At 62.8% G+C, this 57,671-nt stretch carries 49 protein-coding genes, 1 tRNA gene and 2 pseudogenes (1 of these 52 running past the window's edge); 29 read left to right on the top strand and 23 right to left on the bottom strand.

Going from position 1 to position 57,671, the window contains the following annotated elements; genetic code table 11:
- Positions 1–165: the 5' end (the start) of a saccharopine dehydrogenase family protein gene (locus X726_RS144805; RefSeq protein ID WP_023672168.1), read on the bottom strand. The gene continues 939 nt to the left of window position 1, outside the view; 165 of the gene's 1,104 nt are visible here — the first part of the coding sequence; it begins with the start codon at positions 163–165; the stop codon falls past the left edge of the window.
- A 151-nt stretch (positions 166–316) separates the two neighbouring features.
- Between X726_RS144805 and X726_RS144810 the strand changes: the two genes are divergently transcribed.
- Complete coding sequence (locus X726_RS144810) at positions 317–745, top strand: Lrp/AsnC family transcriptional regulator (RefSeq protein ID WP_023672167.1); 429 nt, start codon at positions 317–319, stop codon at positions 743–745.
- Positions 746–835: 90 nt separating this feature from the next.
- Here X726_RS144810 and X726_RS144815 read toward each other — a convergent pair whose 3' ends face one another.
- The 5 genes from X726_RS144815 to X726_RS144835 form a co-directional block, all read right to left on the bottom strand.
- Positions 836–2,869 (bottom strand): aldo/keto reductase, encoded by a 2,034-nt coding sequence (locus X726_RS144815; RefSeq protein WP_023672166.1) that lies wholly within the window; start codon positions 2,867–2,869, stop codon positions 836–838.
- 29 nt (positions 2,870–2,898) lie between these two features.
- Complete coding sequence (ugpC, locus tag X726_RS144820; protein WP_023672165.1) at positions 2,899–3,978, bottom strand: sn-glycerol-3-phosphate ABC transporter ATP-binding protein UgpC; 1,080 nt, start codon at positions 3,976–3,978, stop codon at positions 2,899–2,901.
- A 13-nt stretch (positions 3,979–3,991) separates the two neighbouring features.
- Entirely contained in the window at positions 3,992–4,828 is an 837-nt protein-coding gene (locus tag X726_RS144825; protein WP_023672164.1) for a carbohydrate ABC transporter permease, read from the bottom strand.
- Complete coding sequence (locus X726_RS144830) at positions 4,825–5,685, bottom strand: sugar ABC transporter permease (protein WP_023672163.1); 861 nt, start codon at positions 5,683–5,685, stop codon at positions 4,825–4,827. Before X726_RS144830 ends, X726_RS144825 begins: the two co-directional genes overlap by 4 nt.
- A gap of 202 nt (positions 5,686–5,887) precedes the next feature.
- On the bottom strand, positions 5,888–7,156 hold the full coding sequence (locus tag X726_RS144835; RefSeq protein ID WP_023672162.1) for an ABC transporter substrate-binding protein: 1,269 nt from the start codon (positions 7,154–7,156) through the stop codon (positions 5,888–5,890).
- 106 nt (positions 7,157–7,262) lie between these two features.
- Here X726_RS144835 and X726_RS144840 point away from each other — a divergent pair, with 106 nt between their 5' ends.
- Entirely contained in the window at positions 7,263–8,132 is an 870-nt protein-coding gene (locus X726_RS144840) for a helix-turn-helix domain-containing protein (protein ID WP_023672161.1), read from the top strand.
- A gap of 192 nt (positions 8,133–8,324) precedes the next feature.
- Here X726_RS144840 and X726_RS1000000172465 read toward each other — a convergent pair whose 3' ends face one another.
- The 4 genes and pseudogenes from X726_RS1000000172465 to X726_RS1000000171905 all read right to left on the bottom strand — a co-directional run.
- Positions 8,325–8,588 (bottom strand): sensor histidine kinase, encoded by a 264-nt coding sequence (locus X726_RS1000000172465; protein ID WP_023702541.1) that lies wholly within the window; start codon positions 8,586–8,588, stop codon positions 8,325–8,327.
- The gene (locus tag X726_RS01000000167360; protein ID WP_348626774.1) at positions 8,557–9,789 is read right to left on the bottom strand and encodes a histidine kinase dimerization/phospho-acceptor domain-containing protein; all 1,233 of its coding nucleotides are present in this window, start codon (positions 9,787–9,789) and stop codon (positions 8,557–8,559) included. Before X726_RS01000000167360 ends, X726_RS1000000172465 begins: the two co-directional genes overlap by 32 nt.
- Before the next feature lie 56 nt (positions 9,790–9,845).
- Complete coding sequence (locus X726_RS144845) at positions 9,846–10,517, bottom strand: winged helix-turn-helix domain-containing protein (RefSeq protein ID WP_023672160.1); 672 nt, start codon at positions 10,515–10,517, stop codon at positions 9,846–9,848.
- A 120-nt stretch (positions 10,518–10,637) separates the two neighbouring features.
- Positions 10,638–11,007 (bottom strand): annotated as a pseudogene (locus tag X726_RS1000000171905) (hypothetical protein); the annotation flags it as partial.
- Positions 11,008–11,063: 56 nt separating this feature from the next.
- Between X726_RS1000000171905 and X726_RS144855 the strand changes: the two are divergent.
- Complete coding sequence (locus X726_RS144855; protein ID WP_023672158.1) at positions 11,064–11,696, top strand: isoprenylcysteine carboxylmethyltransferase family protein; 633 nt, start codon at positions 11,064–11,066, stop codon at positions 11,694–11,696.
- On the opposite strand, the gene X726_RS144860 is transcribed toward X726_RS144855, so the two are convergent.
- On the bottom strand, positions 11,690–11,905 hold the full coding sequence (locus X726_RS144860; protein WP_023672157.1) for a hypothetical protein: 216 nt from the start codon (positions 11,903–11,905) through the stop codon (positions 11,690–11,692). The genes X726_RS144855 and X726_RS144860 overlap by 7 nt on opposite strands.
- Positions 11,902–12,657: a COG4280 domain-containing protein gene (locus tag X726_RS144865; RefSeq protein WP_023672156.1), complete on the bottom strand. Its 756-nt coding sequence runs from the start codon at positions 12,655–12,657 to the stop codon at positions 11,902–11,904. Before X726_RS144865 ends, X726_RS144860 begins: the two co-directional genes overlap by 4 nt.
- A 68-nt stretch (positions 12,658–12,725) precedes the next feature.
- Here X726_RS144865 and X726_RS1000000171900 point away from each other — a divergent pair.
- Positions 12,726–12,903 (top strand): annotated as a pseudogene (locus tag X726_RS1000000171900) (ABC transporter permease); the annotation flags it as partial.
- Positions 12,904–12,993: 90 nt separating this feature from the next.
- On the top strand, positions 12,994–14,019 hold the full coding sequence (locus X726_RS144870) for a LacI family DNA-binding transcriptional regulator (protein ID WP_023672155.1): 1,026 nt from the start codon (positions 12,994–12,996) through the stop codon (positions 14,017–14,019).
- A gap of 5 nt (positions 14,020–14,024) precedes the next feature.
- On the opposite strand, the gene X726_RS144875 is transcribed toward X726_RS144870, so the two are convergent.
- Positions 14,025–15,086, bottom strand: coding sequence for an ornithine cyclodeaminase (locus X726_RS144875; protein ID WP_023672154.1), 1,062 nt, complete (start codon positions 15,084–15,086; stop codon positions 14,025–14,027).
- Positions 15,083–16,018 carry an arginase gene (rocF, locus tag X726_RS144880; RefSeq protein WP_023672153.1) on the bottom strand — a complete coding sequence of 312 codons (936 nt, stop codon included), beginning with the start codon at positions 16,016–16,018 and terminating at the stop codon, positions 15,083–15,085. The genes X726_RS144875 and rocF overlap by 4 nt, the downstream gene beginning before the upstream one ends.
- Positions 16,019–16,164: 146 nt before the next feature.
- Here rocF and X726_RS144885 point away from each other — a divergent pair, with 146 nt between their 5' ends.
- The 5 genes from X726_RS144885 to X726_RS144900 all read left to right on the top strand — a co-directional run bounded on the left by X726_RS144885 (position 16,165) and on the right by X726_RS144900 (position 20,801).
- A complete protein-coding gene (locus tag X726_RS144885) occupies positions 16,165–16,605 on the top strand; it encodes an Lrp/AsnC family transcriptional regulator (RefSeq protein ID WP_023672152.1) in 441 nt (146 codons plus the stop codon).
- Between the two features lie 99 nt (positions 16,606–16,704).
- Positions 16,705–16,965: a hypothetical protein gene (locus X726_RS0136050; protein WP_023672151.1), complete on the top strand. Its 261-nt coding sequence runs from the start codon at positions 16,705–16,707 to the stop codon at positions 16,963–16,965.
- 230 nt (positions 16,966–17,195) lie between these two features.
- Positions 17,196–18,410 (top strand): glycosyltransferase family protein, encoded by a 1,215-nt coding sequence (locus tag X726_RS144890; protein ID WP_023672150.1) that lies wholly within the window; start codon positions 17,196–17,198, stop codon positions 18,408–18,410.
- Position 18,411: 1 nt separating this feature from the next.
- Positions 18,412–19,656, top strand: a complete 1,245-nt coding sequence (locus tag X726_RS144895) for a glycosyltransferase (protein ID WP_023672149.1) — start codon at positions 18,412–18,414, stop codon at positions 19,654–19,656.
- A complete protein-coding gene (locus X726_RS144900; protein WP_023672148.1) occupies positions 19,653–20,801 on the top strand; it encodes a glycosyltransferase in 1,149 nt (382 codons plus the stop codon). Before X726_RS144895 ends, X726_RS144900 begins: the two co-directional genes overlap by 4 nt.
- Here the strand turns inward: X726_RS144900 and X726_RS144905 are convergent.
- Complete coding sequence (locus tag X726_RS144905; protein ID WP_084558991.1) at positions 20,779–21,450, bottom strand: class I SAM-dependent methyltransferase; 672 nt, start codon at positions 21,448–21,450, stop codon at positions 20,779–20,781. The genes X726_RS144900 and X726_RS144905 overlap by 23 nt on opposite strands.
- Positions 21,451–21,716: 266 nt before the next feature.
- On the opposite strand from X726_RS144905, the gene X726_RS144910 reads away from it, so the two are divergent.
- The 3 genes from X726_RS144910 (at position 21,717) to X726_RS144920 (ending at position 25,896) form a co-directional block, all read left to right on the top strand.
- Positions 21,717–24,431 carry an ABC transporter ATP-binding protein gene (locus tag X726_RS144910; RefSeq protein ID WP_023672145.1) on the top strand — a complete coding sequence of 905 codons (2,715 nt, stop codon included), beginning with the start codon at positions 21,717–21,719 and terminating at the stop codon, positions 24,429–24,431.
- Positions 24,432–24,465: 34 nt separating this feature from the next.
- Positions 24,466–24,933, top strand: coding sequence for a cyclic nucleotide-binding domain-containing protein (locus X726_RS144915; protein ID WP_023672144.1), 468 nt, complete (start codon positions 24,466–24,468; stop codon positions 24,931–24,933).
- A 111-nt stretch (positions 24,934–25,044) separates the two neighbouring features.
- The gene (locus X726_RS144920; protein WP_023672143.1) at positions 25,045–25,896 is read left to right on the top strand and encodes an MBL fold metallo-hydrolase; all 852 of its coding nucleotides are present in this window, start codon (positions 25,045–25,047) and stop codon (positions 25,894–25,896) included.
- 1 nt (position 25,897) lies between these two features.
- Here X726_RS144920 and X726_RS144925 read toward each other — a convergent pair whose 3' ends face one another.
- A complete protein-coding gene (locus X726_RS144925) occupies positions 25,898–26,656 on the bottom strand; it encodes a polysaccharide deacetylase family protein (protein WP_023672142.1) in 759 nt (252 codons plus the stop codon).
- Positions 26,653–27,741, bottom strand: a complete 1,089-nt coding sequence (locus X726_RS144930) for a glycosyltransferase family 4 protein (protein ID WP_023672141.1) — start codon at positions 27,739–27,741, stop codon at positions 26,653–26,655. The genes X726_RS144925 and X726_RS144930 overlap by 4 nt, the downstream gene beginning before the upstream one ends.
- 74 nt (positions 27,742–27,815) lie before the next feature.
- Here X726_RS144930 and X726_RS144935 point away from each other — a divergent pair, with 74 nt between their 5' ends.
- The 7 genes from X726_RS144935 to X726_RS144965 all read left to right on the top strand — a co-directional run bounded on the left by X726_RS144935 (position 27,816) and on the right by X726_RS144965 (position 37,385).
- Positions 27,816–28,994, top strand: a complete 1,179-nt coding sequence (locus X726_RS144935) for a DUF3095 domain-containing protein (RefSeq protein ID WP_031196755.1) — start codon at positions 27,816–27,818, stop codon at positions 28,992–28,994.
- 302 nt (positions 28,995–29,296) lie between these two features.
- On the top strand, positions 29,297–30,637 hold the full coding sequence (locus tag X726_RS144940; RefSeq protein WP_023672139.1) for an adenylate/guanylate cyclase domain-containing protein: 1,341 nt from the start codon (positions 29,297–29,299) through the stop codon (positions 30,635–30,637).
- A gap of 151 nt (positions 30,638–30,788) precedes the next feature.
- Entirely contained in the window at positions 30,789–32,684 is a 1,896-nt protein-coding gene (locus X726_RS144945) for an ABC transporter ATP-binding protein (RefSeq protein ID WP_023672138.1), read from the top strand.
- Positions 32,681–34,579, top strand: coding sequence for an ABC transporter substrate-binding protein (locus tag X726_RS144950; RefSeq protein WP_023672137.1), 1,899 nt, complete (start codon positions 32,681–32,683; stop codon positions 34,577–34,579). The genes X726_RS144945 and X726_RS144950 overlap by 4 nt, the downstream gene beginning before the upstream one ends.
- A gap of 2 nt (positions 34,580–34,581) precedes the next feature.
- Positions 34,582–35,580 carry an ABC transporter permease gene (locus X726_RS144955; RefSeq protein ID WP_023672136.1) on the top strand — a complete coding sequence of 333 codons (999 nt, stop codon included), beginning with the start codon at positions 34,582–34,584 and terminating at the stop codon, positions 35,578–35,580.
- On the top strand, positions 35,577–36,758 hold the full coding sequence (locus X726_RS144960) for an ABC transporter permease (protein ID WP_031215310.1): 1,182 nt from the start codon (positions 35,577–35,579) through the stop codon (positions 36,756–36,758). Before X726_RS144955 ends, X726_RS144960 begins: the two co-directional genes overlap by 4 nt.
- Before the next feature lie 147 nt (positions 36,759–36,905).
- Positions 36,906–37,385 (top strand): class I SAM-dependent methyltransferase, encoded by a 480-nt coding sequence (locus X726_RS144965; protein WP_023672134.1) that lies wholly within the window; start codon positions 36,906–36,908, stop codon positions 37,383–37,385.
- 15 nt (positions 37,386–37,400) lie between these two features.
- On the opposite strand, the gene X726_RS144970 is transcribed toward X726_RS144965, so the two are convergent.
- Entirely contained in the window at positions 37,401–38,816 is a 1,416-nt protein-coding gene (locus X726_RS144970) for an adenylate/guanylate cyclase domain-containing protein (protein WP_023672133.1), read from the bottom strand.
- 301 nt (positions 38,817–39,117) lie between these two features.
- On the opposite strand from X726_RS144970, the gene X726_RS144975 reads away from it, so the two are divergent.
- The 3 genes from X726_RS144975 (at position 39,118) to X726_RS144985 (ending at position 41,967) form a co-directional block, all read left to right on the top strand.
- Positions 39,118–39,939 carry a hypothetical protein gene (locus X726_RS144975; RefSeq protein WP_023672132.1) on the top strand — a complete coding sequence of 274 codons (822 nt, stop codon included), beginning with the start codon at positions 39,118–39,120 and terminating at the stop codon, positions 39,937–39,939.
- Between the two features lie 136 nt (positions 39,940–40,075).
- Positions 40,076–40,594, top strand: a complete 519-nt coding sequence (locus X726_RS144980) for a GNAT family N-acetyltransferase (RefSeq protein ID WP_023672131.1) — start codon at positions 40,076–40,078, stop codon at positions 40,592–40,594.
- Positions 40,594–41,967, top strand: a complete 1,374-nt coding sequence (locus X726_RS144985; protein WP_031215308.1) for a hypothetical protein — start codon at positions 40,594–40,596, stop codon at positions 41,965–41,967. Before X726_RS144980 ends, X726_RS144985 begins: the two co-directional genes overlap by 1 nt.
- Positions 41,968–41,987: 20 nt before the next feature.
- Here the strand turns inward: X726_RS144985 and X726_RS144990 are convergent, their stop codons facing one another.
- The gene (locus X726_RS144990) at positions 41,988–43,751 is read right to left on the bottom strand and encodes an adenylate/guanylate cyclase domain-containing protein (protein ID WP_023672129.1); all 1,764 of its coding nucleotides are present in this window, start codon (positions 43,749–43,751) and stop codon (positions 41,988–41,990) included.
- Positions 43,752–44,041: 290 nt separating this feature from the next.
- On the opposite strand from X726_RS144990, the gene X726_RS144995 reads away from it, so the two are divergent.
- Complete coding sequence (locus X726_RS144995) at positions 44,042–47,326, top strand: adenylate/guanylate cyclase domain-containing protein (RefSeq protein WP_023672128.1); 3,285 nt, start codon at positions 44,042–44,044, stop codon at positions 47,324–47,326.
- 19 nt (positions 47,327–47,345) lie between these two features.
- On the top strand, positions 47,346–48,026 hold the full coding sequence (locus X726_RS145000; protein ID WP_023672127.1) for a redoxin domain-containing protein: 681 nt from the start codon (positions 47,346–47,348) through the stop codon (positions 48,024–48,026).
- A gap of 20 nt (positions 48,027–48,046) precedes the next feature.
- Here X726_RS145000 and X726_RS1000000168225 read toward each other — a convergent pair whose 3' ends face one another.
- The gene (locus tag X726_RS1000000168225; protein ID WP_245272153.1) at positions 48,047–50,074 is read right to left on the bottom strand and encodes an SAM-dependent methyltransferase; all 2,028 of its coding nucleotides are present in this window, start codon (positions 50,072–50,074) and stop codon (positions 48,047–48,049) included.
- A gap of 323 nt (positions 50,075–50,397) precedes the next feature.
- Positions 50,398–50,472: transfer RNA gene (locus X726_RS145005), tRNA-Gly, on the bottom strand.
- 216 nt (positions 50,473–50,688) lie between these two features.
- On the opposite strand from X726_RS145005, the gene X726_RS145010 reads away from it, so the two are divergent.
- The 4 genes from X726_RS145010 to X726_RS145025 all read left to right on the top strand — a co-directional run bounded on the left by X726_RS145010 (position 50,689) and on the right by X726_RS145025 (position 53,330).
- Complete coding sequence (locus X726_RS145010; protein ID WP_023672125.1) at positions 50,689–51,186, top strand: prolyl-tRNA synthetase associated domain-containing protein; 498 nt, start codon at positions 50,689–50,691, stop codon at positions 51,184–51,186.
- 80 nt (positions 51,187–51,266) lie between these two features.
- Positions 51,267–52,274, top strand: coding sequence for a thioredoxin (trxA, locus tag X726_RS145015; protein ID WP_023672124.1), 1,008 nt, complete (start codon positions 51,267–51,269; stop codon positions 52,272–52,274).
- Positions 52,275–52,385: 111 nt separating this feature from the next.
- Positions 52,386–53,057 carry an LON peptidase substrate-binding domain-containing protein gene (locus X726_RS145020; protein WP_023672123.1) on the top strand — a complete coding sequence of 224 codons (672 nt, stop codon included), beginning with the start codon at positions 52,386–52,388 and terminating at the stop codon, positions 53,055–53,057.
- 30 nt (positions 53,058–53,087) lie between these two features.
- Complete coding sequence (locus X726_RS145025) at positions 53,088–53,330, top strand: Trm112 family protein (RefSeq protein ID WP_023672122.1); 243 nt, start codon at positions 53,088–53,090, stop codon at positions 53,328–53,330.
- 120 nt (positions 53,331–53,450) lie between these two features.
- Here X726_RS145025 and X726_RS145030 read toward each other — a convergent pair whose 3' ends face one another.
- Positions 53,451–56,723, bottom strand: coding sequence for an error-prone DNA polymerase (locus X726_RS145030; RefSeq protein ID WP_023672121.1), 3,273 nt, complete (start codon positions 56,721–56,723; stop codon positions 53,451–53,453).
- Positions 56,720–57,671: DUF6504 family protein (locus X726_RS145035; protein WP_023672120.1), on the bottom strand; the 952-nt coding region annotated here is incomplete at its 5' end. The genes X726_RS145035 and X726_RS145030, both read right to left, overlap by 4 nt.

Here is a 57,671-nt window from a genome sequence, read left to right as displayed (position 1 = left end):
TGCGATATCGAGCTCCAGCCCCTCGACGCCGGCGGGAAGTTCGGCCGCGGCAAGCTGCGCCGCCGCGCGGTCGATAACGGTGACGTGGTAGTCGCCGCTGTCGGCGAGCATGCCTGCAATGGTGGAGCCGATCTTGCCGGCGCCGACGACGATGATTTTCTTCATGACCTTGCCCCTCGTGAAAACTCTTTGGCCCAGACCGCCGCGCGGTGGACGCGATGCCTTCAAGAATCGCAGCTTGCCTGTCGAAAGGAAGCGTGGGATCGTTCGAAATGAACCCTGCAATTTGAACGATACGCCGACGAGGTTCGTCGAAATGCTCAGTGACGCCGAACAAAAACTGCTTTCCCTGCTGCGCGCCAATGCCCGCGCGTCGACCACTGAGCTGGCGCGCCAGCTCGGCGTTTCGCGCACGACGGTGCAGAGCCGGATCGAGCGGCTGGAACAGCGCGGCATCATCACCGGCTATGGCGTGCGGATGGCGCCGGACTACGAGCAGGGGCTTGTGCGGGCGCATGTGCTGCTCACCGTCACGCCCAAGCTCGCCGACAAGGTGGTGCGGGCGCTGCAGGCGCTGCCGCCGGTACGGACGCTGCACTCGGTGAGCGGCAATTTCGACATGATCGTCATCGTCGACGCGCCGTCGATCAGGGATCTGGATGCGTTGCTGGACGAGATCGGGGCGATGGACGGGGTCGAGCGGACGTCGTCGTCGATTATTTTGTCGACACGGATCGATCGGTAGGTGGAACGCATGAGCCGCTAATCTCCCCCGCAAGGGGGGAGATCAGCCTTCGCCTTGGCTTTCGCCAACCTCCAAATCTGAGCTTGCTCCCTAAGCCCGCCGCCTTTCCGGCCCGCTATCCAGCCACGCCACATCCTCCGCCGACAGCTTGATATCCAGCGCCTTCAAACTGTCCTCCAACTCGTCCAGCGTGCGCGGGCCGATCAACGGCACCGACGGAAAAGGCTGCGCCAGCACATAGGCGAGCGCGATGTGGATCGGACTTTTGCCCAGGCGCTGCGCCAGCTCGATGGCGCGGTCGCGGCGGCCGAAATTTTTCTCGGAATACCAGACCCGCACCAGCTCCTCATTGTCCTGCTTGTCGCGGCCGGCGCGGTCGGTGAAGAAGCCGCGGCCCTGGCTCGACCAGGCGAAGTTGGGCATCTGCCTTTTCGTCAGCCAGGATTTCCAGTCGTCGGTGGACGAGGTGATGCAGCCGGCCCAGATCGGCTCCAGCATCTCGGCCAGCGAGAAATTGTTGGAGAGCACGCCGGGCTTCTGCTTGCCGGTGCGCTCGGCATAGGCAATCGCCTCGTCCATGCGCGCCATCGTCCAGTTCGAGCCGCCGAACGGGCCACGGATGCGGCCGGCCTTGACCTCGGCGTCCATCGCATCGACGAATTCGCCGACCGGCACATCGGGGTTGTCGCGGTGCATGAAATAGAGGTCGACATGGTCGGTCTGCAGCCGGTCCAACGACTGGGCGAGCTGCTTGCCGATGACATCGGGATAACAGAGCGGCGAGTGCGCGCCCTTGGCGATGATCACCGACTGCTCGCGCACGCCGCGATTCCTGAGCCACTGGCCAAGCAGCGTTTCGGTGTAGCCGGCGCCGTAGACATAGCCGGTGTCGAACAGATTGCCGCCGGCCTCGAAGAAGGCGTCGAGCAGGATTGCGCCCGACGAGAAGGTGCGGAAATCCTCGAAGCCGAGCGCCACCACGGAGGCCGGCTTCGACAGGCCCGGAATCTTGCGCTTGCCGATGGCGGTGCCGCCGGTGCGCAGCGGCCGGCCCGAAAGGGTGTTGGTTCGCTTAGCCGGCTTTTCGATTTCATATTCGAGCCCTACGGCAGCGCGCCATTTGTCGAGCACACGCAGCGTGCCGAGACTGTCGGCCCAGCCCATGCCCGGCCAGGCGAATTCCTGTTTGCCGGCCAGGATCGCCTCGCCGGCGGCGTCGACCTCAAAGGAATAGAGATGGCGGGTTTCGTTGAGGCTGATGGTCTCGCGCGTGTCGTCGGCGAGAATTACATCGATCCGGCCAGGGCCGCCATCGCGGTTGCCGCCGCCGGCGAACCAGAAATCCGGCACCTCGATGCGGCCCTTGGTGCCGAGGATGCGCAGGACATTGTCCTGTTTGAGCGAGATGCTGCAGGATACCTCGGCAACGATTCCACCGGGAAAATGCAGCAGCGCCGAGGCCCATTCGTCGACGCCGGACTTGCCGAGATGGGCGGTGCCGACAACCTTGTCCGGCTCGGCGAAGGGTTTGCCTGTGGCAGCGCCCGCGATCAGCCGCACCATGGAGACGGGATAGCCGCCGACGTCGAGAATGCCGCCACCGGCGAGATCGTTGGCGTAGAGCCGGTGCTCGGGCATGAAGCCCGGCATGGCGAAGCCGAAGCTCGACTTCATCAGCCTGACATCGCCGATGACGCCCGACTTGATGAGTTCCACCAGCTTCGCCGTCTGCGGGTGCAGCCGGTACATGAACGCTTCGCCGAGGAAGGTGCCGGCCTTGCGCGCAGCATGGATCATGGCGTCGGCCTCGAAGGCGGTCAGCGCCAGCGGCTTTTCGCACAGCACATGCTTGCCGGCTTCCGCCGCCTTGATTGCCCATTCGGCATGGCCGGGATGCGGGATGGCGATATAGACGGCATCGACCTCGGGGTCGGCGAGCAGCGCGTCGTAACCGTCGAGGATGCGGGCGCCGGGAAACGTCTCGGCCAAGCCTGCCTTGCCGGGATTGCGGGCGCCGAGCGCCACGATCGTGCCGGTGCGCGAGCCTGCCACGCCGCGGGCGAACGCTTTGGCGATGTCGCCGGGCCCGAGTATCCCCCAGCGGATGGGCGCGGTTGCAGTCATGGTCATTCTCCTTGCAAGGCTGGAAGCGCTCAGCGCAGCCGCTGGCCATTTTCATCGAACAGATAGGATTTGCGGATGGACACGGTGATCTCCTGGGTGTCGGGGACCTTTGCCGCGTCGCGCTGGATCACCAGGTCTTCGCCATGGGCGGTCCTGGCATAGATGAAGCTGGTGCCGCCGAGATGCTCGACCACGTCGATGCCGACTGTGAGGTCGGCGTCGCCTTCGCCGCCATTGCCGAAATGTTCGGGCCGCACGCCGACAATGACCTTGGCTCCTGTTTCTGGCACGGCGCCGGTCAACGGTTGCATAATGCGGGTCTTTTCCTCGCCCACCAGCTCGACGGTGACGCTGCTCGTGTTGCGCCCGACGACGCGGCCCTTGATGAAATTCATCTTCGGCGAGCCTACAAAGCCGGCGACGAACTGGTTGTCGGGATTGTCGTAGAGATCGAGCGGCCTGCCGATCTGCTCGACATGGCCACCGCGCAGCACGACGATCCGGTCGGCCAGCGTCATCGCCTCGGTCTGGTCGTGGGTGACATAGATCATCGTTGTGCCGAGTTCCTTGTGCAGGCGCGAGATCTCGACCCGCATCTGGACGCGCAGCTCGGCGTCGAGATTGCTCAACGGCTCGTCGAACAGGAAGACTTGCGGCTCGCGCACGATAGCGCGGCCAATGGCGACGCGCTGGCGCTGGCCGCCGGACAATTGCCTGGGCCGCCGCGCCATCAACTCTGTGATGCGCAGGATTTCGGAGGCCCGCTTCACCCGCCGCTCGGTGTCCTCCTTGGGGTTGCCGGTCATCCTGAGGCCAAAGCTCAGATTCTGCTCCACGCTCATGTGCGGGTAGAGCGCGTAGGACTGGAACACCATGGCGATGCCGCGCTCGGCCGGCTCGACATCATTCATCACCTTGCCGCCAATGGCGATCTCGCCGCCGCTGATATCCTCCAGCCCGGCGATCATCCTGAGCAGCGTCGATTTTCCACAACCCGACGGGCCGACAAAGACGACGAACTCGCCATCGGCGATATCGATGTTGGCGCCATGGATGATCTCATAGACGCCGAAGCGTTTTACGACATTGGTGAGGGTGACTGCCGCCATATCGCTGTTGTCCCTACTTGACGGCACCGGCGGCGATGCCGGCGATGAAATGGCGCTGCAGCAGCACGAAGACGACCAGCATCGGTACGGTCAGCATGACGGCGCCGGCCATGATGCCGCCCCATGAGACCTTGGTCAGGCCGATCAGCGTGCCGAGCGCCACAGGGGCCGTCATCGCGCCGGGCTGGCTGTTGATCAAAAGCGGCCAGAGATAATTGTTCCACGAGGCGAGGAACAGGATGATGGCGAGCGCCGCCAGCATCGGCCGCGCCAGCGGCAAAGCGACGAACAGGAAGATACGCCATTCCTTGACGCCCTCGACACGTGCCGCGTCGAAAAGGTCGGCCGGCATCATCGAGAAAGCCTGGCGCATGAACAGCACGCCCAGCGAATTGAACAAGGGTGGCACGATCAGCGCAATCCAGGTGTTGGCGAGCTGGAAGTCGCGCGCCACCATGATGAATTGCGGGATCAGCACCACGGCATAGGGCAGCGTGATGGTGCCGAGGATGATCGCCACCACCGCGCCCTTGCCGAAGAACTGATAGCGGGCGAGCGCCCAGCCGGCCATCGAGGTCAGCAGCACCGAGAAGAAGGTGTAGGTCACCGCAACCGCCACCGAAATGCCGATAGCGCCGACGAAATTGGTGTCACGCTGCAGATTGTTGAAATTGTCGACGAAATTGCCGTGCGGCAGAAGCTCGATGCCGGGGCTGAAAATGCCGTTGTCGGGCATGGTGGAAAACACCACCATCATCCACAGCGGAAACAGCCAGATCACCGCCAGCGGCGTCAGGACCAGATGCAGCAGGACGCTGCGGCCGAGCCGGCGTTGCGACAGCGAACTCATTTCGGCTCTCTTGTCAGCCACAGCTGCACCAGCGTGATGGCGATGGCCAGCCCCGCCATGGTGTAGGCGACGGCCGAGGCGTAGCCGAAATTGAGCGAACGAAAACCCTGGCGGTAGAGCAGCAGGCCAAGCGTCTCGGTGCCGCCGCCGGGACCGCCGCGCTCCGTGATCAGGAACGGTTCGGTGAAAAGCTGCATGGTGCCGATGATCGACAGCACGGCGCAAAACACGATGACCGGCTTGAGCAGCGGCAGCGTTATGTAGAAGAACTGCTTGAGCTTGCTGACGCGGTCGAGCGTCGCTGCTTCATAGACGTCCTCGGGGATCGACTGCAGGCCGGCGAGCAGGATGATGGCGTTGTAGCCGGCCCAGCGCCAGGTTACCGCGATCATGATCAGCGCCATGGCCGGTGTGACGTTGGAGAACCAGTCGATCTTGGCCAGGCCGACGCCGGCGAGGAGCTTGTTGATGATGCCGAAATCCAGGTTGAACATCAGCCGGAACACGGCGGAATAGGCGACCTCGCCGACCACCACCGGAGCGAAGAAGGCAAAGCGGTAGAGGCCACGTGCTTTCAGCAGCGGCGAGTTCAGCAGTACCGCCATGATGATCGCCAGCGAGATCATCACCGGCACCTGGATGACGAGGATGAGCAGCGTGTTCTTCAGCGCGTTGAAGAAAGCGGGGTCGCCGATCAGGCGGCCCCAGTTGAACGTCGGCGCAAAGCGCCAGGGCACCGTGCGCGTCGCCTGGAAGGAAATCATGAACGAGGAGATGATCGGCCACACCCAGAAGATGGCGAAGATCAGGAGGTAAGGCGTGAGGAAGCGATAGGCCGTGGCGTTCTGGTAGCGCATGGTTCCTCCTCCTTCCTCTTTCCCGGCTGATATCCGGCGTGTTGTTAGCCGGCGGACGCCGCCGGCAATTGGCGATCTGTTGGGCGAGAGCGTCCCTTTCCCCGCCACTATACGGGGAGAGGATGCCGGCAGGCAGGTGAGGGGCAGCGCCAACAGTCCGGCAAATTGCCCTATATCTGGCCCGCCAGCATCACCGCCTTGGTCACTTGATCGGCAGTCCCGTCGCCGAAGCGATCTGGCTGGCGGCGTCGTCGAGGGCGGCCTTGGCATCGGGATAGCCGCCGCCGAGATATTTGGTCTGCACGGCGCGCATGATGATTTCGGCGTCGCTCTGGAACGGCGTGCCGCGGCTCGGCACCACCTTGGGCAGCGTGGCGAGAATGTCCTTCCACACTGCCTGGCCGCCCCAATAGGGCAGGCCTTGCGAGACATAGGGATCGTCGAGCGCCGAGATCAGTGACGGCACCAGGCCGAAATCCCTGAGCATGGTGATCTGGCCTTCATTGGTCTCGAGCGTGTATTTCAGATAGGCGTAGGCGGCCTCCTTGTTCTTCGAGGCTGAGGTGATGGCGAGCGACGAGCCTCCGAGATTGGCGGCGCGCGGGCCGTCGGCGGTCAGGCTCGGCATCAGATAGACACCCCATTTGCCGTTTTCGCCGGCGGATTCGGTGCGGATGGTGCCCTCATACCAGCCGCCATAGACCTGGGTGGCGACGGTGCCGGCGGTGTTGTTGGTGATCTTGGTGCCCCAGTCGGCCGACGAGATGATGCCGGCGTCCTTCATGTCCTTGATCTTGGCCAGCGTGTCGACGCATTTCGGCTGGTTGACGGTGATCGACTGCCCATCGGCGGCGAAATAGCCGCAGCCCTGTTCGTTGGAAATCATGCGGAAGAATTCGGTGTCGCCGTTGAAATCGGCATTGGTCATGGTGACGCCGGGATTGGCGGCCTGGACCTTCTTGCCGGCGGCGATGAAATCGTCCCAGGTCTTGATCGAGGCCGGATCGACCCCGGCCTTCTCGTAGAAGTCGCGGCGGTAGAAGGCGGCGACTGGGCCGGAATCCCACGGCATGGCATAGGCCTTGTCGCCGACCTCCAATTCGGTGCGCTTGAAATCCGGGAATTTCTTCTGGTCGTCGGCGGTGTAGCCCAGCGTGTGCAAATCGACGAAGCAATCGGGGAACTGGCTCCAGTAGTTCTCGGCCTCGCCGTTTTCGATCGAGACGATATCGGGCAGGCCGACGCCGCCGGCCGCACAGCCGGCGATCGACTTGTCATAGGTCGGCTGGTTGCCGAGATCCTGAACGGTGACCTTGACGTCGGGATACTGCTTGTTGAAGCCGGCCACCGTCGCCTTCAGCGACGAAGCGGCGATATTCCAGCTCCAGATCGTGATTTCGCCGGACTGCGCCAAAGCCGGGCCTGAGCCCAGGCCAAGCGCCAGCGCGGCACAGATCAGTGTCGTGCGCATTGAAATCCTCCCATTTCATTTGCTCTCTCTTCGCGAGCATGGCTAGACTAGGCGGCGCGGAAGGCTTGTCCCTGACAACGGGAATAAAAGATGGGCGGAAAGTAAGATGCCGGAACGGCCGTTTTACCAGCCTGGCGCCAGCAGCGTCGAAGGCCTGCCGATGGCTTTGCAGATGTTTCACAACCATCCGCTGGTGATGCTGAAGCCGCACTGGCATGCCCAGGTCGAGGTCAATTTCATCGTCCGCGGCAGCGTGCATTACCGCATGAACGAGCACGAGATCTCGCTGTCGGCCGGCGACATGTGCCTGTTCTGGGGCGGGCTGCCGCACCAGATGGACGATCTCTCCGACGACGCCATCTATGCCGGCGCGCATCTGCCGCTGGTGCATTTCTTCCGCCTGCATCTGCCGACGGATGTCCGCCACAGGCTGATGACCGGCGCCACGCTGGTGACATCGGCGACCGACCAGGCCGACCATCACAATTTCGAGCGCTGGAACCGCTATTTCCGCTCGGGCGATGCGGCGATAACCGAGCACGCCGTGAACGAGCTGCTGCTGCGGTTGGAGCGGGTGCGCTTCGAGCCCTACCGGCTGGTGCCGGAAACCGCCATCGGCCAGGAACCCGGCGGCCCGTTCGACCAGCAATCGCTGCGCAATGTCGGTCGCATGTGCGACTTCATCGCCGAGAATTTCCTCTACGACATAGACTGCGTCGACATCGCGGCGGCGGCCGACATCCATCCCAAATACGCCATGAGCATTTTCAAGAAATCGACCGGCATGACGCTCAACGAATATATGAATCTGCTGCGGCTGAGCTACGCGCAGGCGCTGCTGATGCATGAAGACGCCAATGTGCTGCGCGTCGCCATGGATTCAGGCTTCGGCTCGCTCAGCGCCTTCAACAAATCCTTCCGCAAGCTGGCAGGGATGTCGCCCTCGGATTTTCGCCGGGGTGCGGTGGGGCGATAGGTTCGACGGTCATCTTGATCAACCCGCAGCCGTTCCGGGTGGAAACATGTGCAAGGCTAATCGCGACCGCCTTTGTCGGATGCGACCATCAACTTGGAGAAAGTTGTCAGCGACTTCGCGTTTCATGAGCGCCTTCCCCCACTCCGTCGCTGCTTCGCTCGACGGAGTGGGGTCGACCTGGCTCTGGCGTTGTCATTTCAAGCCGGGACCGGTGCCCTCCGCCCGAGGAAACCCGACAATTACCGCCAGCCCAGGCCGGCGATCCTCCAGCGCAATCGTTGCACCATGCAGGTCCGCGATGGCCCGCACAAGGCTGAGGCCCAGGCCGCTGCCGGGCGTGGTGCGGCTGGAGTCCAGCCGGTAGAGCCGCTGGAACACTTTTTCGCGCTCCTGCGCCGGGATGCCGGGGCCATTGTCGGCGACCTCAGCCAGAATGCGGTCGCCTTGCCGCCGCACCGATAGAAGGATTGCCGTGCCATCGGGGCAATGCCGCAGCGCGTTNAGCCAGAATGCGGTCGCCTTGCCGCCGCACCGATAGAAGGATTGCCGTGCCATCGGGGCAATGCCGCAGCGCGTTCTCAACCAGATTGGCAAACAATTGCGTCAGCAGGTCGCGGTCGCCGTGGACCAGGCATGGGGTGCCGTGGACGATCGTGGCCGACAGCGACTTGCCGTCATCCTCGGCGACACCGGCGTAGATTTCGGCAATGGCATCGATGACGCCGGTGAGGTCGAGATCGACAAAGCGCGCCTTGCGAGCGCCGGCCTCGATCTGGGCAATACGCAACAGCGCATCGAAAGTATCGTTGATCTGCAGGCTTTCCCCACGTGCCTCCGCCAGCTCATCGGCAACGGCCTCACCCTGCGCGGTCCTGTCGGCCGCAGCTTCCAAAATCATCTGCAGCCGGTTGAGCGGCGTCTTCAGATCATGCGCGATGTCGGCGCTGACCTGGCGCATGCCGTCCACCAGCGCCGCCAGCCGCTCCAGCGCGGCGTTGACCTGGCGCGAGACGCCGTCAATGTCGTCGCCATTGCCGAGCAGTGGAATGCGGGCGTCGAGCCGGCCGTTGGAGACATCGTCCATGGTGGCGGCAATGCCGTCGAGGCGACGCTGCACACGCGACGCCAGCAAGGCGCCGCCAGCCACCGCCAGCCCTGAAATGATCAGGGTGGCCCAGCCGAAGCTCATCAAAACGATGCGTTCCAGCTCCTCGGTTTCGGAGAGCGAGAAGGCGATTGTCAGGCTGTTGGGCCCGACCGAACCGGTCCAGGCGCGGTACATAGTGTCCGGCGCAACGCCTGGCAGGGAAGCGGCAAAATCCGAAAAGCCATCGGGAAGGTCGGCGGCGGTGAAATTCCCGGCCAGGCGATTGCCGGCGGGATCGGTGAGCGAGAACAGCTGTTCCTTGCTCGGGCTGAGCGCGGCGTGGCTGTCGACTGCCGAAACCAGATCCTCCCGGTCGTTTCCGGCATAGGTCACCGCCACGACCGAATAGGTCTCCTTGACCGACTGGTCGAGCTGCTCGGCAAGATCCGCGCTCATCAGCTGGTAGACGATGGCGCCTGACAGGATGAAGGCGAGCACGAACAGCAAGGCGAAGGTCAGGGCCAGCCGAAACGGCGTGCTGCGCAGCAGGCGAGAGCCTGTCTCAGTCATAGTGCGTTTCAGTCATGGCAAGCTTCAGTCATGGCAAGTTTCTGTCATGCCGCGCCTCAGTCGTGAACACTGTAGCCAGTGTTGCGCACGGTGTGGATCAACGCGGTTTCGAACGGCCTGTCGATCTTGGCGCGCAGCCGGCTGATATGGGTTTCGACGACGCTGGTCTTGGGGTCGAAGTGAAAATCCCAGACCCGTTCCAGAAGCATGGTGCGGGTGATGACGCGGCCCTCGCCGCGCATCAGCACTTCGAGCAGGCTGAATTCGCGCGGCTGCAGGTCGATCGCCTGGCCCTGCCTGGTGACGCGGCGCTGGATCAGGTCCATTTCGAGGTCTGCGATGCGCAGCGTCGTCTTCAGCTCCTGCACCGCAGGGCGACGGCCGAGCGCGTTGATGCGGGCGAGCAGTTCGGAAAAGGCGAATGGCTTGACGAGATAGTCGTCGCCGCCGGCCTCGAGCCCTTCAACCCTGTCGTCGACGCCGCCGACCGAGGTCAGAAAGATCGCCGGCGTGCGCACGCCCGCCGCCCGCACCGCCTTGATCATCGACAGGCCGTCGAGGCCGGGCAGCATGCGGTCGACTACGATCACGTCATAGGCGTCGCGTGTCGCGGCAAACAGCGCGTCATGCCCGTCGCGCAGCAGATCGCAGACATGCCCGGCTTCGCTCAGGCCCTTGACGACATAGTCTGCGGTCCTGGGGTCATCCTCAACAAGGAGAAGTCGCATCTCTGTTCCGGTCTGTTGCCGAGGCTTTGCCAGAGCGGCATGCTAGCACCGGCGGCGGTCCGTTCCTAGAATATCCGCCGGCGCCTGGTCGCTCGTGGTCGTTGCACATGTCCATAAGTGTCATCCGACCGGATCGCGCGCAGGGACAAGCATCCTGCGCAGCACGGCGTCTTTCAGAATAAAATGATGGAAGAGTGCCGCACCGGCATGAATGCAGATCAGAACGATGAATACCGGCTTTGCCCAAGTATGGACATCGCCCAAGGCAATCGTGGTGGTTTGCAGACGGACGCCCAAATTGTCGACCAGATTGTCGGTGATCAAGGTGCCGACGACGCTGATCAGCACCACCGCCAGCCAATAGGCATGGCACATAACGCTTCTGCGCGAATTGCAGCGCCAGCGCGACGACAAGGATGCCGGTCATGATCAGCGAGGTGACGGTCAGTCCGAAGCCAAGATTGACGGCCAGATAGTCGGCCGCCGTCTCGCTAGTGGGTGGCGAGACACCGGCGCTATGAGCCCTGCCGGAGTGCAGGAACTATGATGAGCTACGCTCCCCCCAAGCCGGCAGCGAAGGCGTTCGACCAGCACAAGCGCCTGCTCGTCATACAAGTGGCGGCAGCCCTCGCCGTCATGCTGTTGCTGTTCACCAAGCCCTTTCTCGTCGAAGGCTCGGACGGGCACGAATACATCGAGGGGCTGGGCATCGGCTTCGTGCTGGTCTGCTTCCTTGGCCGTCTGTGGAGCATTCTCTATGTCGGCGGCAGGAAGAACGACGAGCTGGTCACCATCGGCCCGTTCTCGATGAGCCGGAACCCGCTCTACTTCTTTTCCACGGTCGGCGCGGCGGGCGTCGGGTTGATGTACGGCTCGGTGCTGGTGGCGGCGGCGCTGGCTCTGGTGAGCTACCTGGTGTTCCGGGTGACGGTGCGCAAGGAAGCCGAGTTCCTGTTTGGAAAGTTCGGCCCCGCCTACAGCGTCTATGCCGAACGCACGCCGCCTTTCTGGCCGAACCCGCTGCTGTTTCACGATCAAGCCGAACGCCGGTTCTCGACAAAGGCGTTGCGGCGGACATTCACGGACGGGCTCTATTTCCTGGCGCTGTTCCCGGCCATCGAGACGATTGAGCAGTTGCGGATCAGCGGCATGCTGCCGGTGTTTTTCACCCTCTACTGACCGGAGCGCCGTGCCGCGCGGCGCACGCTGTAGAGCAGGATGACGAGGCAGCCGGGCAGAAGCAGGACGCCGCCGGCAAGCGGCGGCAACGCCAGCAGCTTCACTGCCGCGGCAATCGCTACGATCAACAGCAGCGCCAGCGTCGCAAGGCTGCCGTCGTCGATGAACATGCCGACGAGCTCCTTTAGAATGAGGCGGACGACGTTCATCGAGCAACTCCTTTTGCAGCCTTGGGGTAGCTGGCGCGCAACCAGCGCACCATGGCGAAGCACGCGACGGCGATGATTGCGAAGATGGCCAGCAGCGCCAGATCGGCGCCCGGCCAGTCGGTGCCCAGGCCTTCGCCGGTCCAGAAAATGCCGAAGCTTGTCAACATCAGGCCGACGGCGAATTTGAGCGCGTTTTCCGGCACCCGCGCCAGCGGCCTGTGCACCGCAAGGCCGATGATCGTTACCAGGACGAAGGCTGCCAACGCGCCAAGGCTGGCATAGAAGGTCTGTGCATGCGCGGCGCCGACGGCAATGACGATGAACACCACCTCGACACCTTCGAGCAGCACCGCCTTGAAGGCCGCGAGCCCGGCCAGATAATCGGCGCGGCGGTCATTGGCCTGCTGCTGCAAAGCGGCGGTTTCCTTTGAAAAGGCCGCGTCCTCGTCATGCAGGGCGATGACGCCGACACTGCGCAAAATGGCCTTTCTCAACCAGCGCATGCCAAACAGGACTAGGAGCACGCCGACGACGAACTGCAGCACCGCAATGGGAATCAGCGCCAGCAGCGGTCCGAAGGCCAGCACCAGAGCCGCCAGCACCGCCAGCGCCAGCGCCGCGCCTGTCAGCGCTGGCCGCCAGCTGCGGGTGACGCCGACCGCCAGCACGATGGTGAAGGCCTCGACCACTTCGACGAAGGAGGCAAGGAACGAGGCGGTCACGGTGGAAAGTATGGGCGTCAGGCCGTTCATGAAGGTTTCCTGTCTGCGGGAATCACTAGCCTGAGAAGGATACAGCGCTCCGGCGGAAGGGAGAACGCGCCGGCATCGTCGCCATGGTCTATCTGTTGCGTCAACATCGGTGGCCCGGTCGCCGGCGTTCGCTACGAGCTGCTCGGTGTCGGCGACAATTTCAAGCCGATCGTGCTAGGCCTTGTCATTGTGCTCGCCGTCATTCTGGATGCCTATCGGGAAAAGCTGTTGAGGGTGATCCGATAAAGCGCGTCGCGCTTTTTGGTTTTTGTTTTATGGATGTCATTTTCCCAGATCCGCCGGACACTCCGGGCGACATGCACTAGGGGACAAGAAATGACGACGATTGCCGATGTCGCGCGCCATGCCGGAGTGTCGGTCGCAACCGTCTCGCATGTGATGAACCGCACGCGCCATGTCGAGCCGGAGACGGCCGAGCGCGTGCATTCGGCCATCGCCGCCTTGCGCTACAGCCCGAACACGCTGGCGCGCAGCCTGAGGCGCGGCGAGACCAAGACCATCGGCCTGCTGCTGCCGGACAATTCCAACCCATTCTTCGCCGGCGTGGCGCGCCAGATCGAGGATGCCGGCTTCCTTGCCGGCTATACGGTGATCCTGTGCAACTCCGACGGCAGCGCCGAGAAGGAGGAGCGCTATCTCCAGGTGCTGATGGCCAAGCAGATCGACGGGCTGATCTTCGCCGGCTCGTCCGATCATGCGCGGGTGTTCTCCAGCCTTCTGCCCGGCGTGCCGGCGGTGCTGATCGACCGCGAGATCCATTCGGTCAATGTCGATTCCGTGCTGGTCGATCACGATTATGGCGGCTATCTCGCCGGCCGCTATCTGGCCGGGCTCGGCCACGAGAAGATCGGCGTCATCGGCGGCCCGCGCGATTCCAGCTCCAGCCCCGCCCGCCTGCGCGGCTTCGCCAGGGCGCTGCAGGAAGCCGGCCTCGACCTGCCGCCGGCCTCGGTGGTGGATTCCGACTATCACTTTGCCGGCGGCCGCACGGCGATGGAGCGGCTGATGGCGCAGGCGCCGGGGATCACGGCGCTGTTTGCCTGCAACGATCTGATGGCCATGGGCGCGCTGACAGTGCTGCGCGGGCGCGGATTGCGGGTCCCCGGCGACATGTCGATGATCGGCTTCGACGACATCCCCTATGCCGTCACCACATGGCCGCCGCTGACGACGATCGCACAGCCGGTCGAGNCGACGATCGCACAGCCGGTCGAGAAGATCGGCACCCGCGCCGTCAGCCTGCTGCTCGAGCGGGTTGCCGAGCCTGCGGCGCATTCGCGCCGCGAAGTGCTCACCCCGGTGCTCGTCGAACGGGAGAGCTGCGCGCCGTTGCGCGGCTGAAGCCCTCAGGCGGCGGCCGGCTGCAGCGCTGCCCTGAGCAGCATGCCGAAGAGGTCGCGCGGCTCGTCGGGATCGGCGAGCAGGTCGAGCTCCTCGTAGAGGCCGGTGGCCTGAAGCTGGTCGCGGACATAGCGCAGCGCCGAAAAATCCTCGGTGGCGAAGCCGACGGAATCGAACAAGGTGATCTGTTCCGCCGTCTTGCGGCCTTCCGCCTTGCCGGTCATCACCTGCCACAACTCGGTCACCGGATGGTCGGCGTGGAGTTGCTGGATTTCGCCCTCGATGCGCGTCTGCGGCGGGAACTCGACGAAGATGTCGGAGCGCAAAAGGATGTCGCGGTGCAGTTCCGTCTTGCCGGGGCAGTCGCCGCCGACCGCGTTGATGTGCACGCCGGAACCGACCATGTTGTCGGTGAGGATGGTGGCGGACTGCTTGTCGGCGGTCACCGTGGTGATGATGTCGACGCCTTCCACCGCATCCTGGCCGGTGGCGCAGATGGTGATGTCGAAGCCCTTGCCGGCGAGGTTGCGGGCGCATTTTTCCGAAGCGGAGCGGTCGATATCATAGAGCCGCAGCCGGTCGACGCCGAGCAGCGCTTTGAAGGCGACAGCCTGGAATTCGGACTGGGCGCCATTGCCGATGATGGCCATCGAGCGCGCGCCTTTGGGCGCCAGATATTTGGCCGCGACAGCGGAGGTCGCCGCGGTGCGCAGCGCCGTCAGGATCGTCATTTCGGTGAGCAGCATCGGATAGCCGGAACCGACATCGGCGAGCACGCCGAAGGCGGTGACGGTCTGACGGCCTTCCCGCATGTTCTTCGGATGGCCGTTGACATATTTGAAGCCGTACATCTTGCCGTCGCTGGTCGGCATCAGTTCGATGACGCCGTCATGGCTGTGCGAGGCGATGCGCGGCGTCTTGTCGAACAGCTCCCAGCGGCGAAAATCCTCCTCGATATAGGCGGCGAGTTCGGTGAGGAACCGCTCGACGCCGATGGTCAGCACCAGCTTCATCATGCGGTCGACGCTGACGAAGGGGACGATGGCAAGGCGGGAAGGCTGGGTCATGCAATGCTTCCGGAATGGCTGCGGGTCGGGCGGTCCATGATGCGCCGGCCCATCAGGCTGGCGGCGAGGTCGACAATCAGCGTGGCGGTGCGGCCGCGCTCGTCGAGGAACGGGTTGAGCTCGACCAGATCAAGGCTGGAGACCAGGCCGCTGTCGGACAGCATCTCCATCACCAGATGCGCCTCGCGGAAGGTGGCGCCGCCGGGCACGGTGGTGCCGACGGCCGGCGCGATGGAGGGGTCGAGGAAGTCGACGTCGAGGCTGACATGCAGCAGGCCGTTTGCCTTTTCGACGATGGCCAGGAAGGCGCGCAGCAAAGGTGCGACGCCGTGCTCGTCAATGGTGCGCATGTCGTGCACGGTAACCCCCGCTTCGCTCAGCGCCCGGCGCTCCGCCGGATCGACGCTGCGCAGGCCCATGACGCAGATGTGGGCAGGATCGACGGCGACAGGCAGGTCCGGGAAATAACCGTTGAAGCCCGGCCGGCCGCTGGCATAGGCGAGCGGCACGCCGTGCAGATTGCCGCTGACGGTGGTATCGAGCGTGTGGAAATCGGGATGTGCGTCGAGCCACAGCACGAAGAGCGGCCGGCCGCGTTCGGCGGCGCGGCGGGCTATGCCCGACACCGTGCCGGCCGATATCGCGTGGTCGCCGCCAAGGAAGATCGGCATGGCGTTCCGCGAAGCCGCATAGGCGGTCTCGGCTATCGCCGCGGTCCAGGCGGAAATCTCCGGTAGGGCCTTCAGCGCGAGATTGCCATGGACGATTGCGCGCACGGCGGCCGGTTGCACCGCGCCCCAGTCCTCGACCTCGTGGCCGAGTTCCGACAGCACCGAGACAAGCCCGGCCGTGCGCAGCGCGCTCGGCCCCATCTCGCATCCCATCCTGCCGGCGCCGTCCTGCACCGGCGCGCCAACGATCCTGCAGCGCATGGTTTTTGGTGTCCTTGCAAATTGATTGGGCAATTGATGCGTGGAATGAACCATCCTGGACCGGCAGTTTGAACAGGCGAAATTGGCATTTCGAGAAGAATGATTTATCATTCCGATAAGTCGCTTTGGTCAAAGTGGATAGAATCATGGACTTGCTTGACGAAAGGCTGGTCACGCTGCTCAGGCATGATGCCCGGCGCAGCATCTCCGATCTCGCGGTCGATCTCGGGGTGTCGCGCGCTACGGTCAGGGCGCGCATGGAGCGGCTGGAAAAGTCGGGTGAGATCATCGGCTACACGGTGGTGCTGCGCGCCGACGCCGTCGACCAGCGGATACGCGGCGTGATGATGATCGAGATCGAAGGCCATGCCGCGGATCGCGTGGTCCGGGCGCTTGGCGGCCTGGCCGAGGTTTCGACCATTCACACCACCAATGGCCGCTGGGACCTGGTGGTCGAACTCGGCACTGCATCGCTCACCGATTTCGACGCCGTGCTTAGGCGGATACGGCTCGTCCCCGGGATAACCGGCAGCGAGACAAGTCTGCTGCTGGCAACGCCGAGGACGACAAGGGCGCGGCTGGCTTAGCCGCCGTTCCGGCCGGCGTGTTCACGCAAAGCTTTGGGCGGAACTGGCGAATGGGTCGCCTGGCTGACGAATCTCATTGGGGCCGCAGCTATCCTCCACATGACGGACGAAGCCGGCATGACGCGAGATTGCACCAGCTTCAACGGTGCAAGGACCGGACGCTTGCCACAGGCCAAGGCTGATGGCAGGATAAAAGGCCGCAACGTGCGGCCTCTGGCGGCCGTTGTGTTTCGATGGATTATGAAGCATTTTCCCAAGGTGCGGGTTCTCCTCACAATGTGCGGCAGCCTCGTTTCGCCTTGGTCGCCCTTGATTTTTCGCAATGTGCGCTTTGCCTGCCTCAGGCCGCAGGGCATTTAATTCCACGGGGTCAAGCCTCATGACAGAGATTTGTGCTCGGGCCGTCTATCGTCGGCGAAGACAAGGCATGGCGCCACAATCAGCGCCCCCTGGCATTCGTGACCAGGTGAAGAATACCGTTGCGTACCTCTCGCCCCCATGTTTCAAAACAGGTCGATAGACCCGCGAGAATGGTTTCGAAGCCTGCGGGATTGCCCACGGTCCGGCGAGAATTCTAAAAGACGTTCACAATGACACAGCACGCAAAAGACGCACGAATTCTCATGTACAGCCACGACACGTTCGGGCTCGGCCATTTGCAGCGTTGCCGAACGATCGCGCATTCGCTGGTCGGGGATTTCCGCGGACTTCAGGTGCTAATCATTTCGGGCGCCACCATCGCCGGCGCCTTCGACTACCGCGCCCGCGTCGACTTCGTGAAGATCCCCAGCGTCATCAAGCTGCGCAACGGCGAATACACCTCGCTGGAAAAGGACATCGATCTGCACGAGACGCTAAGGATGCGGCAGTCGATTATCCGCCACACGGCCGAGAGCTTCCGGCCGGATATCTTCATCGTCGACAAGGAACCGCTGGGGCTGCGCGGAGAGATCGAGGATACGCTGTCCTACCTCAAGACGCGGGGCACCACGCTCGTGCTTGGCCTGCGCGAGGTGATGGACGCGCCGCATTTGCTCGAAGCGGAGTGGGCACGCAGGGATGTGATGCGCAAGATCGGCCTGTTCTACGACAAGGTCTGGGTCTATGGCCCGCCGGATTTCTACGATCCGCTGACCGGCCTGGAGGTGCCGCCGGCGGTCAGGGCAAAGATGAAGTTCGTCGGTTTCCTGCAACGGAGCCTGCAGCAGAACCAGTTGCCCGGCCACCGGCCCGAGGGCGACTATATCCTGGTTACCACCGGTGGCGGCGGTGACGGCGCCGACCTGATCCACAACGTCATCGAGGCCTATCAGCAGGATCCGCGATTGCAGCACCGGGCGCTGATCGTGCTTGGGCCCTACATGCCGGCGCGCAAGCGCAACAAGCTGGTCCGGAAGGGGGCCAAGATCCCCTATGTCAAGATCATCGAATTCGACAACCGGATGGAAGAGCTGATTGCCGGCGCCAAGGCGGTGGTGGCGATGGGCGGTTACAACACCTATTGCGAGATACTGTCTTTCGACAAGCCGGCGCTGATCGTGCCGCGCGTCACGCCGCGCGAGGAACAGCTGATCCGGGCACGGCGCGCAGCCGAACTCGGCCTCATCGAGATGCTTTTGCCCGAGGAGGCCGAGGATGCCCAGCGGTTTGCCGATGCGCTGCAGGTTTTGCCGGGCCGGCCGCGCCCATCGCAGAGCAATGCGCATCTGACGCTGGAAGGGCTGCCTCATATTTCCGAAATCGTCGCGGAACTGCTCGACCGGCGGGCCGGCCATCACCTTTCGGTCATTGAAGGCATGAACTGAGTTGCAACACCGCAAGATCGTCGTGGTTCTGAAGGGCTATCCGCGGCTGTCGGAAACCTTCATCGCGCAGGAATTGCTCGGTCTCGAGCGTGCGGGGTTCGACCTGATACTTTTCGCGCTCAGGCGGCCGACCGACGCAAAACGTCATCCCGTGCATGACGAGATCAAGGCCCCCGTCCACTATCTACCGGAATATCTGCACAGAGAGCCGCTGCGCGTGGTTCGGTCGCTGTTTGCCTGTCTGCCGCGGCCTGGCTTCTGGCGCGCGCTCAAATCGCTGGCTGCCGATATCCGCCGCGACTTTACCCGCAATCGCGCGCGCCGCTTCGGGCAAGCGCTCGTGTTGGCCGCCGAATGGCCGCAAGACGCGGGCTGGCTGCATGCCCATTTCGCGCACACGCCGGCATCGGTGACGCGCTATGCCAGCCAGCTTCTTGGGTTGCCCTGGAGCTGCTCAGCCCATGCCAAGGACATCTGGACGTCGGCGGACTGGGATCTGGCCGGCAAGCTTTCCTCGGCGCGCTGGACGGTCACGTGCACGAAAACCGGCTTCGACCGTCTGAAAAAACTCGCCAACGGCAGTTCGTCCGTGCATCTGAGCTATCATGGGCTCGACCTTGACCGCTTCGGCAGTTTCGGCGAGGCGCGAAAACAGCGTGACGGCTCGGCGCCGGCCGAACCGGTCATGATCTTGAGTGTCGGACGCGCCGTTGAAAAGAAAGGCTATGATACGTTGCTGGAGGCTCTTGCCCTCTTGCCTGGCGATCTGGCGTGGTGTTTCGAGCATATCGGTGGCGGCGAGGAACTGAAACGGCTGAAGGCGCTGGCGCAAAGGCTCGGGCTGGAGGGGCGCGTCTCCTGGAAAGGCGCGCTGGCGCAGGAGGAGGTGCTTGAGCACTACCGCAGCGCCGACATCTTCGCTTTGGCCTGCAGGATCACCGCGGATGGCGACCGGGACGGCCTGCCGAATGTTCTGGTGGAGGCGGCCAGCCAGCGGCTTGCCTGCGTGTCGACCGATATATCCGGCGTGCCGGAGCTTTTATCGTCGGATGAAACCGGGCTGCTGATTCCCTCGGAAAACCCGACTGCCCTGGCACAGGCGCTGGAGCGCCTGATCCGCGATCCCGTCCTGCGCGTCCGCCTCGGCGACGCCGCGGAGCGGCGCGTGCGAAGCAATTTCGATCATGTGGCAGGCATTGGACAGCTCAAGGAACTGTTCGAGCGGGAGTGGCGGGCCGCCGAATGAAGCGGCTGCGCGCTTTCTTCTATGTTCAGCACCTGCTCGGCATCGGCCATCTCGCGCGCGCCAGCCGCATTGCGGCGGCTCTGGTCGATGACGGGTTCGACGTCACCGTCGTGACCGGCGGAGCGCCGATCGCGGGATTTCCGGGATCGGGTGTAAAATCCGTGACCCTGCCGCCTGTCACCTCCGGTGACGAAGGATTTTCCGGACTTGTCGACCTGCAGGGCAAAGCCGTCGACGATGATTTCAAGACGCGGCGCTCAGAGATGCTGCTGCAGGCTTTCCGGGATTACAGGCCCGACATCGTCATTATCGAGGCGTTTCCCTTTGGACGCCGGCAGATGCGTTTCGAACTCTTGCCACTGATCGAGGCCATCGAAGCGACATCGCCCAGACCGCTGCTGGCGGCGTCCGTCCGCGACATCCTTCAGGAGCGCGTGAAGCCGAGCCGAAACGAAGAAACGGTCGATATCGTCAACAGGCATTTCGATCTTGTCATGGTCCATGGCGATCCGGCTTTCGCAACCATCGACAAGACATTTCCGCTGGCTGGGGCGATCAGGGCCGAGGTCGCCTACACCGGGCTCGTTGCCGCGCCGCCGACGCAAGCGGCCTCAGAGCGCTTCGACGTTCTGGTGTCGGTTGGCGGCGGGGCGGCCGGAAAGAGCCTTGTCAGATCCACCGTCGCGGCGGCGCGAAATGCCGATAACGCCTGGACATGGTGTTTGATCACCGGCCCAAACCTGCCGAAGGACGAGTTTGACGCGATTTCACGCGATGCCTCCCCACGCCTGTCCATCTTCCGGTTCCGCGAGGATTTCGCCAGCCTGTTGACCGGCGCCCGCCTGTCGGTCTCGCAGGCCGGTTACAACACGGTCTGCGATGTCCTGCGCGCGGGGTGTCGCTCGCTTCTCGTTCCATTTGCAGCCGGCGGGGAAACCGAGCAGACGCGTCGCGCCCTGTTACTCGAAGAGCTCGGTCTTGCAACGGTGCTGACGGAACAGGACCTGACGCCTGAAGGTCTGGCGCATGCGACCGAGCAGGCGCTTGCGGGACCGCCGCCAGCCGCGCATCGCCTCGATCTGGAAGGGGCGCGGCGCTCGGCGCAAATCCTGCGCGAGCGCTTCAAACAGTTCCAATCAGCATGAAGCGTGTATAATTTTTTGTCGGCAATTCGCCGGAGAACCTGATCTGCCGCAGCGCCGCCATTGCTTCGAAGGCTGCAAGTGACGCCACGCAGTTGATGTGCGTCGGCTCGCTGAAATAGTCGTTCGACTGCAGCAGCACGTTCGTGCCCCGCGGAAGCAGGGCAAGCCAGGCGCTGAGGTCGGCTATGTGTTCGCAGCTCGTATTGACCACCAAGTCGGGCCCGCCGGCGGCATAGTCGAGTGCGTACATATCTGCCGTCAGCGCTTGAAACCGGTCGCCGGCTTGCCGGTTGAGTGTCCGGGCGACCGCGCCGACTTCGGGATCAATGTCGATGCTGTCGATCGCCGCGATGTCGAAGCGGGCGTCGTTGAAAAGCATCGCCGGCAATACGCCGTACCATCCACCCAGAACCCATATGCGCTCGAACCGACCGCCGCAGCTTTCGAAAAGCCTGTCGAGCGCCCACATCTTGCAGGCGACCTGCTTGTGGTTGAAGGCGTTCGCGATATTGGCCTGCGGATGCTTGGCGATGACGCGCGCCAGCCCGGCCACGAGAGGGTGGTCGACATAGGCGGCAATTCCCCGCGTGAGGTCCAGGGCTTGCTCATGCCCATCCATGCCGGCATTGCGTGGTTGCGTGACATCCATCATATTCGTCTTCTATGTTGGGATTTCGGGCGACACAACGCAATCTTGCCTCATGCAAGGCTGTTCGACTTGCGGACGCGATTGTGCCGCAAGCCGTTTCGCCATTGCCCGGAGGAGGCCGATTGCATTTGTCCGGACCATCGGCATCCATCCGCCTGGCGCGCAGCTGCCGCTTCGAGATCGTCGTTGGCGGCGAAGACATGGCCAATACACCATTCGCCAGCAGGTGCCTTTACATTCTGCATCCTTCAAACTGACAATCGCATATGGAAACCAGCCTAGCCCGCTATATCTGGACGCACACCAGGAAGCAGCAGCTCTGGATATTGATGATCGTCGTGCTTTCGATGGTCCCGTATTTCATGTCGTTCGACCTGCCGAAGCTGATCGTCAACGGCCCGATCCAAGGCAAGGGGTTCGAGCAACCGGGCGCGACCCTGCCATTCATGCGGTTGCACTATAATCTGCCGTTCATCGGCGAGGTCCAGTTCTTCTCCGGTTTTCAACTGGACCGCACGTCGACCCTGCTTGCGCTCAGCCTTGTGTTCCTCTTGCTGGTCGTCATCAACGGCTTGTTCAAGCTCTACATCAACACTTACAAGGGCCGGCTCGGCGAACGCATGCTGCGGCGTATTCGTTTCGACCTGGTCGATCGTGTGCTGCGGTTTCCGCCGGTTTACTTCAAGCGGGTGAAATCCGCCGAAGTGGCGACCATGGTGAAGGACGAGGTGGAGCCGCTGGGCGGCTTCATCGGCGATGCCTTCCTGCAGCCGGTGCTGCTCGGCGGCCAGGCGCTGACGGCCATGCTGTTCATCATGGTCCAGAACGTCTGGCTCGGAATGATAGCGGTCGTGATCGTGGCGATCCAGATCGTGCTTATCCCGCGAATGCGGCGGCGGCTGCTCGTGCTGGGGCGCCAGCGGCAGTTGACGGCGCGCGCGCTGTCGGGCCGGGTTGGCGAAATCGTCGACGGCATCGGCGCGGTTCACGTCCACGATACGTCGAATTACGAGCGCGCCGACATAGCAGCCCGGCTCGGGCTCATCTTCAAAATCCGCTTCGATCTTTACCAATGGAAATTCATGGTAAAGTTCCTCAACAATTTTCTCGCGCAGCTCACGCCCTTTCTGTTCTACATGATCGGTGGCTATCTGGTCATCCAGGGGCGGCTGGATGTCGGCCAGCTCGTGGCCGTGATTGGCGCCTACAAGGACTTGCCCGGACCGATGAAGGAACTGATCGACTGGGATCAGGACCGGCAGGATGTCCAGGTCAAATATCAGCAGGTCGTCGAACAGTTCACCGTCGAGAATATCATCGCGCCGGAAATCGGAGCACTGACGATCGACGATCCCGATCCGATGACCAAGCCGCTGTCGGCGATCAGCCTGTCGATAGCCGACGATGGCGGCGCAATGCTCCTCAATCGCATCTCGCTCGAGGTCAAGCCGGGTGAGACGGTGGCGCTGGTCAGCACCGCAACAGGGGGAGCGGAGGCGCTTGCGGAAGCCTTTGCGCGGCTGACCTGGCCGGATAGTGGAAGGATCGTTTCGGGCTCCGATGACTTGCTCGATCTCCCCGAAGCCGTGACCGGCCGGCGCATGTCCTACGCTTCGTCGGATGTTTTCCTGTTCCAGGCAAGCCTGCGCGACAATTTGCTCTACGGGTTGAAGCATGCGCCGCTGACATCGGTGACATATGACGGCGCCGCGGCGGACCAGCACCGTTGGAATATCGACGAGGCGCGCCGGTCGGGCAATCCGGATCTCGATATCCGCAGCGACTGGATCAACTATGCCTCCGCCGGCGCCACCGGCCCGCACGACCTCTTTGAAGCCGTGCGCCGGGTGCTCGACGCGGTTCTTCTGTCGCGCGACATTCTGGATCTAGGCTTGCGCTCTTCGGCCGACCTCAAGCGCCACACGAAGCTTGCCGGGCGGATCGTCGAATTGCGTGCGGCGCTGCGAACCCGGTTGGAGGAAGAAGGCCTGAGCGCGCTGGTGGTTCCTTTTGAACCGGGCGCCTACAACAAGGAAGCGACGATCGGCCAGAACCTGCTCTTCGGCGCTGCGGCCGGCCCCGAACTGGCTCACAAGGCACTGGCGTCCAATCCCTATTTTGCTTCCGTGCTGAAGCAAGCCGGCCTCGACCGCACGCTCTACGAAATGGGCATGGAGATCGCCGAACAGGCGATCGAGCTGTTTGCCGACCTGCCGCCCGAACATCAGTTCTTCCAGCAGCTCGCCTTCATGAGCGCCGAGGAGATACCCGCCTACGAAACCTTGCTGCAACGGCTCAAGAATCGCCCCTACGATGCGGTTTCGGAGAACGACCGCGCCATGATGGTCACCTTAAGCTTTGCCTATATCGAGCCCCGGCATCGCTTCGGCCTGTTGACCGACGAGCTGATGAGCAAGATCATCGCTGCACGCAACCAGTTCTATGAAAACCTGCCGGCCGAGCTGGAGAAAGCTGTCGAACGGTTTGATCCTGCCAAATACATCGCCGCGGCCACCGTCATGGACAACGTCCTGTTCGGGCGTGTCGGCAACAACCATCCCGACGCGCCGGACCGTATTCGCTCCATCGTCTATGATATTCTTGACGAACTGGGACTTTATGCCGAGCTTCTGGATGTCGGCCTGGACTTCAACGTCGGCGCCGCCGGCAGGCGGCTGACCGGCGGACAGCGACAGAAGCTCGATGTTGCCCGCGCCTTGCTCAAGCGTCCCGATTTCCTCATTCTCAATCGGCCGCTGTCAGCGCTCGACCAGCGCGTGCAGGACAAAGTGTTGCGGAATGTGCTCGACGAAGCCAGACGCGACGGCCATTCGCCGGCAATTGTGTGGGTGGTGACGAATCCGGCAATGGCGGCGATGTTCGATCGGGTTGTGGTCTTTGACTCAGGCCAATTGGTGGAAGACGGAACACACGAGACACTCTTGGCGGGAAACGGTATCTTCAAGGAACTTGTGTCATAGTCTGGCAAACGCGAATTCAGGAAGGTTTGCGACAATGCTGCTCAAGGATGAAGTTGGAATGCTGCAACGCGTTCCCTTGTTCTCTGGCATCGAGCCGACAAAGCTCAAGCTGCTCGCGTTCACGTCCGATCGCGTGAACTACAGTGCCGGCCAGATTCTTTTCCGGCAGGGCGACGAGGCAGACGCGGCCTATGTCATCCTTTCGGGCAGCGCGGATATTCTGGTCGATTCCGACAATGGGCCGATCAAAGTTGCTGAATTGCTGCCAAATTCGATCGTTGGCGAGATTGCCATATTGTGCAACAGCTCCCGTACTGCCACCGTCAAAGCGGCAAGTGAGCTGGAGGCCTTGAGAATCCGCAAGGACCATTTCCTGAGGCTTATGAAGGAGTTTCCCGAAATGACCATCGAGATATTGCGGGTTCTTGCCGATAGGCTAAGCAGTACGACCGCGGACCTGATCGACGCACGAACGGCCGAGAGCGATTCACAGTTGCACTGAAGCGGCGAGCCGCTCTGTTTCTTTGTTTTGATGCAGTTTCCGGAACCGTGTCACACCTTTCCTGGAACGACTCTGGCAGCAGTTGGTTGGCTACGATGGGCGAAAGGGTGCATGGACGACGATTTCTTCCTTGTCAGGTTTTGGGGCGTGCGCGGCAGCATTGCGGTGTCGGGGCCAGAATTTGCTCGCTATGGCGGCAACACGATCTGCATCGAGATGCAATGCGGCAAGCATACGCTTCTGTTCGACGCGGGCTCCGGCTTGCGGCCTGCCGGCAGGACGCTTCGGGCGGCGGGCGTCACCGATTTCGACCTGTTTTTCACCCATTGCCACTACGACCACGTCATCGGGCTGCCGGCTTTCAAGCCTATTTATGAACGAGGCATCAAAGTTACGCTTTGGTCCGGGCATCTGGCTGGACGCATGACGACGCGGCAGATGGTCGATGAATTCATTCGGCCGCCATGGTTTCCGGTGACACTCGGTGTCTGCAAGGCGAGCCTCGACTGCCGCGATTTCGCATCCGGAGACGTGCTTCGGCCGCGCGAAGGAGTTGTTGTGCGGACCGGTAGTCTTACCCATCCGGGCGGCTGCATCGGCTACCGGGTCGAATGGGGGGGCCGCGTCGTGGCGGTCATCACAGACACCGAGCACGAGCCGGGCAAACTCGATCCGGCGGTGCTCGGCCTGATCGAGAATGCCGACCTCGTCATTTACGATTGCACCTACACCGAGGAGGAAATGGAGCGCTACCGCGGCAACGGGCACTCGACATGGCAACAGGGCGTCAAGCTCTGCGAGGCGGCCGGCGCGCGCGGGCTTGCGCTGTTTCACCACGATCCGGCACGCACCGACGATGAGCTGGACGAGATGGAGAAACTGGCCAAAGACAGATTTGCCGGCGCTTTTGCGGCGCGGGATGGCCAGACGCTCACATTTCCAGTCTTGCACAAAAAGCGCTGAGCTATTTTCCGGCGCTGCGTTCTGTCAGTGTGCTGATCGGAAGCCATGCGCAGCCTTCTGCCCGCGCGGTGATCGTGAACAGCCGTTCGAGGAAAAGCCAGGCCGATTCATCATGGACGAGATGGTGGGTGAGCAGGCCGACCGGTTCGCCGCCGCCGAATGCACGCTGCAATTGCGCGACGATGGCCTGAACCAACAGACCATGATCGCGGCAGCCGCGCGTGCCATGCCAATCCATGATGTCGACATTGCTGTTGATGACCGCCAGGGAAGCCGGCCTTGGCGGCCCGAACACCGACAATGCCGCAAATCCTATCGATCGGAGGTCGGGTACCAGGCCGGCGTCGATCCGGTTCCAGGGCGGCACCAGCATCGGAACCGCACGTGCGCCGTGCAGGCCGCTTACACGCGACAGCCCGCCGGCCAGCTCATCCAGCACCACCTCGCGTGGCCGATGCGCGCCAAGCTCCTGCTTTTTTTGACCCTCGGGCGCATGATTTCGGTGCGCCCAGCCATGAATGGCGACCGTGGCATGCGGCGCCGCGTCAAGCCGGACGACAAGCGTCCCGTCGGTCCGGGCCGGAATGACGGCCAGAGTGACCGGCACCCCGAAGTCACCGGTGAGGTCGAGCAACCGATCGAGCGCCGGCGTCGGATCCACGGCGTCATCGTCGCGCAGCCAGAACTCTGCCTTGCGGCCCGCCCGTTGCCGGTGCGCCAGCTCGTCCACCAGGGGCTGCCAAATCGGGTCGGATGTCATGACAACGGGATCATCTTGAGAAGTTCCGCCAGACGGGCCTTTGCAGCACCGAGAGAGCGTTCTTCGAGAACGAAACGTCTGGCCTCTGCAGCCATGATGGTTCTTTCGTCATTGTTGGCCAGAAGCCTTGCAATTGCGGAAGCGAACGCCGCTACATCGCCTGGCGGGGTGAGAAACCCGGTCTGGCCATGCCGCACGACCTCCGGCACGCCGGCAATGTCCTGAGCCACCACCGGAAGGCCGGCGGCCTGTGCTTCAAGATAGGCAATGCCATAGGCCTCGCCGTAACCCGGCCAGACGTAGATTCCCCCGCGATAGAGGACATCCGGCACGGCGACCGGCTCAATAGCGCCAAGCCATTCGATACGGTCGGCGGGCAAGCCGGCGAATTGCGCCTTTACCTCGTCACGGGCAGGTCCGTCCCCGACGACCGACAGCGTCCAGGGGAGATGGCCGATCAACCCGAGCGCCTGCGCCAGCATGCGATAGCTCAAGACCTTGTCGCCCGGGCGCATCATGGCGACGGTCACGAGGCGCGTCGGATAATCCAGTACCGGCATTTCGTGGAATGCCGATGTGTCGATGAAGGGTGAAAGCATACCGAGAGCGGCGTGGGGAACAGCATCCGCCAGCCCCTGGCGATCCCTTTGCGTGAAGCAGATGTTCAGCGCCGCCTGCTCGATGGCTCGCGCCACCAATGCCTGGCTATCGGCCCACGAACCGGCGTTGCGCCGTTCGGAATAGGAGGCTTCGGCCGTCACATAGGGGATGGCAAAGGCCAACGCCAGCTCGGGCCCGATCAGGTCGGGCGCCTTGTAGTAGGGATGATAGGAGAACCAGAGATCGGGCTTGCCGTCACGGTCCCAAAGCCTTGTCAGTCGCGCGGCTTCGTCCCGGGCCTCGATCATGAGCGCATCGAAACTTTTCGGTTCCGGCTGGCGTAGATAGAAGCGCAACTCCGATGCCAGTTCGACGCTATGCCCGCCATGCTGCAGCGCCTGGACCAGCATCCGTGCCATCTGGCGGTCGCCGGAGACAACGGGATGATTGGGCGACTTCAGCGGGGCGTAGAAGGCAATTCGCATCGCGCGATCCTATCATCGCAAAGCCTGCCCAAGTCAATTTCGAGGCATGATCGACTTCACCTTCAAGCGCTGGAATGTGCTATCTGATGCTTATGGAAACAGCTGTCGCGTCCGACCCGTTCGTCGCTTCTTTGCCGGTCTTCGCAAAGTTCGAAAGCGTTGCCGATATCGACAACTATCGGCCTCTCCCCGATGGCTGGGCGCTGGCCACCGCCGACATCGTCGGCTCGACCAAGGCGATCGAGGCCGGGCGCTACAAAACCGTCAATATGGCCGGCGCCAGCGTCATTTCGGCGCTGCTCAATGCACTGGGCCGGCAAGATCTTCCCTTCGTCTTCGGCGGCGACGGCGCGCTCGTGGCGTTTCCCGGCTCGGCGCTGGAGATCGCCCGTAACGCGCTGGCTTCTGTCCAGAGATGGGTGGCGGACGAACTGGACCTGACCTTGCGTGCCGCAATCGTGCCGATAAAGGACATAAGAGCGCAAGGCCTCGACGTTCGCGTGGCGAGGTTCCAGGCCTCCGAAGCAGCCTTCTATGCCATGTTCGCCGGCGGCGGCGGCAGTTGGGCGGAAGCCGAAATGAAAGCCGGGCGCTACCGCGTCGACCCCGCCCCGGCCGGCGCGCGGCCGGATCTGACCGGCCTCTCCTGCCGCTGGAACCCGATCGAAGCCCGGCATGGCGAAATTGTCTCGATCATAGCCGTGCCGGGGGCATCGCGCGACTTGCGTGGTTTCCAGTTTCTGGCTTCCGACATCATCGCCCTTGCCGGCAGGCAGGAGCGCGATGGCCACCCGGTGCCGGTGGACGGTCCGGCCTATAGTCTCTTGCCCGCCGGTCTCGATGTCGAGGCACGGGCCACGGCGCCGCCGGGGCGGCGGTGGCTGGCCAAGCTGTGGGTGATCTTCCTGATGACGCTTACGGCCGTCACCGACAAATTGGGCTGGACGATCGGCGGTTTCGACCCGAAGGTCTACAAACGCGAGGTGGCCAGCAATTCGGATTTCCGCAAGTTCGACGACGGCTTGAAGATGACCATCGACGTCGACGCGGATGTGTTGCAGCGGATCGAGAACCGGCTGAAACAGGCGGAAGAGGCCGGCATCTGCAACTATGGCCTGCACCGCCAGAAGTCGGCCTTGATGACATGCCTCGTCATCTCGCCGCTGCAGCGCGATCATGTTCACTTCATCGATGGCGCCGCCGGCGGCTATGCAATGGCTGCCGCAAGCCTGAAGGCGAAGGCGCCGGTCTGACGACGGCTTGGGGAAATCGATTTTCCGCAATGCGCCTCGGCCATGGTTCTTGAGACCCGGCGAGCCCGACGGTGCCTGAGCCGACCAATTTTTGCGCGATGTCAGGATCGGGATTGCACTTCGCCGGCAGCCTCGCCACATAGTGTCGCAGGTGATTTGTGCGGTCGACGTCTGCTTGCTTCCTGCAAGGACAGTCATTTGGGATATTCTTCGCCGGCTTCTGCCCCCGAAGCCGGCTTCATTGACTTCGAGAATTTGCGGATCAAAGGAGATGGCTCGTCTTCGACGGGTTTCGAGATAGCATGAGCACAGCGCAAGCAGAAATTTCCAACATTCTCATGGATAAGGTTGCCGATTGGCTGACCCAATCGGCGCTGGCGGGCGACGACCTGGAAACATTGGTCAAGGGTTTTTGTGAACGGCTGGCTGCTGCCGGCCTGCCGCTGAAGCGGGTGCATTTGAGCTTTTCGATGCTGCATCCGCTTTATGACGCGCTCGGTTTCACCTGGATTCGCGGCCAAGGCCTGGAAGTGGAAGGCTTCCGGAGTGAGAACGGCGTCCATTCCGACAGATTCCTGACCAGCCCATACTACCATCTGCTCAGCAACAAGCTCGACCATCTGCGGCGCCGGCTCGACCCGTCGGTGCGGTCGGAGTTTCCTGTTTTCGATGAGCTCAGGCTTATGGGCGTCACCGATTACATGGCTTTCGTCCATCCCTTCAACGGCGATACAAGTCAGGGCATGTTGGGGTCCTGGTCCACCGACAGTGCTTCAGGCTTCAGCGACAGCATGATTTCGGCGCTGCTGCGGATCCAGAACCATCTCGCTATAGCAAGCAAGATGGCGGTGCTCACCAAGCTCGCCGACAACATGATGACCACGTATCTCGGCGGTGACGCCGGCAGGCGCGTGCTGGACGGCCAGATCAAGCGCGGCGAGGGCGACACAATCCGGGCCGCGCTGGTGATGGGCGATATGCGCGGGTCGACAAGGCTCGCCGAAACCTCCGGCCGCGAAGTCTATATCGATACGCTGAACCAGTTTTTCGATGCCATCGCAGCACCTTTCAATCGCAAAGGCGGGCAGATCATGAGTTTCCTGGGGGATGGATTCATTGCCGTCTACCCCTGCGAAAGGCACCGGGCGCAGTCAGAGATCGCCTGCCAGGCTGCTCTTGCGGCTGCGCACAAGGCCAGCATGCGCATGATGGAGCTCAATCTGCGCAGAAAAGAGCAAGGACTGGGCGACATAAAATTTGGTATCGGCCTGCATGTCGGCAATGTGATGTTCGGCAATGTCGGGCTTACCGACCGACTCACATTCTCCGTCTTCGGCTCGGCTGTAAACGAGGTCCAGCGTCTCCAGACCCTGACTAAGAAATATCCGCACAGCGTTCTCGCCAGCAAGGACTTCGCCGGCTATTGCGGGGCCAACAGCTGGTTGACGCTCGGCGAGGAGGAACTGGCGGGCAGCAAGCAGAAGCTGACGGTGCTTTCACCCGATCTGTCGGGTGCTCTCGCACTCGATGAAGACGCTGCGCTGCAGCCGTTTCACGATCGGATATCGGACGCCGAGCAGGTCATGCTGCTTCATCGCGATGCCGCGCGGCTGTCGGCGGGCGACCGGAGGAAGCTCCAGTAGTCACCACCATCCGATCTGGACGCCCTGGTATGCTGTCCGGCCGCCGGTCGCCGGGGAATTCGTTTCGAATCCAAGTTGCTCTGCGCTGACAATGCGCTAGTCTTGCTTTTTGGGGCCGGTCGGGAGGCGCCAGATTGGGGCTGGTGTGGGAATGGATGCAGGCGTTGATCTGCTGCGGATCGAGGATGTTGGCATCTCTTTTGCCATTGTCGGGGGACCGTTGCATGCCGTCAGGCGGGCAAATCTTCGCGTCCTGCCCGGCAAGGTCACCGCACTTGTCGGTGAGTCCGGTTCCGGAAAATCGGTTCTCAGCCAGGCCGTGATGGGCATCTTGCCGAACACGGCCCATGTTCGCGGCCGTATCCTGTTTTCCGATCCCAAAAAGCCCGGCACGACGCAGGATATCCTGCAGATGCCGCGAGACGGACCCGAAATCCGGGCGTTGAGAGGCAGCCGCATCGGCAAGATCTTTCAGGAGCCGATGACATCGCTGTCGCCGCTGCACACGATCGGCAACCAGGTCAGCGAATCCCTGCAGATTCATACGCACATGGATCGGACGGAGCGCAAGGCACGGACCGAGGAAATGCTCGGCCTCGTCGGGTTTCCCAATCCCAAGCGCGCCTACGACATGTATCCATTTGAACTTTCTGGAGGATTGCGGCAACGCGCTATGATCGCCATGGCGCTTATCTGCCGGCCCGCTCTGTTGATCGCCGATGAGCCGACGACGGCGTTGGACGTCACCATCCAGGCGCAAATCCTGCAATTGCTTCGTGGGCTCCAGACCAAGCTCAACATGGCAATGCTGCTGATCACGCACGACCTCGGCGTGGTCGCCAATGTCGCCGACGAGGTGGTCGTCATGTACCATGGCGAGATCATGGAAGCAGGCCCTGTGGAGGCAATATTCCGCCGGCCAGGCCACCCTTACCTGAAGGGCCTCATGGCAGCCGTTCCGCATTTCGACCTGAAGCCTGGCGAAAGACTGAAGGCGCTCCGCGAGGTGCCGGTGAATGTCGGGACCCTGCTGGGCAAGCAGACGGCGCCGGAAGCGAAGGGGCCGGACGACATTCTGCTGTCGGTCAGGGATCTGAAAAAGGTCTACACCATCCGCAACTCCGGATGGTTCAGCGGGAGCCATCAGACCTCTGTTCGCGCCGTGGACGGCGTCAGCTTCGACATCAGGCGAGGTGAGTGCCTGGGCCTGGTTGGCGAAAGCGGTTGCGGCAAAACCACCGTCAGCAAGATCCTGATGCGGGCCGTCACCCCTACCGGCGGCTCCGTGATCTTCAACGGCCGCGACGGACCGATCGACGTCCTGGAAGCCGAGGGAGACGCCCTGCGCTTGCTGCGGGCGAAACTCCAGATGGTTTTCCAGGATCCGGTCTCGTCGCTTTCGCCTCGCATGACCGTGGAAAACATCTTGAGCGAGCCGCTGGAAATCCATCAACGTGGCAATGCCGCGTCCCGGCTAGCCACGGTCAAGAGCCTGATGCAGGCAATCGGGCTCGATCCGCGCTTCATCCAGCGCTATCCCCACAGCTTCTCCGGCGGGCAGCGTCAGCGTATCGGCATTGCGCGCGCCTTGGCGCTGGGGCCTGAACTGCTGATCTGCGACGAGCCGGTTTCGGCGCTCGATGTCTCCGTGCAGGCGCAGATCCTGAACCTTCTGAAGGACCTGCAGAAGGAACTGGGCCTGACCTACCTGTTCATATCCCACAATCTGGCGGTGGTGGACTACATGGCGGACCGCATCGCGGTGATGTGCGGCGGGCGTATCGTCGAGCTTGCACCGCGCGAAATTCTGCTCAGGAAACCGATCCACCCCTACACGCGCTCGCTGCTCGCCGCAGTCCCCTTCCCCGATCTCGACCGGCCGATGGATTTCAAGACGCTGAAGCTCGGCGGCGCTTCCGACACCAGCGCATGGGGCCCGCAATTCCGCGACGAGGGCGAAGAGGATATGCTGTCGCCGCTCGATCTCGGCGGCGGCCATCTCGTGCTGGCCCGACGTTCGGCCGATGTCAGCGAGTTACGCCATTGATCAGCCGCCGCACTGTCCTTGGTCTCATGGCTTCGGCATTTCTGCCGGGCACGGCGCGCGCCGGCGATCTGGAGCCGGATTTTCTTCAGCCGCAGCTGAAAGCCAGGGCTCTGCCGCCACTCGCGGAGCGCCTGCCCAAAAGCCCGCGCGCGTTGAACCTCGCGGCGATGGGCCGGCAGCCCGGCCAGTATGGCGGCACGCTGCGTACGATCATCGGCAGCCAGAAAGATATCCGGATGATGACGATCTACGGGTATTCCCGGCTGGTCGGCTATGACGAAAAGCTTAACTTTCAGGCCGACATTCTCGAAAGTTTCGACGTAAAGGATGATCGCGTCTTCACGTTCAAGATTCGTGAAGGCCATAAATGGTCAGACGGCAGCCTGCTGACGCCGGAGGATTTTCGTTATTGCTGGGAAGATGTCTGGCTGAACGATGAGCTTTCGCAAGGGGGGCTCGCCCCTGCCCTGCTGGCGGACGGCAAGCCGCCACGTTTCGAGATCGTCGATCCGTTGACGGTCCGCTACAGTTGGGACGCGCCCAATCCCGACTTCCTGCCCAAACTTGCCGCTGCTTCGCCGACACCGCTTGTTTTGCCGGCCGCCTATCTCAAGCAGTTCCACAAGAAATATCAGGATCCATTCCGGCTCGCCGGCCTGATGAAGGAGAACCGGACCGCAAAATGGACGCTGCTGCACATCCGCATGTCGCGGCAGTATCGCCCGGAGAACCCGGATCTGCCGACACTCGACCCCTGGCAGAACCGGACCAAGCCGCCGGCCGAGCAGTTCATCTTCGAGCGCAACCCGTTCTTTCATCGAACAGACGAGAACGGCCGGCAACTGCCCTATGTCGACCGGATCATCATGAATGTCAGCTCGTCGGCGATCATCTCCGCCAAGACCGGTGCGGGCGAGAGCGACCTGCAATGCATGGGAATCGACTTCAGCGATTACTCCTTCCTGAAGGACGCGGAGAAGCGCTACCCGGTGAAGATGCATCTGTGGAAACGCACACAGGGTTCGCGGCTGGCGCTCATGCCCAATCTGAATTGTGCCGACCCGGTGTGGCGTGGCCTTTTGCGTGACGTGCGCGTGCGCCGCGCACTTTCGCTCGCTGTGGACCGGCGCGAGATCAACATGGCCGTCTTCTACGGATTGGCGCAGGAAAGCGCCGATACGGTCTTGCCGGAGAGCCCGCTCTACCGGCCGGAATTCGCGAAAGCCTGGGTCGCCCACGATCCCGACCAGGCCAATGCACTGCTTGACGAGGTCGGGCTTCAGGCCCGTGACGATGACGGCCTGCGGCTACTTCCCGATGGACGCCCGGCGCAGATCATCGTGGAAACGGCCGGCGAAAGCACGCTGGAAACCGATGCGCTCGAACTCATCACCGATCACTGGCGCAAGATAGGCATCGCTTTGTTCATCCGGACTTCGCAGCGCGACATCTTCCGCAGCCGCGCGCTTGGCGGCCAGATCCTGATGTCGATGTCGTCGGGCATCGACAATGGCGTGCCGACCGCAGACATGAATCCATACCAGCTGGCCCCCACCATCGACGACCAGCTGCAATGGCCGCTCTGGGGCGCTTACTATCTGTCGCATGGCAAGATGGGTGAGGCGCCCGATGTTCCTGAAGTGGTCGAGTTGATGGCTTTGCTCAAGCGCTGGAACGGATCGACCGAATCCAGCGAGCGCGCCGAAATCTGGAACTCGATGCTGTCGATCTACACCGATCAGGTGTTCTCTATCGGTACGGTGAACGAAACACTTCAGCCGATTCTGGTATCCTCGCGGCTGCGCAACCTGCCTGACAAAGCACTCTACGGCTACGACCCGACCTCCTATTTCGGTGTCTATTTGCTGGACACATTCTGGCTTGGAGGCTCCTGAGCGTGCTTCGATATCTTGTCTGGCGCATCGCCGTGATGGTTCCAACGCTGCTGGTCATATCGGCGCTGGTGTTCACCATCATCGAACTTCCACCGGGCGATTATTTCGACAGCTATGTCGCTGAGCTTCGGGCCCAGGGCGAAGCGGTGGATTCCGACCGCATCCAGATGATGCGCAAAGAATATGGTTTCGACCAGCCGCCGGTCATTCGCTACTTCTACTGGGTGGGCGGGATGCTGCACGGCGATTTCGGCTATTCCTTCGAATATGAGCTGCCGGTTCGCGACGTCGTCGGCGACCGAATGTGGCTGACCGTGCTGGTTTCCTTCGTCACGATCATCTTCACCTGGCTCATCGCCTTTCCGATCGGCATGTACTCCGCCACGCATCAATACAGCTGGGGCGACTACGGCCTGACTTTCTTCGGCCTTCTCGGCCTTGCCATTCCGAATTTCATGCTGGCGCTGATCCTGATGTATTTCGCCAACATCTGGTTCGGCACGTCCATCGGCCACCTCATGGACCAGCAATATCTCGGCGAGCCGATGAGCTGGGCCAAGGCGAAGTCGATCCTCGCCCATCTCTGGATCCCGGTCCTGATCATCGGCACCGGCGGCACGGCGAGCATGATCCGGCGGCTGCGCGCCAATCTGCTCGACGAACTGCACAAGCAATATGTCGTTACAGCGCGCGCCAAGGGCCTGCATCCGTTCAAGGCGCTGGTCAAATATCCGCTGCGCATGGCGCTCAATTTCTTCATTTCCGACATCGGCTCGATCCTGCCGGCCATCATCTCCGGCGCTGAGATCACGGCTATCGTTCTGTCTTTGGAAACGACCGGGCCGATGCTGATCAAGGCGCTGCAAAGCCAGGATATGTATCTGGCAGGGTCATTCCTGATGTTCCTCGCCTTCCTGACGGTTATCGGCGTGCTGATTTCCGACCTGGCGCTGGCGCTGCTTGATCCACGAATTCGTTTGCAGGGTGGCAGCACCAAATGAAGCAGGACTCGCCGCTGCCCGCTCCGGGTGCTCCACTGCAACACTACATTTCCAGCGCGCCCTTCGACCTGCAGTCGGTCGAGGCGATGACGCCGGAGCAATCGAAGGTCTTTCAGGCATCGCAGTTGCGGCTGATGTGGTGGAAATTCCGCAAACACCGGCTTGCGCTTATATCCGGCATATTCCTGGCAGTGCTGTATTCCGGGATACTGATCTGCGAGTTCCTGGCGCCCTACAATCTGCACTCGCGCAACATGGACTACATCTATGCGCCCCCGCAGCACGTGCATCTGTTCCACAATGGCGAGTTCGTCGGGCCGTTCGTCTATGGCCGCCAGATGACGCTGGATATGGACACGCTCAAGCGGAACTACATCGAGAACCACGACGACGTTCAGCGGCTCCGTTTCTTCTGCCAGGGCGACACTTATCGGTTCTGGGGCCTGATCGAAGGTGACAGGCATTTTGTCTGTCCTGCCGAAAACGGGCAGCTGTTTCTGGCCGGCACCGACAGGCTGGGGCGCGACGTGCTCTCGCGCATGATCTATGGCGCACGCATTTCACTGACTATCGGCCTCGTCGGCATCAGTTTCAGCTTCCTGCTCGGCATCGTCATCGGCGGGCTGGCCGGCTATCACGGCGGTATCTTCGACCTGATCGTCCAACGGATAATCGAAGTCCTGCAATCGATTCCCAGCATTCCGCTATGGCTGGCCCTGGCGGCGATCATGCCGATAACGTGGAGTCCGATCCTGATCTATTTCGGCATCACCGTCATCCTCGGGCTGCTCGACTGGACCGGACTGGCGCGGGCCGTGCGTTCAAAGCTTCTGGCCTTGCGCGAGGAGGATTACGTTCTGGCCGCGCAGTTGATGGGCGCCGGAAGCAGCCGCATCATCAGGCGGCATCTCATTCCCGGCTTCATGTCGCATCTGATCGCGACGGCGACGCTCTCCATCCCTGGCATGATCCTGGGCGAAACGGCGCTGAGCTTCCTCGGGCTCGGCCTGAGGGCGCCGATAACCAGCTGGGGCATCCTGCTCACCGAGGCGCGCAGCGTCAGCGTGATCGCGTTCTATCCATGGCTGCTTTTGCCGATGCTGCCGGTCATCCTCGTTATCATGGCGTTCAACTTCCTCGGCGACGGCTTGCGGGACGCCGCAGACCCCTACAAGTGATATCGCTGTTCCACCGCGCGGCCTGCCGAACACTCCACCCGGTATGACGCTTGTCGGCGGCCGGTTGCGTTATTGCAGGGTTCGTCGTTCGCCTTTATATGCAGCAAGCCTCGATCGGGGCTGCTGGTTCAGGACACACAATCGCATATGAGTCGCCTCGATAATTTCATCAGCAGGATGACCGCGCAGCGCGACATTCTTAATCGAATCTGCCCCGAGGTGGCGAAGATGGAGGGGCTTGTGCTTGAGCTCGGCCTCGGCAATGGCCGGACATTCCACCATCTGCGCGAGCTTCTGCCCGGGCGCCGGATCGTGGTGTTCGACCGCGAAGTTGGCGCGCACACTAGCTCAATTCCCGAAGCTGAAAACCTCGTGCTCGGCGAAATACGCGAGACGGGCCGCAAGTTCATTGGCATCGAAGCCGCCCTTGTTCATGCCGACATCGGCACCGGCTATGACGATCGCGATGCAGTGACCGCTACCTGGCTTCCCGATCTGATTGCGAGCCTGCTTCGCGTCGGCGGCTTCGCGGTCAGTGGCACGCCGCTCGATCACCCGCTGCTGCAACACCTCCCGGCGCCCACTTCGGAGCCCGCCGACCGTTATTTCCTCTGCAAGCGCGTGTAAGCGGCAGAGAACTCTTCAGGGGATCGTATAAACCGCAATCTCCCGCTCGATGCCGCGCAGCGAGACCTCGTGCGGCACGGGCGTCAGCGCGTTCCTGTGCAACAAATCGGCAGTGAGATTGTCGTCGACCACCGCACGCGTGGCGAAGATCGCCTGTGCGTTGGCGAGGTTCTGGACCCGCGAAGCAATGTTGACCGTCTGGCCGAAATAATCCTGCCGCTCGTTCATGGACACGGCTATGCAGGGGCCGGCATGAACACCGATCTTTAGCAGAAGGTCCTCGCGCCCGCTTTTGTCATTGAGCGCCCGCATGGCGTCGCGCATCCGCAGCGCCGCGGCAATCGCACGGTCAGGCGTCGCGAAGGTCGCCATCACCGCATCGCCGATCGTCTTCACAACCGCGCCTGCCTCCGCCGCGACGATCTCGTGCAGAACCTGGAAATGCTCGCGCACGAGATCGAAGGCTGAAAGATCGCCCACCCGCTCGTAAAGCTCGGTCGATCCGCGCAGATCGGTGAACAGGAAGGTCAGGCTGGTGATCTTCAGGCGCTGGTTGATGTCGAGCGTATCCGTGCGATAGAGATCCCGGAACGTCTGGTTGGTGAGCAGGCGCTTGGCGGTCACGAAGGGCCGGCGCTTGCCCAGGAAATCATGCAATACCGGGCAGGCGATGAAGACCGTCGGCAGCACGCGCGTGTCGGTCCTGTTTTCCAGCGAAATGCGCAATGGGCCGGGCTGCATCTCCAGCGTCTGGCTCTGGACATGGTCGCGGTCGAAGGCCAGAGAGAGGTTTCGCCGCTCTTTTGCCGGTTCGCCCTTCGCGTCGATGAACTGGGCCGAATGCGTGACCGGCTCGAAGACGATGATGAATTGGGGCGGAAGCTGGATGTGCAGAACCGCCTTTTCACCGGGCGCTAGCTCGATATCTTCCAGCGAGAACGCTTCCATCTTTTCCGCCAGATCCTCGTCCGGCAGATCGGCCCCGGACGCCCAGTAGATCTGGCGGTAATATTCCACCAACGGCAGTTCGTGTGGATTGTGGGCGGCAATCCTGCGCACACGGGGACTGACGGTGAATGTCACCTCGACCATCTCGTCGAGTGTCGGCGAATAGCCCTGGGAGCACAGCGCGCAGGTGTATTCGTCCTTCTGCATGGTTTTCAGCGTGGCGTTGGTGTCGAGCACGCCGCCACAGCCGGGGCACAGAACATTCCAGGAAATGTCGAAGATGCCCACCCGCACCGCATGGAGAAAGGCGCTTATGGTGCGTTCCTCGTCGAGGCCATGCTTGCTGGCGAAGGCCAGCGCATTGATGCGGCAAAGTTCGCGGTCCTTGCCCTCGGCGATGGTTTGCCGGATTGCGTCGATTGCCTGCGGATCGACATCGGTCGATTGCCGCAGAAGCGAGAACAGATCCTGAGCTTCGGTCATCGTGCAGGCTCCGGAAATTGCGCCGCTAGAGCATGATGCCGAAAAGTGTGAAGCGGTTTTCGGACGACATCATCCTCTATTTCCTGATTTAGAGGCGGATTCAGATTTCAGGTCGGACAGACCTGAAATCATCCGGCTCTAGGCGTGTTGGCCGGACCGATCTTCGACCCGAACGCTCCATCATACTGCGAAATGAACCGTACGGCCATTCGAATGGACAAGCCTGGTGACAGGTCAATTTCCATTTGTTGAATTCCAAACTATGATAGCCCATGGGGCATTCATCTCTGGGGTTTTCTCCATGCCGACACGCGACAACCCGCCGTTTCCGGCGGCCCTGCGCCTTTTCTCGGCGGGGGTCATCATCGTCCTGATCGTCGGGGCCGGCCTGTTTTTCGCGCCCGCGCTGGTCAAGCCGCGCTGGCCCTGGGCCGTCACGCCGTTCAATGCCCGCTTCCTCGGCGGCTTCTACACCGCCGAAATGGCAGTGATGGCGGCGCTGCTGGTCTGGAATCGCTGGTCGCCCGGCAGGCTTGTGCTGGTCATGGCCTTCATCTTCACCGTCATCGTGTCGGCGGCTTCGTTCATCAACCTTGGCTATTTCAACTTCGAGCGCAAAGCCCCCTGGCTATGGTTTCTGGTCTATCTTGCGTCGGCCGCTGTATCCGGGCTGTTCCTGTGGCGGGCAAGGGCCCGCCCTTCTGCAAAAGGCGTGATCTTAAACCCCGCATGGCGCGCCTACCTACCGGTGGAAATGACGATCCTCGGGGTCTACGGCGTCGGCCTGTTGCTGTTTCCCCTGACATTCGGTGGCTTCTGGCCATGGCCGATCGATGCCTTCCACGCCCAGGTCTACAGTGCCATCTTCCTCGCGGGTGCAGGCGGCACCTATCTCCTCTGGAGAAGTGCGCCGCGTGAGGAATTGCTGGTGCTCGGCCTGGCGCAGTTTCTGGTTGGCCTGCTTGCCGTTCTTGGCCTCGTCATCACCGACGCCGCCGTGCACCGGATCGACTGGACGGCGGCCGGGACATTGTGCTGGCTTGCCCTTTTCGGCTGGATCGGCATCAGCGGTATCCTCAAATTCTACGCCGCCCCCCGGCATTTTGCCGCGCAATCGGCATAGGTCGCAGAGACGGCTGGATTTTCAGGTGACGTCCGGTGCATCGTGCCGGGCATATTGCCTCTGTCCTTTGTTCTGACGCAATTCCGGACGGAAAACCGCTCACACTTTTCCTGGAATTGCTGTAGCCGGAAAAGCCATGACCAGCACGCCACCCCTAGAGAAAATCCAGCCGCAGCTCCGGGCCGTCCGGCCAAGCGATGCCGAGGCGCTTTGCGCTATCTTCAATATGCCGGGCTTCCGCTGGGGCACACTCAGGATGCCATTCGAGATGGTGGAGCAGGTGGAGCGGCGCATCGCCAAGTCCGGCCCGGAAACCACCTGGATCGTTGCCGAGTCGGACGGCAAGGTTGTCGGCCATGGCAGCCTGGTCGCGCAGGGTTCGCCGCGCCGCTCGCATATCGGCGAGATCAATATCGGCCTTGACGATGGTTTTGTCGGCAGAGGCATCGGCTCTGCCATCCTAGGCGCGCTGCTTGACGTGGCCGACAATTGGCGCGCCCTTAAGCGGGTCGAGTTGACTGTCTATGCCGACAACGAACCGGCCATCCGTCTCTACACAAGCCATGGCTTCGAGGTCGAAGGCCGGCATGTGAAGGCCGGTTTTACCGACGGGCAGTACCACGACCTCCTGAGCATGGCCCGGCTGCGGTTCTGATGACCACCGTCCCTGCCCTTGCCCCTCCGGTGGACATTTTGGCCGTGCTGTCGCTGCTCTGCCCGGAGGTCGTGCGTGACATCGAGCAGAACTGGAATGCACCGGTTTCCGATTATGCCCGCCATCTGTGGCGGCCGGTGGCAAGGCCTGGATCGGCCCCGTCGATTGCTGCCCGCTCGATCCTGCGCGACGTCCTGCAGCAGCGCCTCGGTGCGATCATGCAGCCTGAAGCGATCGGCAAGGCCCTCAACGAATTCGACCACAGACCGGTTATCCAGTCCGGCCTGCACTGCCTGCTTCTGATGGATCGCATCACCTTCGATGCCCTGCTGCTTGCCTGGCTCGGCGCGGTCGAAAACGGGCTGTCGGCTTTTTTCGGCTTCATGGGAACGACCATGACCATGGAGACAACCGGCCGGGAGGGGCCGGGATGGCTCGATGTCGGCGACGACAAGGTCAATTTGTTTGGCATGGGGCGCCACAAACTGTGCCGCAAAAGCGCCTGCGCGGCCGGTCCCGTTACCCTCAACGGGCGCGCGCTCGAAACGGTGGGCAATGAGACGGATGCCAGAAGCTGGCTGGGCACGCTGCTTGCCAGCCAGGAAAAGGTGTTTGCAACCGCCGCCGATGCGCTGACAGAACTCAACGAGGATCTGGTCGCCGATTGGGATCGTTCCGGCATGGCTCGGCCGGTTTTCATCGATGATAGGCTGGCCGCGACTGTCGTGTCGCGGCATCTGGAAGATGAAGGCAGCCTTCTTTCCAGGCTGCTCCTCGAGCCAGCAAGGCGCCGGCGTCTCGACCATGCCTTGCAAGAAGCCGCATCGGGCCCATTTGGCAGGTTCCTGCCCAATGCCACGGCCTATTTCTGGGGCATCCGCGAGCAGCGCGTGCGCAAGCTCGTCCTCGAGAACGGGCGGCTGATCGAGCCTGACAGGCCGCATGGTCTTTCCATCCCGTTCGAGCGGCCGCATCTCCAGCAGGCACTGCTCGACGGCATGCTTTTGCCGGACTTGTTCCTGATGTTCCTCGCCCTTGCCATATTGCCGCGCGTGCGGGTTGTGGGCGGCCTGAGACAGATTGGCTATGTCGCGCTTTTCCACTCGATCCTGCTGGCTGCGCTTGATGAAAACGCGCCAGAAGAGCGCGATCTGGCCGCCGAGCTGCAGGTTCGGGAAAATGCCTGGGGCATGCGGGTCATCGATGAAAAGATCTCGGTCCGCGAGCAGCTTGCCAGCCTGCCGGAAGGAGCGCTCTTCCCGGACCTGCTGCGGCAATACCGGTTGCGGACATTTGCCGAGACGACCGATGACCTGAAACCGGTCCGCGAAAACGCCCGATGGCGCAAGATCGGCCGGGCCTCAGGCCTCTGACCCGGCCGGGCTTTAGCCCGTCATTGCACCACACCGGCCTTGCGGAGCCCCTCGACCATGAGTTCGAAATCGGCAGGGTTCTTGTAAGGCAAGACCTTGCGACGGTGTTCCAGCGAATAGGCGGGATTGACGCGAAGCAGGTCCTGCCATGCCGCATGGGCCTGCTCCAAACGGCCCAGATGGCCGTAGCATGCCGCCAGAAGCGCACGCGAGACGTCGGTGACAGCGTTGCGAGCCAGCCGTTGCAGCAAGAGGTCGACGGCCTCTTCGTACCTTCCCAGCTGAAACGATGCCAAAGCCTGGAAGTGCAGAAGCACATCCGGAAAGTATGGATTCAAGGTCTTTCCCCGGGCGAAACTCTCTAGCGCCTCCGCGGGTCTACCCGAATAATACAGCGCCTCGCCGCGGGCGACGTGCGCTTCGGCGAAGTTCGGATTGAGGGCTATCGCGCGCTCGACCTCGCCGATGGCTTCATCGTGCCGTCGTGTGTAAAGCTTGGCCGATGCCAGCGCCCAGTGCGCCCAGGGATCGCTGTCATCCAGCGTTACCGCTCGCGTTGCTGCCTCTTCCGCTTGCGCCATCGAGTCCAACGCACCCCACCTGTTGAGGTAATCGAGCCCGTGCGTGAGGGCTAGGAAAGCGTGGGCAGAGGCAAATTTCGGGTCCAGTTCGATGGCCCGCTGCAAGAGCTCGCGGGCCGCGACGTTCGTGTCCTTCGTCAGCCGGTGCCACAGCTCCCGGCCCCGCAGGAAACAGTCATACGCCTCCGGGTTGCGCTGGTGTTCGGGCGCCAGCCGCAGACGGTCGTCCTCGGTTAGATTGAGCGCCAGCGCACCGACGATGTGCTGCGTCACGTCATCCTGCACGGCGAATATGTCGGTCAGATCGCGATCGAACCGCTCCGCCCAAAGATGGCCGCCTGAGATTGCATCGATGAGCTGCGCGGTGATGCGTACCTTGTTCCCCGACTTGCGTACGCTTCCTTCAAGGACATAGCGCACGCCGAGTTTCGTACCGACATCCTGCACATGGACGTTCTGGCCCTTGAAGATGAAGGACGAATTGCGAGCGATGACGAAGAGCTGTGACAGTTTGGACAGCGCCGTGATGATGTCTTCGGAGATGCCGTCGGCGAAGTAGTCCTGTTCGGCATCACCGCTCATATTGGCGAACGGCAGCACGGCGATCGACAGTTTCGGCGGCGCTGCCGCAGCCGGAGGGCTCGTCGGGGTTTGCGAGGTCGCGGCCACCTTGGCCCCGGCGCCGACCTGCAGCGAATACACCCGGATCGGCTCGGCGATGTTCTTGAGCTGTGTGCTGCCGAGATCGCTGACCGAGAGGTCAAGCCTGGCCTTGACCTGGCGATAGGCATCCTCGGACAGGCAGATGGCGCCGGGCGCCGCAACGCCCTCCAGACGCGAGGCGATGTTGACGCCGTCACCCATCAGGTCGCCATCGCTCTCTTCGACCACGTCGCCCAGATGGATGCCTATCCTGAACTCGATGCGGCGCTCCTGCGGTACGCCGGCATTGCGCTCAACCATACCGTTTTGAATCTCAACGGCGCAGCGCACGGCATCGACCACACTGCGAAACTCAACCAGTGCCCCATCTCCGGTACGCTTGATAACCCGCCCGTGGTGCACTGCGATGATCGGATCGATCAGGTCGCTGCGCAGTGCTCGCAACCGCGCCAAGGTACGATCTTCGTCCGCGCTCGCGAGCCGGCTGTATCCGACCACATCTGCAGCCAGGATTGCGGCCAGCTTACGGTTCTCGCTCATGGGTCGCCTCCTCGTCTCCATCATAGCAGGAAGACGGCGGGACGAGGGAATTTTCGCAAATCACGGCCACGCGGCCGCCCGTATCGGCAGTGCTCCACCGCCGAACCCAGACCGATGCCCATTTGCGCTGCCGCTTGCCGGTTGACGACTATCGGTTCATCCTTGTGAATACCCCGGCCGTGACGAGCGTGGCGAGATCACGCGTCATGGCCCAAGGTCAAAGAGATAGAGCATGATGTCGTCCGAAAACCGCTTCACACTCTTCGGCATCATGCTCTGGTGAGGTGTCCATGAACTGCTCGGGCTGCGGTTTCGAGATCGAGGGCGGTTACGCCTTCTGTCCGAAGTGTGGCCGCCGCCAGCCCGTGCCATGCGCCAGTTGCGGCTACGCCTGCGCACCTGATTTCGAGTTCTGTCCTAAATGTGGGGCAAGCGTCGGTGCGTCCGCAAAAGCTGCCGAACGGCCTGCTCCGACACCAAGCCGCACCATTGCGCAGCCCTCTCGAGCTCCATCGCCGAACATCGAAAGCGAAGAGGGGCCGCATTCCGTCTCCGACGCCGATCGACGAACGGTAACGGTGCTGTTCGCCGATCTCTGCGGCTTCACGACACTCAGCGAGCAGCTCGACCCCGAGGTCATGCAGGCGCTGCAGAACGAACTGTTCAAGGAATTGACGGCGGCCGTGCAAGGCTTTGGTGGTTTCGTCGACAAATTCATCGGCGACGCTCTGCTCGCCTTATTCGGTGCGCCGGTCGCGCATGAGGACGATCCGGAACGTGCGCTTCGAGCCGCTCTCGACATGATCGCCCGGACGGCGCGGCTCGGTGAAAGCACCCGCCACTCCGGCTCGCCGCTGCTGCTCCACATAGGCATAAACACGGGTCCGGTCGTTACTGGCGGATTGGGCATCGGCACCGCCAAATCCTATTCGGTGACCGGCGACACGGTGAATACGGCGCAACGCCTGCAATCGCTGGCTGCACCGGGTGAGGTGCTGGTGGGCGAACTCACGCACAGGCTGACCCGGCATGCCTTCTCGTACGAGTCGCTGGGCGATGTCGTCTTTCGCGGCAAGGCTGGCAGTGTGCTCGTCCACCGACTGGATGCACCGCTTGCGGCGCCGCGTGCAGCGCGCGGGCTCGAGGCGCTCGGCCTCAGTGCGCCCATAATAGGTCGTGATGCGGAGCTCAACAGAATGCTGGCGAGCCTTGACTTGGCGTGCGGCGGCTCGGCCCAGCTTGTCCGCCTCGTCGGCGAAGCCGGTATCGGGAAGTCGCGGTTGGTGAAGGAGTTCGTCGCCCGCGTCGGCGACGAGGATCGTTTTCGCAACGTCGCCGTGCGGCAGGCCACGTGCTCACCGCTGGGTGAACAATCATTTGGCGCCCTGGGTGCAGTGGTGCGCAGCGCTGCCGGGATGATGCAAAACGACAATGGGGACGAAATGCGGGGCAAGCTCGCAGCCTTGCTTGCCGATCTCGGCCTGCAGGGCGAGGAGGCGAAGCGGCTGATGCCTTTGCTCTACCATGTGCTTGGCCTCGGCGACCCCGATGCCACCTTGCAGCATGTCGAGCCCGAGCAGCTGCGGCGGCAAATTCTCTACGCGGTCCGCACAATCATGGAACGGCGGCTTGCGTTGTCGCCGCTGTTGATTGTCGTCGAAGACCTGCACTGGGCCGACTCCGTCTCGCTCGAGGCACTGCGTTTCGTGATGGACAGACTGGAACGCACGCGGCTGATGTTGCTGGTCACGCATCGTCCGGCGTCGGACAACGACCAACTCGACTCAAGTCGGGTCAGCCACACAGCGCTCAGGCTTTCGCCGCTCGACAGCGATGACGGACGCCGCCTGGTGGCGGCGCTTTTCGGCGAGAGCTGGGTAAACGCCGCAGGAGGGCTTCTCGACCAGATCCTCGAGCGCGCGGGCGGCAACCCGCTTTTCTTGGAGGAGATCGTTCGCGGCCTTATCGATCGCGGTGTATTGGTGCGCGAGGGCCAGCAATGGCGGACCGTGGCAGGCGAAGTCGCAACCGGCATCCCCGCCACGATCCAGGCAATGTTGCTTGCTCGCGTCGACCGGCTGCCGCAAGAGGTGCGCCGGTTGGCCCAGGAAGCCGCGGTAATCGGCCCGCGCTTCGATGCCACGCTTCTGAAAGCCGTGGCAGCCGACCCCGGCCGACTGGAAGCGGGCTGCGAACTGCTTTGCGATGCGGAAATCATCGAGGAAGTTGCCGGATCAGGCTCGGTCTCGTCGCAAAGCTACCGCTTTACGCAAACATTGCTGCAGGACGTGATCTACCAGAATCTGCTCCTGCAACGCCGGACCGACATCCACCGCCGGGTAGGTGCCGCCCTGGAGCAACTGTGCGGCGACAAGCCGGAACGGTTCGAGGATCTGGCCGTGCTCGGTCATCATTTCGCTCAGAGCGCCGAGCGGGAGAGGGGCGCGCATTACCTGCAGGCGGCGGGAGATCGCGCTCGCATGATATACGCCAATGACGACGCCCTTCGTTTCTACGAGCGAGCACTGACTGCGTTGGGCGCGATCGGGCAAACACCGCTCAAACTGGCAATTGCAGAGCGCATTGCCGATTTGAGCGGCCCGGCAGGCCGCCGCGAGATTGCACACCGCCACTACGAGGCGGTGCTGCAGGCCTATCGCGAGTCAGCCGATCGTGTCGCGGCGGCGCGCGTTTTGCGCAAGATCGGTCGGCTGTTTTGGGACGTGGGCAAGCGGGACGACGCGGAATCGCGCTACGCTGAAGCGGCAGCGCTCCTCGATGGAGCGGATGCCCCGATCGAGCAGGCGCATCTCTGGCAAGAACGTGGCCGACAGGCGTTCCGCAGCGGAGATCACACTCTCGCGGCAAAATGGGCAGACGCGGCGCTGGATTGCGTACGCTCTCTGACAACGGAACATGTCTCCGATGATGCCACCCTCGTGACCGCCGAGGCACTTAATACCAAGGCTGTTGCGCTGGCTCGCCTTGGGCGAAACCATGAAGCCGTGCGTGAGGTTGAGCGCAGCATTGAATTGGCCGAAGCCGCCGGTCTGCTGGGCGCGGCCTGCCGCGGCTACACCAATCTCGGGGTGCTCTACACGACCATCGATCCGGCGAAGGCGATGGAGGTCTGTCGGCGCGGTCTTGAAGTGGCGCGCCGTATTGGCGATTTGGGTTTCCAGGCGCGCCTCCTCGCCAATCTGGCGGTAGCTTGTTGTACTTTCACGGATCGCTGTCCAACGGAGGGCGTGCCTGCTGCCGAGAAGGCCATCGAGATTGACCGGGCGCTCGACCAGCGCGAGCACCTGCCAGTGCCGTTGATCGTGCTTGGGCAGATCCACCAGTGCAACGGCCATCCGGAACTGGCGATCGGCTTGTTCCACGAAGCACTGGAGGTAGCCCGCGAAACGGGCGAGCCCCAACTGCTGTTTCCGTGCTATGATGGACTCGCAACGCTTAATCTCGACCTCGACAATCTGGCCGAGGCCGAACGCTACTTTTCCCTGGCGCAGGGTATATGCGCCCAGCACGGGCTCGACCCGGAAGCGCTTGTGGTGCTGCCTTTTCTCGACTAGCCGGGATAGGGGGTTGGACATGTCCGCGCCTAGTGGATTGATACCGCTTCAACCGGGCGACCGGGCGCCGAACCTGATACTCGACGCCATTACCCAGGAAGGCAAGATTGCGCTTGACGACTTTCGCGGGCAAAAACCGGTGCTGGTCGGCCTGTTTCGAGGTCTGCATTGTGCGTTTTGCCGGCGCCACATCGCCGCTCAGGCGCGTCTCGATCCGGAGCTGCGCGAAAAGGGCGTGGAGAGCCTGACGGTGGTCAACACGCCGATCGAACGGGCGCGGCTCTATTTCCGCTACCATCCAATGCCGAACCTGCTTGCGGCGTCGGACCCGGAACGCGCTTCACATCGTGCTTTTGGACTGCCCAATCTCGAATTCACCGAGAACGAGACGAACTGGCCGTACAAGGTCGCGATGGCAGCGGCACAGGACATGCGGGTCGACATACCTGGCGAATTGCCCGGTCCCATGGATCCGATGACAGCCGCCGCAATCCTCGACAAGAAGGACCACTACGAACTGACCGAAGCCGACGAGCAGATGATGGCCACGGGACACGGACAACTGGTTGGTCAGTTCCTGCTGGACCGGCAGGGGATCGTCCGCTGGAGCTTCACGGAGGTCCCGGAGGGTGGGCGATACATGTTTGGCGCCCCAAACCCGAAGGAGCTGATGTCAGCCGTGTCGCAAGTCGCCCAATAATGAACTGACAAGTTCACCGTTTATCCGAGCACGGCCTCGACAGTGGCGACAAAGTCATCGAGCGAGCGGTCGCCGCGAATCTCGATGCGCGGAAGGTCGATGAGATCGCTATGGAGGTCCGCCGGCCCGTGCCTGCGGCCGAAGCCTACTCGATAGCCGCACTCCCTAGCCAGCCGGCCAAGCCGTCGGTCGGTGACGGAGAAGGGGGCCGCGAACGCCCTGGTTGGCCGGCCGGTCCAGCGTTCGATGAACAGACGAGAGCGCAGGAGCTCGGAGGCCAGGTCAGCGCTCGACAGACCATCTATGGCGCGATGCGTCGCCATGTGGCTGCCGAAGAAGGCGCCTTCGGCAGCGAGGCGTCGCACCGTCCCGGCGCCCATAAGCGGCGTCGGCGGACCGATGTCGGTGTCCCACTTTGCACTTTCGCCCACCAGGTCCGTCACCAGGAACACTTCCGCGTTCAGGTCGTTGGCGCGCAAGATCGGCCAGGCATGGTCGGCGAAGTTCTGGAAGCCGTCATCGAAAGTGATGAGCACCGGGCGGCCGACGAAAGGCTGACGGTTGGCGATGGATGCTTCCAGCTGCTCGGAGCCAATGGCGTGAAAGCCATTGGCGCGCAGCCATCCCATCTGGCTGGCGAATGCGGCGGGCGTGAGCCGAAAGCGAGCGAGCGCGGCCGGACCTTCATCGGCAACGCCGTGATACATGAGGACAGGGATATGCCGGCGCTGCTCGTTACGTGCGACGTCGCGGCGCAAGGCTCGCGCCCCACCCCAGACGATATTTCGCGCGACGCCGATTTCGATGGGCGCGCGGATCGGCACATGATCGATCACCGGGTCCGTCGCCACATCGCCCGGCGATAGGCGGCGGAAGCGGTCTATGCGGTAGAGCTCGGTCTGGATCGATTGCTCGAGCACCAGGCCTTCGGTCGCTGCCAGCGTCTCGGAGATCGCCTGGGCACCGAATGTGTTCCAGTCGAAGCCCGTCTTTTCGACATTGTCACGCAGCACGAATGCGTGTGCGCTGATGAAACTACCGCCAGGCGCCAACGCCTCGGCAAATTTCTTGGCGATGCGCCGCAACTCGGCGAGATCGTCCAGATAGTAGAGCACCTCCGAACAGAAGATCAGATCCATCTCACCCGGCAGCGTGTCGGCAGCGAAATCGAGTACGCCGAACTCGACATTCGCCTGATTGTTGCATCGGGCGCGGGCTCGCTCGATGGCTATGGCGGAGATGTCGGTTGCGGTCAGATGGCCCACGCGCGGCGCCAGCTGCCGCGTGAAATGGCCCTCCGCACAGGCCAGCTCAAGCGCCCGCCCGATGGGACCGGCAGGCAGGATCTCGATCTGCCGCTCATATTTTTCCTGCTCATAGAGCGAGCTGTAGTTCCAGGGATCCTCGGTCGCGAAATAGCTGTTCCAGAACGCCGTGCGATCCTTGTCGTGCTTGTCCGCGACCCGTGCGCGGCGCGGCGTAACAGGCTCTGACGGTTCAGCGCTCGACCGAACCAGGTCATGCGCCTGTGCAGCCAATTGCGCGAGTTTGCCGAAGTGGCTGTCCTGATCGGGCTCGCTTCCCGCCATGGCAAACGATACCTCGGCTGCAGGCGTGTTTGACGTGGTCGCGCCGGCGCCCTTTTGCGGTGCAGGCGATCCTCCCGCAAGCCGCTCAGCAGGCACTACATCCAGGATCAATTCAATCCAATGATCGCTCGTCACCGTCCCGAGTGCACCGAACTGCACGACAGCCTCGATCCGGCCATCCAGCATCAGATGGGCATAGATCTGATCGATGCCTTCCGGCAGTTCGGTCGCGGTCGGATTGCGAGCGTCGACGCGAACTCCGAGCGTTCGCGCCAGCCTGCGCGGCGCGGCAAGATCGTCGGCTTCGAGAAGCATTTGCTCAAGCTGGTACTGGACGCGGCGAGCTGCTGCGGGATTGTCCCAGATCTTGCCGAGTTCGATGATCAACGCGGTGGTTGCGCTGCCGAACCTCGCCCATCCGGCAGCCAATTGTGCCGGCACCGACAGGCTTCCTGCCATGAGGCCATCGAAGATTACCTTGGCAATCTCATGCGCCCACTTGCGTCCCGCCGGGAGTGCGCGCAGGGGCTGCGGGTCGACCAAGCGCGAGCCTGAGCCGCATTCGGACGCGGCGTTCCGCAACGCCAGCCAAGCAAGCGCTTCGGATGCGCTGCCGCCGTTCGCCGAACTGGAAACCAAGGGATTATGCGCCACGCCGTACTACCCGCGCCTGGTTCTGAGGGAGAACAAGTGTCCCGCAACGCGCTTACATCGCCGGTCTGGAAAAAGCAAAAGGCGCCCCGAAAGGCGCCTCTTCATCGCTTGATTCCCCTAGAGGAAACTGGAGCGGGTGAAGCGATTCGAACGCTCGACCCCAACCTTGGCAAGGTTGTGCTCTACCCCTGAGCTACACCCGCTCACACGGCCCTTTGGCCGCAAGCCGGGCCTATATGGCTGAAGAGCGCGGCGATTGCAACAGGGAAATGACGGGCTTTTTGGTCGCGCCAAATCGCTTGGCGGAACCTTGTCGGCCACGCGGGTGGTTCATCGACTTCCCGCATGACGGTCTTGTCTCGGCGGCATCATTGGCCGTAAACGGCTTTGCCGCGCGCCGATACAGGGGAAGACCACCAATGCCGAAGACCGAAGCCGAGCTTTTCGCCTTTCTTGCCGATCTCGGCATATCAGTGTCGACCGTGCGCCATCCGCCGCTCTATACGGTGGCCGATTCGCAGTCGCTGCGCGGCGAGATACCGGGCGGGCACACGAAAAATCTGTTTCTCAAGGACAAGAAGGACAATTTCTTCCTGGTCAGCGTCGGCGAGGAGGCGGTCGTCGACCTGAAGCAGATCCACACGATGATCGGCGCCGCCGGCCGGGTGTCGTTCGGCAAGCCGGAGATGCTGATGGAGCTGCTCGGTGTCATTCCGGGCGCGGTCACCGTGTTCGGGCTGATCAACGACACCGAAAGACGGGTCAAAGTGGTGCTCGACCAGGATTTGATAGCACATGCGACAGTCAACGCGCATCCGCTGACCAATGAGGCGACGACGTCGATCGCGTCCGCCGACCTCATCAGATTCGTCGAGGCAACCGGACATGATGCTGCTATCTTGAAAGTCTCGGCTTGATCGCCACATGGATGGCGAAAACTGACCTCTAGTTAAGGACGTCGCGCTGCTCCGCTGGGCGCGATCGGAAGGGCGACGACATGAGCGACAACAACAATCCGTTTGGCGGCCAATTCGGCGGCAATTCTGGCCAGTACACCACGTCCGTGCAATATGGCGGCGCCGAGCCGGCCAAGTCGGCACTTGGCCCGACACCCGGCGCAGCACCTGCCGCTGGCGAGCTGATCAAGGACACCACGACCGCCACTTTCGCCGCCGACGTCATCCAGGAATCGCGCAAACAGCCGGTACTGGTCGATTTCTGGGCGCCGTGGTGCGGGCCCTGCAAGCAGCTCACGCCGCTTCTGGAAAAGGCGGTCAAGGCCGCCGGCGGCAAGGTCAAGCTGGTCAAAATGAACATTGACGATCATCCCTCGATCGCCGGCCAGCTCGGCATCCAATCGATCCCGGCGGTCATCGCCTTCAAGGACGGCCAGCCTGTCGACGGCTTCATGGGCGCCATCCCCGAGAGCCAGATCGCCGAGTTCATCACCAAGGTCGGCGGCAAGGGCAATGGTGCGCCGCCGGTGGCCGAAGCACTGGCCGCGGCGGCGGAAGCGCATGCGGCGGGCGATGCGCAGACCGCAGCCGACATTTACGACGCCATCCTGGCGCAAGCGCCGGAGACGATCGAGGCGATTGCCGGGCTGGGCGAGCTTCTGTTCGAGGCCGGCGACAGCGACGGCGCCGAGGCGCTGCTGGCAACGGCGCCGGAGGCCAAGAAAAATGCGCCGGCACTTGCCGCGCTGCGTGCCAAGATGACGCTGGCTGCGGAAGCGGCAGCACTTGGCAATCCAGCTGAATTCGAGCAGCGACTGGCCGCCAATCCCGGCGACCACCAGGCGCGTTTCGACCTCGCCATGATCCAGAACGCCAAGGGCGAGCGCCATGCGGCGGCCGACAATCTTCTGGCGATTATAAAAGCCGACCGGACGTGGAACGAGGACGGCGCCAGGGCGCAGCTGCTGAAACTGTTCGAGGCCTGGGGCATGACCGACGAGGCGACGCTGGCGGCACGGCGCAAATTGTCGTCGCTGCTGTTTTCCTGAGCCGTTTGCCGGCCAAATTGCCGGGGCGTGGCTGTCGGGCCTTGCGGTCGGCGGCCGCCGCGCCAGATTAGGCCGATAACATCGCGCCCGAAGCGGGTCGGAGGAGTGAAGGTGCAGGTCGGAAACGCATTTTACCGGGTCGGCAAGGATCTGCCGGCAACCATTCCGGTGTTTCCGCTTGCCGGCGCGCTGCTGCTGCCGGGCGGGCGCATGCCGCTCAACATCTTCGAGCCGCGCTACCTGCAGATGGTGGATGAGGCGATCGCCGGCGCGCGGCTGATCGGCATCGTCCAGCCCAGCCTCAATGGCGCGTTGCGCGCCGACGGGGAGCCGGAACTGTGCAATGTCGGCTGCGCCGGGCGCATCATCTCGATGGCCGAGAGCGGCGACGGCCGCTATCTGGTTTCGCTGCAGGGCGTCTGCCGTTTCCGCATCACCAGCGAATTGCCGGTGAAGACGCCTTTCCGGAAATGCAAGCTGGCGCCGTTCCTCACCGATCTTGCCGAAGACCAGGCGGCAAGCGAGGTCGACCGGCCGGCGCTGTTGAAAGCGTTTCGCGCTTATCTGCAGGCCAACGATCTCGAAGCCGATTGGGAAAGCGTCAGCCGCGCCGAGAACACCATGCTGGTCAATGCGCTGTCGATGATGGCGCCCTACGGACCGGCCGAGAAACAGGCGCTGCTGGAGGCGCCCGACCTGAAAGCCCGCGCGGAGACGCTGATCGCCATCACCGAAATGGCGCTGGCGCGCGAGAATGAGGACTTTGGTTCCAGCCTGCAATAAGGGCTGAGCCGATGGCTGAAGGGGGATCCAATGGCTGCGGATGGGCGTGACGGCAAGTCGGTCAATGTCGATCCAAAATTGCTGGAGCTGCTGGCCTGCCCGCTGACCAAGGGGCCGCTGGCCTGGGACCCGGTGCGCGGCGAGTTGATCTCGCGGCTTGCCAAGCTCGCTTATCCCGTGCGCGACGGCATCCCGATCATGCTGCCCTCGGAGGCGCGGACTATTTCGGCGGAAGACGTGCTGTCGCCGCCGCGATTGGGTGGGCCGGGCTGAAGGGCCAGGGGTGGTTCAAACGGACCTCAGCCTAAGAAGCCATTCTGTTGGCGATCCTTCGCGCCCCCCTCTGCCCTTGCCGGCATTAATGTCATGGGCTCCCGACCGCCCTGCACTTGCCTACTGAAAATTCCGCCCCTTGGGCATGACCCTTTCAGCTTTGTCCGAGAGGGTGGCAATGTCGGGCCGGGCAGCCGGCGTCATCTCTTCCAGCAGCACCGTCAGCCACGGCGTCAAATCCTCGATCTTCTCGGCGACGATGTGGATGACGTCGGATTCCGACTGCAGCTTGCCGGTGACCTTGACGAAGCGCGCGCCCATGACGATGGGCCGGAAACGGGTAAAGGTCCGCTCCCAGAAAATGACGTTGGCGACGGCCTTGTCGTCTTCCAGCGTCAGGAAGATCGCATTGCCCTTGCCGGGCCGCTGCCGCACCAGCACCAGGCCGGCGACCGAGACCCGCCTGCCGTCGCGCACCGAGCCGAGATTGGCATTGGGAATGACGCCGGCGCGGTCGAGCCGCTCGCGCAGGAAGGCGACCGGATGCGCCTTCAGCGACAGGCCGAGCGCGCGGTAGTCGTGGATGACGTGCTCGCCGAGCGGCATTGTCGGCAGTTTTGTCTCGGGCTCGAGTTCGCGCAGCCGGATCGCCGGCTGGTCGAACAGCGGCAGCCGTTCGGCGGCGCTCTTGCCATCCAGCGCGCGCACCGCCCACAAGGCTTCACGACGGTCGAGGCCGAGCGAGCGGAAGGCGTCAGCCTGCGCCAGTCTTTCGATTTCGCCGACATCGAGGCCCGAGCGCAGCCACACATCCCTGACGCTTGTATAGCCGGCGCCGCGCCGCGCGGTGAAAGCTTCCATACGCTTCTCGGCCAAGCCCTTGATCTGACGGAAGCCAAGCCGGACGGCGTACCGGGTCTTGATGACACCGCGCATTTCGGCATGGCGCCCCAGGATGCGGCCCGGATCGAATTGGGCTTTCTCCAGGGTGCAGTCCCAGTCGGAAAAATTGACGTCGACGTCGCGGATATCGACGCCATGGTCGCGCGCGTCGCGCACCAGCTGGGCCGGCTGGTAAAACCCCATCGGCTGCGAATTCAGGATCGCGGCGCAGAACACGTCGGGATAAAAGGTCTTGAACCAGCAGGAGGCATAGACGAGCAAAGCGAAGGAGGCGGCGTGGCTTTCGGGAAAGCCGTATTCGCCGAAGCCTTCGATCTGCTTGAAGCAGCGCTCGGCGAAGTCTTTGGTGTATCCCTTGCCGACCATGCCGTCGATCATGCGCTGGCGGTAATTGCCGATGGTGCCGGTGCGCTTGAAGGTGGCCATGGCGCGGCGTAGTTCGTCGGCTTCGCCGGGTTTGAAACCACCGGCGACGATTGCAATATTCATCGCCTGTTCCTGAAACAGCGGCACGCCGAGTGTCTTCTTGAGAATAGCCTCCAGCTCTGGCTTTTGATATTCAGCCGCTTCCTTGCCCTGCCGACGGCGCAGATAGGGGTGCACCATGTCGCCCTGGATCGGGCCGGGCCGCACGATCGCCACCTCGATGACCAGGTCGTAGAATTCGCGCGGGCGTAGACGCGGCAGCATCGACATCTGCGCGCGCGATTCGATCTGGAAGACGCCGAGCGTGTCGGCGCGGCAGATCATGTCGTACACGTCGTTCTCTTCCGGCGGCAGGGTGGCCAGCACATAGGGTCGGCCGTAATCATCCCGGGCCTTCGGATAATGGTCGGTGAGCAAGGTGAAGGCGCGCTTCAGGCAGGTCAGCATGCCAAGCGCCAGAATATCCACCTTCAGGATCTTCACCGCGTCGAGATCGTCCTTATCCCACTCGACCATCTTGCGCGCCTCCATCGCCGTCTTGACGATGGGGACGATCTCGTCGAGCCGGTCGCGGGTAATGACGAAGCCGCCGACATGCTGCGACAGATGCCGGGGAAAGCCCATGATCTCGTTGGCGTGGGCGATCACGTGACGGGTCGAGGTCTCGTTGCGGTCGAGGCCGCCGGCATGCGCCTCCTTCTCGCCGAGCTCCGAGGTCGACCAGCCCCAGATCGAACTGGAGAGCGCAATGCGGACATCGTCCGATAGGCCCATGGCCTTGGCCACCTCGCGCAGCGCCGAGCGGCCGCGATAGCTGATGACGGCGGCAGCCAGCGCGGTGCGCTTGGCGCTGTATTTGGAGTAGATGTACTGGATCACCTCCTCACGCCGCTCATGCTCGAAATCGACGTCGATGTCGGGCGGCTCGTTGCGCTCCTCGGAAATGAAGCGCTCGAACAACGTGTCGATGCGCTCGGGGCCGACCTCGGTGATGCCGATGCAGTAGCAGACGATCGAGTTGGCGGCCGAGCCTCTGCCCTGGCACAGAATGCCCTCATTGCGGGCGAACTGGACGATGTCGTAAACGGTCAGGAAATAGCGCGCATAATTCAGACGCTCGATCAGAGCGAGCTCCTCACTGATGCGCTGCAAGACGGAAGCGGGGACGCCCGCCGGATAGCGCGTGGCGGCCCCCTCCCTGGCCAGACGCTCTAGCTCGGCCTGCGGCCCAAGCCCTGATTGCGTCGGCTCGTCGGGATAATTGTACTGGAGGTCGCTGAGCGAGAAGGTCAGTTCGCCGGCAAAGCGCAGCGTCTCGGCCAGCGCCGGTGGATGGCGGCGGAAGAGACGGGCCATTTCCAGCGGCGGCTTCAGATGGCGCTCGGCGTTGGCCGTCAGCTCCAGCCCGACCTCGGCGACCGGCAAATTGAGGCGGATGGCGGTGAGCACATCTTGCAGCGAGCGGCGCTCGGCGCTGTGATAAAGCACGTCGTTGGTCGCCATCAGCGGCACGCCGGCGATGTCCGCCATGCCCGCCGCCTGCTCGATGCGGAAACGGTCATTGCCGCGATAATCCGGCGCCATGCCTAGCCGCAAATTAGCGCCGAAACGGTCTTTCAGTTGACGGACCAATGCCAGGGGATCGTCGGCATTCGCCGAGAGATCCGGCAGCACCGCCAGCGACAGCAGGTCGCCCCATTCGAGCAGGTCGCTGCGCTGGAGAAGGGTCGCGCCCTTCTCGTTTTCATCGCGCAAATTGGCTTGCGTCAGCATGCGGCAGAGATGGCCCCAGCCCTTGCGGTTCTGCGGATAGGCGAGAATGTCCGGCGTGCCGTCGCCGAACACCAGGCGGCAACCGGGGTGATAGGCGAGCTTCTCGACCTTGGCCTGCTGCCAGGCGCGCACGACGCCGGCCACCGTGTTGCGGTCTGCCAGTCCGATCGAGGAAAAGCCGAGGAATTTGGCCGCCACCACCAGCTCCTCCGGCTTGGAGGCGCCGCGCAGGAAGGAGAAGTTCGACTGGATGCCGAATTCCGCATAGGGGATGACGGTCAGCGCGTTCATGCGAAGACCCCATGCATGAACCAGCGCGGCGGCACCTGCGGGTTGCCATAGAGGCCTTGCCGATAGAGCCAGTAGCGGCGGCCGTCGGCATCCTCGATCCGGAAATAGTCACGCGTCGATGTGAGCGGATCGCTTGACGTTTCACGCCACCATTCCGGCGCGATGCGTTCCGGCCCCTCGGCGCGCGCGACCCGGTAGAGCGCGCGGCGCCAGCGGAAATTCATCGGCGGACCCTCAGGCATTTCGGTGGCCGGCACCTCGATCGGCTCGGGCGAACGGAACAGCCGGATCGGCCGTTCCGGCGGGAAGATGGTTGCGCGCGGCGCGTCTTTCGAGCCCGGCTTCCTGAGCGGTGTTTTGCGTTGTGGCGCTTCCGAGAACGGGATGGTGGCGATGGCGCGCTCCGGCAGATGGCTCTCGAGGGCGACCGGTTTCAGCACCGCACTGTCGCCGAGCCTGGCGCGGATGCGGTCGGCAAAGAGTGCCATGTCGGCGCCGTCATCCTCGGTCTCGCCGGTCAAATCGGCCTGCTGCATGTCGAAGCCGGCGGCCGCCAGCACCGAAAGCCGCACCAGGTCGAAGCCGTAGCCGGCATCGATGTCCTGTTCGAGCGCGGCCAGCCGCTCATGGAACAGGCGCTGGATAAGCTTGGGTTCGCGCAACGGTCGCGAGGTACCGACAGCGATGCGGCTGACGGCGCCGTCGACGCGAAACAAAAGCAGCGCCAGCATCCTTGCGCCCTCGCCGCGGCGTTCGAGATCGGCCTTCAGCGTCACCGCCAGCAAGAGCACCAGCCGTTCGATCTCGGCGGTCAGCACGACCGGCTCGGCCAGGTGGCGTTCGACCGAAAGCGGGGCCACGGGCAGGCGCGGCGATACCGCCTCGTCGAGACGGCCGAGCGCCTGGTCGAGCCGCAACAGCAAGGTCGCGCCGAAGCGACGGGCGAGC

Origin of the sequence: Mesorhizobium sp. LSJC285A00, assembly GCF_000503155.1 — a bacterium.
Classification (GTDB): Bacteria; Pseudomonadota; Alphaproteobacteria; order Rhizobiales; family Rhizobiaceae; genus Mesorhizobium.
This window is presented reverse-complemented; position numbering and strand designations above follow the sequence as displayed.

Excerpts from the sequence above, each read along its gene's own strand:
- trxA (WP_023672124.1), top strand. The coding sequence starts at position 51,267 with ATGAGCGACAACAACAATCCGTTTGGCGGCCAATTCGGCGGCAATTCT.
- X726_RS145010 (WP_023672125.1), top strand. The coding sequence starts at position 50,689 with ATGCCGAAGACCGAAGCCGAGCTTTTCGCCTTTCTTGCCGATCTCGGC.
- X726_RS144840 (WP_023672161.1), top strand. The coding sequence starts at position 7,263 with ATGCCGGAACGGCCGTTTTACCAGCCTGGCGCCAGCAGCGTCGAAGGC.
- X726_RS144890 (WP_023672150.1), top strand. The coding sequence starts at position 17,196 with ATGACACAGCACGCAAAAGACGCACGAATTCTCATGTACAGCCACGAC.
- X726_RS144830 (WP_023672163.1), bottom strand. The coding sequence starts at position 5,685 with ATGCGCTACCAGAACGCCACGGCCTATCGCTTCCTCACGCCTTACCTC.
- X726_RS144995 (WP_023672128.1), top strand. The coding sequence starts at position 44,042 with ATGAACTGCTCGGGCTGCGGTTTCGAGATCGAGGGCGGTTACGCCTTC.
- X726_RS144835 (WP_023672162.1), bottom strand. The coding sequence starts at position 7,156 with ATGCGCACGACACTGATCTGTGCCGCGCTGGCGCTTGGCCTGGGCTCA.
- X726_RS144900 (WP_023672148.1), top strand. The coding sequence starts at position 19,653 with ATGAAGCGGCTGCGCGCTTTCTTCTATGTTCAGCACCTGCTCGGCATC.
- X726_RS144855 (WP_023672158.1), top strand. The coding sequence starts at position 11,064 with ATGAGCTACGCTCCCCCCAAGCCGGCAGCGAAGGCGTTCGACCAGCAC.
- X726_RS144960 (WP_031215310.1), top strand. The coding sequence starts at position 35,577 with ATGAAGCAGGACTCGCCGCTGCCCGCTCCGGGTGCTCCACTGCAACAC.
- X726_RS144845 (WP_023672160.1), bottom strand. The coding sequence starts at position 10,517 with ATGCGACTTCTCCTTGTTGAGGATGACCCCAGGACCGCAGACTATGTC.
- rocF (WP_023672153.1), bottom strand. The coding sequence starts at position 16,018 with ATGCGCTGCAGGATCGTTGGCGCGCCGGTGCAGGACGGCGCCGGCAGG.
- X726_RS144980 (WP_023672131.1), top strand. The coding sequence starts at position 40,076 with ATGACCAGCACGCCACCCCTAGAGAAAATCCAGCCGCAGCTCCGGGCC.
- X726_RS144875 (WP_023672154.1), bottom strand. The coding sequence starts at position 15,086 with ATGACCCAGCCTTCCCGCCTTGCCATCGTCCCCTTCGTCAGCGTCGAC.
- X726_RS145000 (WP_023672127.1), top strand. The coding sequence starts at position 47,346 with ATGTCCGCGCCTAGTGGATTGATACCGCTTCAACCGGGCGACCGGGCG.
- ugpC (WP_023672165.1), bottom strand. The coding sequence starts at position 3,978 with ATGGCGGCAGTCACCCTCACCAATGTCGTAAAACGCTTCGGCGTCTAT.
- X726_RS1000000168225 (WP_245272153.1), bottom strand. The coding sequence starts at position 50,074 with ATGGCAGGAAGCCTGTCGGTGCCGGCACAATTGGCTGCCGGATGGGCG.
- X726_RS144925 (WP_023672142.1), bottom strand. The coding sequence starts at position 26,656 with ATGACATCCGACCCGATTTGGCAGCCCCTGGTGGACGAGCTGGCGCAC.
- X726_RS144910 (WP_023672145.1), top strand. The coding sequence starts at position 21,717 with ATGGAAACCAGCCTAGCCCGCTATATCTGGACGCACACCAGGAAGCAG.
- X726_RS144885 (WP_023672152.1), top strand. The coding sequence starts at position 16,165 with ATGGACTTGCTTGACGAAAGGCTGGTCACGCTGCTCAGGCATGATGCC.
- X726_RS144935 (WP_031196755.1), top strand. The coding sequence starts at position 27,816 with ATGTGCTATCTGATGCTTATGGAAACAGCTGTCGCGTCCGACCCGTTC.
- X726_RS144940 (WP_023672139.1), top strand. The coding sequence starts at position 29,297 with ATGAGCACAGCGCAAGCAGAAATTTCCAACATTCTCATGGATAAGGTT.
- X726_RS144965 (WP_023672134.1), top strand. The coding sequence starts at position 36,906 with ATGAGTCGCCTCGATAATTTCATCAGCAGGATGACCGCGCAGCGCGAC.
- X726_RS144970 (WP_023672133.1), bottom strand. The coding sequence starts at position 38,816 with ATGACCGAAGCTCAGGATCTGTTCTCGCTTCTGCGGCAATCGACCGAT.
- X726_RS144825 (WP_023672164.1), bottom strand. The coding sequence starts at position 4,828 with ATGAGTTCGCTGTCGCAACGCCGGCTCGGCCGCAGCGTCCTGCTGCAT.
- X726_RS144985 (WP_031215308.1), top strand. The coding sequence starts at position 40,594 with ATGACCACCGTCCCTGCCCTTGCCCCTCCGGTGGACATTTTGGCCGTG.
- X726_RS144865 (WP_023672156.1), bottom strand. The coding sequence starts at position 12,657 with ATGAACGGCCTGACGCCCATACTTTCCACCGTGACCGCCTCGTTCCTT.
- X726_RS144920 (WP_023672143.1), top strand. The coding sequence starts at position 25,045 with ATGGACGACGATTTCTTCCTTGTCAGGTTTTGGGGCGTGCGCGGCAGC.
- X726_RS144990 (WP_023672129.1), bottom strand. The coding sequence starts at position 43,751 with ATGAGCGAGAACCGTAAGCTGGCCGCAATCCTGGCTGCAGATGTGGTC.
- X726_RS144975 (WP_023672132.1), top strand. The coding sequence starts at position 39,118 with ATGCCGACACGCGACAACCCGCCGTTTCCGGCGGCCCTGCGCCTTTTC.
- X726_RS144945 (WP_023672138.1), top strand. The coding sequence starts at position 30,789 with ATGGATGCAGGCGTTGATCTGCTGCGGATCGAGGATGTTGGCATCTCT.
- X726_RS144860 (WP_023672157.1), bottom strand. The coding sequence starts at position 11,905 with ATGAACGTCGTCCGCCTCATTCTAAAGGAGCTCGTCGGCATGTTCATC.
- X726_RS145025 (WP_023672122.1), top strand. The coding sequence starts at position 53,088 with ATGGCTGCGGATGGGCGTGACGGCAAGTCGGTCAATGTCGATCCAAAA.
- X726_RS144810 (WP_023672167.1), top strand. The coding sequence starts at position 317 with ATGCTCAGTGACGCCGAACAAAAACTGCTTTCCCTGCTGCGCGCCAAT.
- X726_RS144905 (WP_084558991.1), bottom strand. The coding sequence starts at position 21,450 with ATGGATGTCACGCAACCACGCAATGCCGGCATGGATGGGCATGAGCAA.
- X726_RS144930 (WP_023672141.1), bottom strand. The coding sequence starts at position 27,741 with ATGCGAATTGCCTTCTACGCCCCGCTGAAGTCGCCCAATCATCCCGTT.
- X726_RS0136050 (WP_023672151.1), top strand. The coding sequence starts at position 16,705 with ATGACGGACGAAGCCGGCATGACGCGAGATTGCACCAGCTTCAACGGT.
- X726_RS144915 (WP_023672144.1), top strand. The coding sequence starts at position 24,466 with ATGCTGCTCAAGGATGAAGTTGGAATGCTGCAACGCGTTCCCTTGTTC.
- X726_RS145030 (WP_023672121.1), bottom strand. The coding sequence starts at position 56,723 with ATGAACGCGCTGACCGTCATCCCCTATGCGGAATTCGGCATCCAGTCG.
- X726_RS144815 (WP_023672166.1), bottom strand. The coding sequence starts at position 2,869 with ATGACTGCAACCGCGCCCATCCGCTGGGGGATACTCGGGCCCGGCGAC.